The organism is Rhizobium sp. 01N447_2, assembly GCF_056399245.1.
This window is the reverse complement of the sequence record NZ_JBFTQY010000018.1, coordinates 111,605-166,463: the sequence shown is the minus strand read 5'-3', so window position 1 is coordinate 166,463 and position 54,859 is coordinate 111,605. Positions and strand designations below refer to the sequence as shown.

Annotated in this window: 55 protein-coding genes, 3 pseudogenes and 1 other annotated feature (2 of these 59 cut by a window edge); of the genes and pseudogenes, 27 read left to right on the top strand and 31 right to left on the bottom strand. The window is 61.2% G+C overall.

The annotated features are described in order from the left end of the window. On the bottom strand, positions 1 to 705 hold the 5' portion of the coding sequence (locus AC1ECN_RS15595; protein WP_477953472.1) for a class I SAM-dependent methyltransferase. It extends 126 nt beyond the left edge of the window; 705 of the gene's 831 nt are visible here — the first part of the coding sequence; the start codon lies at positions 703 to 705; its stop codon lies off the left edge, out of view. Positions 706 to 836: 131 nt separating this feature from the next. Here AC1ECN_RS15595 and AC1ECN_RS15590 point away from each other — a divergent pair, with 131 nt between their 5' ends. After that, the gene (locus AC1ECN_RS15590) at positions 837 to 1,427 is read left to right on the top strand and encodes a TetR/AcrR family transcriptional regulator (protein ID WP_130672766.1); all 591 of its coding nucleotides are present in this window, start codon (positions 837 to 839) and stop codon (positions 1,425 to 1,427) included. Between the two features lie 95 nt (positions 1,428 to 1,522). Here the strand turns inward: AC1ECN_RS15590 and AC1ECN_RS15585 are convergent, their stop codons facing one another. Continuing rightward, on the bottom strand, positions 1,523 to 1,696 hold the full coding sequence (locus AC1ECN_RS15585) for a hypothetical protein (protein ID WP_164902023.1): 174 nt from the start codon (positions 1,694 to 1,696) through the stop codon (positions 1,523 to 1,525). Between the two features lie 246 nt (positions 1,697 to 1,942). Beyond that, entirely contained in the window at positions 1,943 to 3,154 is a 1,212-nt protein-coding gene (locus AC1ECN_RS15580) for an argininosuccinate synthase (RefSeq protein ID WP_130672765.1), read from the bottom strand. Positions 3,155 to 3,278: 124 nt separating this feature from the next. On the opposite strand from AC1ECN_RS15580, the gene AC1ECN_RS15575 reads away from it, so the two are divergent. Continuing rightward, positions 3,279 to 3,746 carry an Lrp/AsnC family transcriptional regulator gene (locus AC1ECN_RS15575; protein ID WP_024322411.1) on the top strand — a complete coding sequence of 156 codons (468 nt, stop codon included), beginning with the start codon at positions 3,279 to 3,281 and terminating at the stop codon, positions 3,744 to 3,746. 17 nt (positions 3,747 to 3,763) lie between these two features. Here the strand turns inward: AC1ECN_RS15575 and AC1ECN_RS15570 are convergent, their stop codons facing one another. Next, positions 3,764 to 4,132 carry a hypothetical protein gene (locus tag AC1ECN_RS15570; protein ID WP_130672764.1) on the bottom strand — a complete coding sequence of 123 codons (369 nt, stop codon included), beginning with the start codon at positions 4,130 to 4,132 and terminating at the stop codon, positions 3,764 to 3,766. 123 nt (positions 4,133 to 4,255) lie between these two features. On the opposite strand from AC1ECN_RS15570, the gene AC1ECN_RS15565 reads away from it, so the two are divergent. After that, positions 4,256 to 4,690 (top strand): MarR family winged helix-turn-helix transcriptional regulator, encoded by a 435-nt coding sequence (locus AC1ECN_RS15565; protein WP_130672763.1) that lies wholly within the window; start codon positions 4,256 to 4,258, stop codon positions 4,688 to 4,690. 87 nt (positions 4,691 to 4,777) lie between these two features. Here the strand turns inward: AC1ECN_RS15565 and AC1ECN_RS15560 are convergent, their stop codons facing one another. Next, positions 4,778 to 5,566, bottom strand: a complete 789-nt coding sequence (locus AC1ECN_RS15560) for a hypothetical protein (RefSeq protein WP_245484723.1) — start codon at positions 5,564 to 5,566, stop codon at positions 4,778 to 4,780. A 146-nt stretch (positions 5,567 to 5,712) separates the two neighbouring features. On the opposite strand from AC1ECN_RS15560, the gene AC1ECN_RS15555 reads away from it, so the two are divergent. Next, complete coding sequence (locus AC1ECN_RS15555) at positions 5,713 to 6,588, top strand: bifunctional helix-turn-helix transcriptional regulator/GNAT family N-acetyltransferase (protein ID WP_075226069.1); 876 nt, start codon at positions 5,713 to 5,715, stop codon at positions 6,586 to 6,588. A gap of 236 nt (positions 6,589 to 6,824) precedes the next feature. On the opposite strand, the gene AC1ECN_RS15550 is transcribed toward AC1ECN_RS15555, so the two are convergent. After that, positions 6,825 to 7,856, bottom strand: coding sequence for an aldo/keto reductase (locus tag AC1ECN_RS15550; RefSeq protein WP_130655788.1), 1,032 nt, complete (start codon positions 7,854 to 7,856; stop codon positions 6,825 to 6,827). Between the two features lie 138 nt (positions 7,857 to 7,994). On the opposite strand from AC1ECN_RS15550, the gene AC1ECN_RS15545 reads away from it, so the two are divergent. Further along, positions 7,995 to 8,612 carry a TetR/AcrR family transcriptional regulator gene (locus AC1ECN_RS15545; protein ID WP_130672761.1) on the top strand — a complete coding sequence of 206 codons (618 nt, stop codon included), beginning with the start codon at positions 7,995 to 7,997 and terminating at the stop codon, positions 8,610 to 8,612. 69 nt (positions 8,613 to 8,681) lie between these two features. On the opposite strand, the gene AC1ECN_RS15540 is transcribed toward AC1ECN_RS15545, so the two are convergent. Next, entirely contained in the window at positions 8,682 to 9,335 is a 654-nt protein-coding gene (locus AC1ECN_RS15540) for an O-methyltransferase (RefSeq protein ID WP_130672760.1), read from the bottom strand. 88 nt (positions 9,336 to 9,423) lie between these two features. Here AC1ECN_RS15540 and AC1ECN_RS15535 point away from each other — a divergent pair, with 88 nt between their 5' ends. Continuing rightward, positions 9,424 to 10,068, top strand: a complete 645-nt coding sequence (locus AC1ECN_RS15535; protein ID WP_130672759.1) for a TetR/AcrR family transcriptional regulator — start codon at positions 9,424 to 9,426, stop codon at positions 10,066 to 10,068. 157 nt (positions 10,069 to 10,225) lie between these two features. Here AC1ECN_RS15535 and AC1ECN_RS15530 read toward each other — a convergent pair whose 3' ends face one another. Both AC1ECN_RS15530 and AC1ECN_RS15525 read right to left on the bottom strand, forming a co-directional pair. Continuing rightward, the gene (locus AC1ECN_RS15530) at positions 10,226 to 10,429 is read right to left on the bottom strand and encodes a hypothetical protein (protein ID WP_020397675.1); all 204 of its coding nucleotides are present in this window, start codon (positions 10,427 to 10,429) and stop codon (positions 10,226 to 10,228) included. Between the two features lie 286 nt (positions 10,430 to 10,715). Further along, positions 10,716 to 11,357, bottom strand: coding sequence for a dihydrofolate reductase family protein (locus tag AC1ECN_RS15525; RefSeq protein ID WP_018074443.1), 642 nt, complete (start codon positions 11,355 to 11,357; stop codon positions 10,716 to 10,718). A gap of 88 nt (positions 11,358 to 11,445) precedes the next feature. On the opposite strand from AC1ECN_RS15525, the gene AC1ECN_RS15520 reads away from it, so the two are divergent. Next, the gene (locus AC1ECN_RS15520; protein ID WP_018074444.1) at positions 11,446 to 11,967 is read left to right on the top strand and encodes a winged helix-turn-helix transcriptional regulator; all 522 of its coding nucleotides are present in this window, start codon (positions 11,446 to 11,448) and stop codon (positions 11,965 to 11,967) included. A 25-nt stretch (positions 11,968 to 11,992) separates the two neighbouring features. Here AC1ECN_RS15520 and AC1ECN_RS15515 read toward each other — a convergent pair whose 3' ends face one another. Genes AC1ECN_RS15515 through AC1ECN_RS15505 form a run of 3 tightly spaced genes read right to left on the bottom strand, consistent with a single transcriptional unit; the run spans position 11,993 to position 14,615 of the window. Then, positions 11,993 to 12,796, bottom strand: coding sequence for an ABC transporter permease (locus AC1ECN_RS15515; protein WP_130672758.1), 804 nt, complete (start codon positions 12,794 to 12,796; stop codon positions 11,993 to 11,995). Positions 12,797 to 12,798: 2 nt separating this feature from the next. Next, positions 12,799 to 13,599, bottom strand: coding sequence for an ABC transporter permease (locus AC1ECN_RS15510; RefSeq protein ID WP_018074446.1), 801 nt, complete (start codon positions 13,597 to 13,599; stop codon positions 12,799 to 12,801). Then, positions 13,596 to 14,615: an ABC transporter ATP-binding protein gene (locus AC1ECN_RS15505; RefSeq protein WP_130675312.1), complete on the bottom strand. Its 1,020-nt coding sequence runs from the start codon at positions 14,613 to 14,615 to the stop codon at positions 13,596 to 13,598. Before AC1ECN_RS15505 ends, AC1ECN_RS15510 begins: the two co-directional genes overlap by 4 nt. Before the next feature lie 157 nt (positions 14,616 to 14,772). Between AC1ECN_RS15505 and AC1ECN_RS15500 the strand changes: the two genes are divergently transcribed. Continuing rightward, entirely contained in the window at positions 14,773 to 15,315 is a 543-nt protein-coding gene (locus tag AC1ECN_RS15500) for an NADPH-dependent FMN reductase (protein ID WP_130672756.1), read from the top strand. Positions 15,316 to 15,330: 15 nt separating this feature from the next. Here AC1ECN_RS15500 and AC1ECN_RS15495 read toward each other — a convergent pair whose 3' ends face one another. Continuing rightward, entirely contained in the window at positions 15,331 to 15,477 is a 147-nt protein-coding gene (locus AC1ECN_RS15495; RefSeq protein WP_165406134.1) for a hypothetical protein, read from the bottom strand. A 140-nt stretch (positions 15,478 to 15,617) separates the two neighbouring features. Here AC1ECN_RS15495 and AC1ECN_RS15490 point away from each other — a divergent pair, with 140 nt between their 5' ends. The 3 genes from AC1ECN_RS15490 to AC1ECN_RS15480 all read left to right on the top strand — a co-directional run bounded on the left by AC1ECN_RS15490 (position 15,618) and on the right by AC1ECN_RS15480 (position 18,654). Further along, entirely contained in the window at positions 15,618 to 16,289 is a 672-nt protein-coding gene (locus AC1ECN_RS15490; RefSeq protein WP_075226063.1) for a response regulator transcription factor, read from the top strand. Beyond that, positions 16,289 to 17,641 (top strand): sensor histidine kinase, encoded by a 1,353-nt coding sequence (locus AC1ECN_RS15485; RefSeq protein ID WP_130662814.1) that lies wholly within the window; start codon positions 16,289 to 16,291, stop codon positions 17,639 to 17,641. The genes AC1ECN_RS15490 and AC1ECN_RS15485 overlap by 1 nt, the downstream gene beginning before the upstream one ends. Positions 17,642 to 17,721: 80 nt before the next feature. Further along, the gene (locus AC1ECN_RS15480) at positions 17,722 to 18,654 is read left to right on the top strand and encodes a DUF3313 domain-containing protein (RefSeq protein ID WP_477953463.1); all 933 of its coding nucleotides are present in this window, start codon (positions 17,722 to 17,724) and stop codon (positions 18,652 to 18,654) included. Between the two features lie 127 nt (positions 18,655 to 18,781). Here AC1ECN_RS15480 and AC1ECN_RS15475 read toward each other — a convergent pair. The 5 genes and pseudogenes from AC1ECN_RS15475 to AC1ECN_RS15455 form a co-directional block, all read right to left on the bottom strand. Continuing rightward, a pseudogene (locus AC1ECN_RS15475) lies at positions 18,782 to 19,370 on the bottom strand (GNAT family N-acetyltransferase). Positions 19,371 to 19,520: 150 nt separating this feature from the next. Further along, positions 19,521 to 19,997 carry a BA14K family protein gene (locus tag AC1ECN_RS15470; protein WP_130672755.1) on the bottom strand — a complete coding sequence of 159 codons (477 nt, stop codon included), beginning with the start codon at positions 19,995 to 19,997 and terminating at the stop codon, positions 19,521 to 19,523. Positions 19,998 to 20,305: 308 nt separating this feature from the next. Further along, entirely contained in the window at positions 20,306 to 20,515 is a 210-nt protein-coding gene (locus AC1ECN_RS15465; RefSeq protein ID WP_130673537.1) for a hypothetical protein, read from the bottom strand. Between the two features lie 198 nt (positions 20,516 to 20,713). Further along, on the bottom strand, positions 20,714 to 20,995 hold the full coding sequence (locus AC1ECN_RS15460) for a hypothetical protein (RefSeq protein WP_130672754.1): 282 nt from the start codon (positions 20,993 to 20,995) through the stop codon (positions 20,714 to 20,716). A 43-nt stretch (positions 20,996 to 21,038) separates the two neighbouring features. Continuing rightward, positions 21,039 to 21,875, bottom strand: a complete 837-nt coding sequence (locus AC1ECN_RS15455; protein ID WP_018074457.1) for an alpha/beta fold hydrolase — start codon at positions 21,873 to 21,875, stop codon at positions 21,039 to 21,041. 626 nt (positions 21,876 to 22,501) lie between these two features. Between AC1ECN_RS15455 and AC1ECN_RS15450 the strand changes: the two genes are divergently transcribed. Further along, positions 22,502 to 23,458: a S1C family serine protease gene (locus AC1ECN_RS15450; protein ID WP_130672753.1), complete on the top strand. Its 957-nt coding sequence runs from the start codon at positions 22,502 to 22,504 to the stop codon at positions 23,456 to 23,458. A 37-nt stretch (positions 23,459 to 23,495) separates the two neighbouring features. On the opposite strand, the gene dusA is transcribed toward AC1ECN_RS15450, so the two are convergent. The 5 genes from dusA to AC1ECN_RS15425 form a co-directional block, all read right to left on the bottom strand. Continuing rightward, positions 23,496 to 24,497, bottom strand: a complete 1,002-nt coding sequence (gene dusA, locus AC1ECN_RS15445) for a tRNA dihydrouridine(20/20a) synthase DusA (RefSeq protein ID WP_130672752.1) — start codon at positions 24,495 to 24,497, stop codon at positions 23,496 to 23,498. Positions 24,498 to 24,683: 186 nt separating this feature from the next. Continuing rightward, the gene (locus AC1ECN_RS15440; RefSeq protein WP_003540801.1) at positions 24,684 to 24,896 is read right to left on the bottom strand and encodes a cold-shock protein; all 213 of its coding nucleotides are present in this window, start codon (positions 24,894 to 24,896) and stop codon (positions 24,684 to 24,686) included. Positions 24,897 to 25,442: 546 nt separating this feature from the next. Beyond that, the gene (locus AC1ECN_RS15435) at positions 25,443 to 25,910 is read right to left on the bottom strand and encodes a DUF3828 domain-containing protein (RefSeq protein ID WP_130672751.1); all 468 of its coding nucleotides are present in this window, start codon (positions 25,908 to 25,910) and stop codon (positions 25,443 to 25,445) included. Between the two features lie 313 nt (positions 25,911 to 26,223). Beyond that, positions 26,224 to 29,010: a cadherin domain-containing protein gene (locus AC1ECN_RS15430; protein WP_130672750.1), complete on the bottom strand. Its 2,787-nt coding sequence runs from the start codon at positions 29,008 to 29,010 to the stop codon at positions 26,224 to 26,226. A gap of 380 nt (positions 29,011 to 29,390) precedes the next feature. Then, positions 29,391 to 29,777 (bottom strand): GNAT family N-acetyltransferase, encoded by a 387-nt coding sequence (locus AC1ECN_RS15425; RefSeq protein WP_130672749.1) that lies wholly within the window; start codon positions 29,775 to 29,777, stop codon positions 29,391 to 29,393. A gap of 280 nt (positions 29,778 to 30,057) precedes the next feature. Between AC1ECN_RS15425 and AC1ECN_RS15420 the strand changes: the two genes are divergently transcribed. Next, complete coding sequence (locus tag AC1ECN_RS15420) at positions 30,058 to 30,936, top strand: hypothetical protein (protein WP_130672748.1); 879 nt, start codon at positions 30,058 to 30,060, stop codon at positions 30,934 to 30,936. Positions 30,937 to 31,181: 245 nt separating this feature from the next. Here the strand turns inward: AC1ECN_RS15420 and uvrB are convergent, their stop codons facing one another. Together uvrB and AC1ECN_RS15410 are read right to left on the bottom strand one after the other, a co-directional pair. Then, positions 31,182 to 34,205 (bottom strand): excinuclease ABC subunit UvrB, encoded by a 3,024-nt coding sequence (gene uvrB / locus AC1ECN_RS15415; RefSeq protein WP_477953459.1) that lies wholly within the window; start codon positions 34,203 to 34,205, stop codon positions 31,182 to 31,184. A gap of 315 nt (positions 34,206 to 34,520) precedes the next feature. Then, complete coding sequence (locus tag AC1ECN_RS15410) at positions 34,521 to 36,311, bottom strand: glycoside hydrolase family 15 protein (protein ID WP_130672746.1); 1,791 nt, start codon at positions 36,309 to 36,311, stop codon at positions 34,521 to 34,523. 247 nt (positions 36,312 to 36,558) lie between these two features. Here AC1ECN_RS15410 and AC1ECN_RS15405 point away from each other — a divergent pair, with 247 nt between their 5' ends. The 4 genes and pseudogenes from AC1ECN_RS15405 to AC1ECN_RS15390 all read left to right on the top strand — a co-directional run bounded on the left by AC1ECN_RS15405 (position 36,559) and on the right by AC1ECN_RS15390 (position 38,548). Then, the gene (locus tag AC1ECN_RS15405; protein ID WP_018074466.1) at positions 36,559 to 36,900 is read left to right on the top strand and encodes a hypothetical protein; all 342 of its coding nucleotides are present in this window, start codon (positions 36,559 to 36,561) and stop codon (positions 36,898 to 36,900) included. A 218-nt stretch (positions 36,901 to 37,118) separates the two neighbouring features. Next, positions 37,119 to 37,295 (top strand): annotated as a pseudogene (locus AC1ECN_RS15400) (DUF982 domain-containing protein); the annotation flags it as partial. A 269-nt stretch (positions 37,296 to 37,564) separates the two neighbouring features. Further along, complete coding sequence (locus AC1ECN_RS15395; RefSeq protein ID WP_024322393.1) at positions 37,565 to 37,954, top strand: hypothetical protein; 390 nt, start codon at positions 37,565 to 37,567, stop codon at positions 37,952 to 37,954. A 216-nt stretch (positions 37,955 to 38,170) separates the two neighbouring features. Next, entirely contained in the window at positions 38,171 to 38,548 is a 378-nt protein-coding gene (locus tag AC1ECN_RS15390; protein WP_024322392.1) for a hypothetical protein, read from the top strand. A gap of 97 nt (positions 38,549 to 38,645) precedes the next feature. Here AC1ECN_RS15390 and AC1ECN_RS15385 read toward each other — a convergent pair whose 3' ends face one another. Beyond that, positions 38,646 to 39,125 carry a DUF805 domain-containing protein gene (locus tag AC1ECN_RS15385; RefSeq protein WP_018074470.1) on the bottom strand — a complete coding sequence of 160 codons (480 nt, stop codon included), beginning with the start codon at positions 39,123 to 39,125 and terminating at the stop codon, positions 38,646 to 38,648. A gap of 138 nt (positions 39,126 to 39,263) precedes the next feature. Continuing rightward, positions 39,264 to 40,031, bottom strand: coding sequence for an adenylate/guanylate cyclase domain-containing protein (locus tag AC1ECN_RS15380; protein ID WP_020397676.1), 768 nt, complete (start codon positions 40,029 to 40,031; stop codon positions 39,264 to 39,266). Between the two features lie 231 nt (positions 40,032 to 40,262). Between AC1ECN_RS15380 and AC1ECN_RS15375 the strand changes: the two genes are divergently transcribed. Continuing rightward, positions 40,263 to 42,479 carry an adenylate/guanylate cyclase domain-containing protein gene (locus tag AC1ECN_RS15375; protein ID WP_477953457.1) on the top strand — a complete coding sequence of 739 codons (2,217 nt, stop codon included), beginning with the start codon at positions 40,263 to 40,265 and terminating at the stop codon, positions 42,477 to 42,479. A 19-nt stretch (positions 42,480 to 42,498) separates the two neighbouring features. On the opposite strand, the gene AC1ECN_RS15370 is transcribed toward AC1ECN_RS15375, so the two are convergent. Both AC1ECN_RS15370 and AC1ECN_RS15365 read right to left on the bottom strand, forming a co-directional pair. Further along, positions 42,499 to 43,023, bottom strand: coding sequence for a YHS domain-containing (seleno)protein (locus AC1ECN_RS15370; protein ID WP_018074473.1), 525 nt, complete (start codon positions 43,021 to 43,023; stop codon positions 42,499 to 42,501). Positions 43,024 to 43,068: 45 nt separating this feature from the next. Continuing rightward, a complete protein-coding gene (locus AC1ECN_RS15365; protein WP_018074474.1) occupies positions 43,069 to 43,716 on the bottom strand; it encodes an ankyrin repeat domain-containing protein in 648 nt (215 codons plus the stop codon). Between the two features lie 209 nt (positions 43,717 to 43,925). Between AC1ECN_RS15365 and AC1ECN_RS15360 the strand changes: the two genes are divergently transcribed. The 5 genes from AC1ECN_RS15360 (at position 43,926) to AC1ECN_RS15340 (ending at position 49,579) form a co-directional block, all read left to right on the top strand. After that, entirely contained in the window at positions 43,926 to 44,714 is a 789-nt protein-coding gene (locus AC1ECN_RS15360; protein WP_024322388.1) for a DUF899 domain-containing protein, read from the top strand. 318 nt (positions 44,715 to 45,032) lie between these two features. Beyond that, a complete protein-coding gene (locus AC1ECN_RS15355; RefSeq protein WP_130661786.1) occupies positions 45,033 to 46,790 on the top strand; it encodes a phospholipase D-like domain-containing protein in 1,758 nt (585 codons plus the stop codon). 311 nt (positions 46,791 to 47,101) lie between these two features. Then, on the top strand, positions 47,102 to 47,479 hold the full coding sequence (locus AC1ECN_RS15350) for a response regulator (protein WP_130661785.1): 378 nt from the start codon (positions 47,102 to 47,104) through the stop codon (positions 47,477 to 47,479). An 81-nt stretch (positions 47,480 to 47,560) separates the two neighbouring features. Then, positions 47,561 to 47,812: a hypothetical protein gene (locus tag AC1ECN_RS15345; RefSeq protein ID WP_130661784.1), complete on the top strand. Its 252-nt coding sequence runs from the start codon at positions 47,561 to 47,563 to the stop codon at positions 47,810 to 47,812. A gap of 174 nt (positions 47,813 to 47,986) precedes the next feature. Continuing rightward, positions 47,987 to 48,042: a sequence feature (sul1 is cis-regulatory element that is thought to sense ions involved in sulfur or methionine metabolism; They are found in Alphaproteobacteria), on the top strand. Positions 48,043 to 48,112: 70 nt separating this feature from the next. Then, complete coding sequence (locus tag AC1ECN_RS15340; RefSeq protein ID WP_477953455.1) at positions 48,113 to 49,579, top strand: SulP family inorganic anion transporter; 1,467 nt, start codon at positions 48,113 to 48,115, stop codon at positions 49,577 to 49,579. Between the two features lie 131 nt (positions 49,580 to 49,710). On the opposite strand, the gene AC1ECN_RS15335 is transcribed toward AC1ECN_RS15340, so the two are convergent. Next, the gene (locus tag AC1ECN_RS15335) at positions 49,711 to 50,631 is read right to left on the bottom strand and encodes a LysR family transcriptional regulator (protein ID WP_130672743.1); all 921 of its coding nucleotides are present in this window, start codon (positions 50,629 to 50,631) and stop codon (positions 49,711 to 49,713) included. 100 nt (positions 50,632 to 50,731) lie between these two features. On the opposite strand from AC1ECN_RS15335, the gene AC1ECN_RS15330 reads away from it, so the two are divergent. Then, on the top strand, positions 50,732 to 51,613 hold the full coding sequence (locus AC1ECN_RS15330) for an NmrA/HSCARG family protein (RefSeq protein ID WP_075224871.1): 882 nt from the start codon (positions 50,732 to 50,734) through the stop codon (positions 51,611 to 51,613). Between the two features lie 92 nt (positions 51,614 to 51,705). Here AC1ECN_RS15330 and AC1ECN_RS15325 read toward each other — a convergent pair whose 3' ends face one another. Continuing rightward, positions 51,706 to 52,443 (bottom strand): SDR family oxidoreductase, encoded by a 738-nt coding sequence (locus AC1ECN_RS15325; protein ID WP_018074482.1) that lies wholly within the window; start codon positions 52,441 to 52,443, stop codon positions 51,706 to 51,708. Between the two features lie 93 nt (positions 52,444 to 52,536). Between AC1ECN_RS15325 and AC1ECN_RS15320 the strand changes: the two are divergent. From AC1ECN_RS15320 to AC1ECN_RS15310, 3 genes and pseudogenes are all read left to right on the top strand, one after another. Then, positions 52,537 to 53,447 (top strand): annotated as a pseudogene (locus tag AC1ECN_RS15320) (AraC family transcriptional regulator). 82 nt (positions 53,448 to 53,529) lie between these two features. Continuing rightward, entirely contained in the window at positions 53,530 to 54,333 is an 804-nt protein-coding gene (locus AC1ECN_RS15315) for a class I SAM-dependent methyltransferase (protein WP_024322382.1), read from the top strand. 466 nt (positions 54,334 to 54,799) lie between these two features. Then, positions 54,800 to 54,859: the 5' portion of an MFS transporter gene (locus tag AC1ECN_RS15310; protein WP_024322172.1), read on the top strand. Its footprint extends 1,191 nt past the window's final position; the window shows 60 of its 1,251 coding nt (coding positions 1–60); it begins with the start codon at positions 54,800 to 54,802; the stop codon falls past the right edge of the window.

Here is a 54,859-nt window from a genome sequence, read left to right as displayed (position 1 = left end):
CAATCGGTTCGCAAGGTCCTCGGGATCGAAATGCGTCAGCCATGGCTCGCCGGCCGCGGCCGTGCGCGCGCCCATTTCCGCGGCGCGGGCACGGCGTTCGGGCGAATAGTTTTCGAGGGGTTCACTGTAGTCGAAGACGATGGATGCGCTCGGCAGGCTGGCGACGAAGCGCAACAGGGCAAAGACCGACGCCTCACTGAGATACGGCACGACGCCAAGCCAGATGAAGAAGGACGGCGTTTCGGGCTCGAAGCCGGAATCGATGAGACGTGTCTCCAAATCCTCATGTTCGAAATCAACGGGAACGAATATCGGCAGGCTCTGCGCCAGTCCGGTCTCGTCAAGCCGCATCTGCTTCCAGCTTTGCGTCGCGGGATGATCGACTTCGAAGACTTTCAGGCAGGMATGGGGATTGCGCAGTGCAAAGGTGTCGAGCCCGGCGCCGAGGATGACGGCTTGCCCGGCGCCCCTTGCGACGGAGAGGTCAAGGCAGTCTTCGGCATATCGGCTTCGCGCCGCCATGAACAGGCGAAAGGATCGCGTGGAGGAGTCCTGGGCTTTCAAGTCTGCCTCTGCGCAGGCCTCCTCGCCGAGGATGCGGCGGGCATAGGGGTCTGAGAAGATAGCGCCGCCATCCACGCTCTGGTGCGCTGCTCGATAGGCCGCCGCGCCGATCGCGGTGCGGCTTGGTTCCGATGCTCGCATGAAAGCCTCTGTCTCTGTAAAATCTGTTGCCGGCGTGGGCAGAAAGTTTGCCGGCATCCGAACCGCTGCGGACCTTGTCATCGCAGGTAGATTAGAGCATCATCTTAACACTGTAAAGATTAGATCGAAACATGGCCACGCACGACGGATCGACCCGCTATCATCATGGCAATTTGCGCCCCACGCTGCTGTCCGTGGCGAGGGCGCTGCTGGAGGAGGGAGGCCCGGCTGCGCTGAGCATGCGGGAGATCGGCCGCCGCGCCGGCGTCTCGGCTCCGGCGGCATACCACTATTTTAACAGTCTGGACGCCATCTCGGCAGCACTCGCCGAACAAGGGTTTGTCGAACTCAGCGAAAGCATCGATGCCGCGCTAGCCGGTCCTCGAGGCAATCTGCTCGCCGGCGGCATCGCCTATGTCACCTTTGCCCGCGCTAATCCCGGTCTCTACCGGCTGATGTTCGGGGAGGGTTTTCAGGCCTATTCCAAGGGAAATGAAGCGATACGCGCCCTGCGGATGCAGGTCTACCGGCAGATGAAGGACGACCTCGAAAAGCGGGTGACGCCCGAGGGCGTGCCGAACGCCGCGCTCTTTCTCTGGTCGCTGACGCATGGTCTTGCCTTGCTGATGATAGACGGCCAGGTCGAACCCGGAGCCGATCCGGACGCAAAGGTCGAGGATATCCTGAAGCTCGCCGGCATGGGGCTGCCTGCCGCGAGATAAGCTGTCGACGCGCTCGGCTTCATCGATCTCCGCGTGGGCGATCCAGCCGAGATTGCTCGATCCTATAGTGGACGGCGATGCCGCGACATTAATCCCTACCAGGCGGTACGGGCGGTGCCGAGCGCGGTCGTATGAGAGGATGAGACCTGGGCGACGTGCGTCTTGAGCGACACGACGCAGTTTCCCGGAAAGCTGAGATTGTGCAACGTCAAGTGCTTCAGCAATGTCTCCGCATCGCGCTTTTCGGTTAGCGGAAATGTCACAGTCATGCGAGTTCTCCAACGAATAAACTGAGCATCTGCAAAAATTAATGTCTAAATTCTTTTGCGTCGCAACAAGAAAATTTTAACGATAAAATTAAAATCGATTAACTTGTCGAGTTGCGATTTTAAAATCGTTTGAAATTGGATTCGCACTTCTCCGTGGATGCCAGGACTGCTTCGGTTCAGCCACGAAGGAAGGTGCCGTCAATGTGGGCATTAGTCGTGAGCGTTCGTGCGCTGAAGATCGAGCGGTCATCTGCCGTTGCGGGCCGCCCAGCTCCTGAGCCGCAAGCCGTTGAGCCTGATGAAGCCTTCGGCATCATGATGATCGTAGGCGATGGCGCTTTCCTCGAAGGTGACGAGGTCGGCGGAGTAGAGTGAGCAGAGGGAGGTGCGGGAGATAACTGAGGCGCTTCCCTTGTAGAGCCTGAGCGTCACTTCGCCGCTGACGAAGGCTTGGCTTTGGTCGATCAAGGCTTGCAGCATTTCCCGCTCGGGCGCGAACCAGAAGCCGTTATAGATCAGCTCGGCGTAGCGGGGCATGATCTCGTCCTTCAGATGCGCCGCGGCGCGATCGAGCGTGATCGATTCAATGCCGCGGTGTGCCGCGAGCAGGATCGTCCCTCCCGGCGTTTCGTAAATTCCCCGCGACTTCATGCCGATGAAGCGGTTTTCAACCAGATCGAGCCGCCCGACGCCGTGCTGGCCGCCCAGTCCATTGAGCTCGGTCAGCAATGCGGCCGGTGTCATGGACTTGCCGTTCACCGAAACGGGATCGCCCCTCTCGAAACCGATGGTGATGATCTCGGGCGTGTCGGGAGCGTCGACGGGATCGACCGTGCGCTGATAGACATGATCGGGCGCGACCTCCGCCGGATTTTCGAGAATCTTGCCTTCGGTCGAGGTGTGCAGCAGGTTGGCGTCGATCGAGAACGGCGCCTCGCCGCGCTTGTCGCTCAGCACCGGGATATGATGCTTCTCGGCATATTCCAGAAGCTGCATGCGGGAGCGGATGTTCCATTGGCGCCAGGGGGCAATGACCTTAAGCGACGGGTCGAGTGCATTGACGGCCAGCTCGAACCGGACCTGATCATTGCCTTTGCCTGTCGCACCGTGGGCAATGGCATCCGCGCCAACCTCTCGGGCTATGGCGACCAGATGCTTGGCGATCAGCGGCCGTGCGATGGAACTCCCCAGCAGATACTGCCCCTCATAGAGCGCGTTCGCCCGCAGCATTGGAAAGACGAAATCGCGGACGAACTCCTCACGCAGATCGACGATGCGGATGTCCTTGACCCCTGACATCTTCGCCTTTGTTCGTGCCGGCTCGAGCTCCTCGCCCTGGCCGAGATCGGCGGTGAAAGTCACCACCTCGCATCCGTAGGTTTCCTGCAACCATTTGATGATGATCGAGGTATCCAGCCCGCCCGAATAAGAAAGCACAATTTTCTCTATCTTCGTCATTAGCCCATCTCCATCTCGATGCTGGAACGATAGGCCAAGTCCTGCGCAATGAGTTTGCAAAGCTTCTTCAAAATTACAAAAATTTGGCATATTCTGCCATTCAAAGAATGCTTGGAGCTATGAAATGCTAATCACGTTGGACCCAATCGATCGCCATATCCTGCGCGTGCTTCAGCGCGATGGGCGTATTTCGAACGTCGATCTGGCGAAGGAGGTAGGCCTGTCGCCGTCACCGTGCCTGCGTCGCGTCCGGCTGCTGGAAGAGGCCGGGATCATCGATCGCTACGTCGCCGTGCTGGACCCTGCAAAGGTCGGCGCGGGGCTGACGGTTTTTGCCCGCGTGTGGTTCAAGACCCAGGACGCCGAGGTCACGCTTCAGTTCGCCGAAGCCGTCAGGCGGTTTCCCGAGGTGATGGAATGCTACCTGACGACAGGGGAATGTGATGCCGTGCTTCGGATCGTGACCGCCGATCTGCATAGCTACTGGCGTTTTCAGGCCGATCACCTGACACGCATTCCGAGCGTCCTCAGCGTCAAGACCGACGTGCCGATGGAAACGCTGAAGCGAAGCTTCGAACTGCCGTTGAGATAGGCGTCGTGGCACGATCCCTATCTTAGGGGAGAGGCGTTCCGGTTCCTTGCCAGCCAGACGAGGCCTGTGACCAGGAGCAGGATCATCACGGCATGGGTGATGTAATCGAGCCTGGTTTGCGGACCGACGCCGACGGCGATGGTGAAGGCACCGACGAGGGTGCCGAGGAGGGCAAAGGACTGGGCGGAGATCGCAGCCGTGCGGCTCCACGGTCGGTCAAGGCCGAGCAAGATCAGTCCAAGAAGGAGGACGGCCGATATCACCGCTTCGGCAATCATCGCCTGCCGGTGTTCATGGCCTTCGAGGATGAGCCCGGCATGGGTGAGCGAGGCAACGGCATAAAGACAGGTTTCGACCAGGAAGAGGATCGCGACGGCTGAACGCATGGCGTGGCTCCTTGGCAAGGTGGACGCCCACTGGACTTTCCGGGGGAAATCGCCAATAAGGTTTGATTGATACGATAATTTGAGTAATAAAACTATTTTTCAAGCATGTTGCGAGGATATTTGATGTCTTCCGCCTCCGACCGTCACGCCAGAGCCGCCGCCTCGGCGTGGCGGATGATGTTCGATCTCTTGATGAAATCGGCGCCGCAGCGGCTGGAAAACCTTCAGGTGAGGGGGCTGACGCCAAACGATTCCAGGGCTCTGTTCACCTTGCACGACGAGGGGGAACCGATCAGCGCGCTTGCCCGCCAGTGGGGGTGCGACGCCTCGACCGCGACATGGCTGGTCGACCGGCTGGAGCGTGCGGGTCTTGCCGAACGCGTGACGCCGGAACACGACCGCCGCGTCAAGCTGGTGCGACTGACTAGGAAGGGTGCGGCCACCAAGGACGAGCTGTTGACGGAGCATCATCGCCCGCCGGCGGAACTCCGACACCTTTCGGCCGAAGAGCTCGAAGAACTGGCAAGGCTGCTTGCCAAGACCGAAGGAGAGGGGTGACGGGGTTCGGGACCGATTGCCGTTTACCGCGCCCCCTGGACGATCGGGCCGGGCGATGCGGCCTGGCCATTCCTCAGAGGCGGGCCATTAGTCGACCTGGATATGAATATGGTCGTCGTGGCGGGCAGCGCGGCAGCCTTGAAAGCGGATATGGCTGTCGGTGATGCCGAGCGCGTTTTTCAGATGCGGCTCGATGAAAATCTTCTGCAGGCCGAACTTCGCAACGCCTTCGCTCGTCAGCCAGCCGATCGCCGCCGATGTGCGCTGCTCCTCGATCCGATAGGTCGGAAACAGAGACTGCAGCGCATCGAAGTTCCAGCGGGTGGTGAGCCAGTCGTTGCGCCCTTCGCATGGCAGTTCGTCGCCGGGGGCGGGTTGCTCGAAGGCGAAATAGCCGATCGGGGAGCGGGTGGCGCCATTCAGGAAGGCGCCGAAGTCTAGCTTTTTCCCATCGGCATGCGACAGATGCGGCAGCAGCGGAAAGCCGTTCATGAAGGGGAAATTCGCATCCAGCGCGACGGTGACGGTTCCGGGGAATTCTCTGTCCATGTGGGCGGCAAGCGCCTTTGCCAGATCGCGCAGTTCAGGTGTGACGTAGTTGCGGTTCAGCAGGCAATAGATCGGGGAGCGGACCACGAGCCGGTCCGTCGCGCCGGCGACGCAGGAGAGGGGAACTCGCCCGAAGATCGGCGCGGCGAAGCTCGCCGCAAAAGTGGCGCCGGCATAACAAAGCAGGAAGATCGCAAGCTTTGTCAGAAACCGCCGCAAGCCCCAGGCGTGGGAGGCGGCCAGCGCCACGAGATAGGCGATGCCGCCGATCTGCGTCAGCAGCGTCAGGATGAGAATGATCAGGGCGTGAAGGGCAAAACGGAACACGGGAAGGCCTTGCGGACGTTGCCATCCCTTAGGCGAGGCGATGCTGCTGCGCAAGGCGGATGGCGGGGAAGTGCGCGGCTCATTTATGCCCTTCCTTTGAGTGCTTTGAATTGACAGGATCAATTATCTGACTAAAGTCAGACAATATGACCTACGATCCTGTCTCTCGTGTCCGTCGCTTCAACCGTGCCGTCACCTCCGAAGTCGGCGCTCTCGATACGTCTTTCCTCGGACGCGGCCGTCCGCTGGGTGCTGCCCGCGTCCTCAATTCGATCGGCCGGGGGCAATCGGATGTTGCGGTGATCCGCGATTATCTCGGTCTCGACTCCGGCTTGATGAGCCGCCTGCTGCGCAGTCTGGAAGAGGAGGGTCTCATCGAGACGGTGCCGAACCCTCAGGACGCGCGTCGCCGCGTTGCCAGGCTGACCGAAACCGGCCGTTCCGAGTTTCAGGCTTATGAAGCGCTTTCCAATGCGCAGGCGAAATCCTTTCTGACGCGCCATCGTCGCCCGGACGAACTGCTGCGCGCCATGGATATCGTCGCTTCCTCGCTAAGACGTGAGCAGATCGTGCTCGAGGAGAAAGACCCTCGGCACGAGGACGCCAGCTATTGTCTGAACGAATACTACGGCGAACTTGCACGCCGCTTCGAGAAGGGTTTCGATGTATCGCTTTCTCGCGATCCCGACGCCAAGGATATGATCCGTCCGCACGGTGCGTTCCTGGTGGCCATGTCGGATGGCCTGCCGATCGGCTGTGTCGGGCTGAAGGGCAATGGCGGCGAGGTTGCAGAGATCAAAAGGCTCTGGGTCGCCCCGTCCGCGCGTGGCCTTGGGCTCGCAACGCGCCTTATGACGGCCGCCGAGAACATCGCCCCCGAGCTATCCATCAAGCTCCTGCGTCTGGATACGAATAGCGCGCTGCCCGAGGCAACACAGCTTTATCGCGGAACCGGCTGGAGTGAGATCGACCGTTTCAATGACGACCCATACCCGGACACGTTCTTTGAAAAACGCCTTTAAGCGAAGGTCGCTTTGTGTTGCCCGTGGTTTGGGGCCCTCGGCAATTTGAAACGGAACACCAGTCACGGTGATAGCGGATGTTCCCCATTCTCCTCTCCTTCCTGTAGCAAGCACAGGAAGGAGGGGGGAAGGCGCCGCTGCCCGGCTCTTTGCATGGCTCAGGGCGTTCGGCCCTGCGATCGATTCACTGGATCGATCGCTCCTGCTTCGCAGGGCCGGGCCTCACCCCCTGAGGATCAGGCGACGAAGCGCTCGGCGGGTGGGCGGCGGCGCAGGTTCGGCTGTATCACCGCAGGCGGGTTATAGGCCGCCTCCAGCGGGCCGGTGTCGGTGCCGGGCGGGACGATCGCGTCGATCCGGTCGAGGATGTCGTCCGTCAGGCTCACCCCAGCACCGGCAAGCAGATCGTCAAAGTGCTCCATCGTGCGCGGGCCGATGATCGCCGAGGTGACGGCGGGATGGGCGATAGCGAAGGCCATCGCCATGTGCGCCAGCGAAAGCCCTGCCTGCTGCGCGAGCGGGATGAGCCGTTCGACCGCGTCCAGCCGGCGCTCGTCGTTCATCTGCCTGGGGAAGCGTTTGGCGCGGGCGCTGTCGGGCTGCGGCGCGCCCTTGCGGTATTTGCCGGTGAGCATGCCCATCGCCAGCGGGCTCCACACCATCGCGCCCATTCCGTAACGCTCGCAGGCGGGCAGAACCTCGCGTTCGATACCGCGGTTGAGGATCGAATAGGGCGGTTGCTCGACGCGGAAGCGGGCCAGACCGCGGCGCTCGGAAACCCATTGCGCCTCGACGATTTCCGAAACGGGAAAGGTCGACGATCCCACCGCCCGCACCTTTCCCGCCCGCATGAGGTCGGTGAGTGCGGATAGCGTCTCCTCGATGTCGGTATCGGGTGCTGGCCGGTGGATCAGGTAGAGATCGATATGGTCGGTCTGCAGGCGGCGGAGCGAATCCTCGACCGCCCGCGTCAGCCAGCGGCGTGAATTGCCCTGGCGGTTCGGGTCGTCGCCCATCGGCAGATGCGCCTTGGTGGCGAGCACGACGTCGTCGCGCCGTCCCTTGAGCGCCTTGCCGACGATCTCCTCCGATTCGCCTCGGCTGTAGATATCGGCGGTGTCGATGAAGTTTATGCCGGCATCGAGTGCCTTGTGGATGATCCGGATCGAATCCTCGTGGTCGGGATTGCCGGCGGCGCCGAACATCATCGCGCCGAGGCAATAGGGGCTGACCTTGATGCCGGTTCTTCCAAGCGTGCGGTATTGCATGGTCTGTTCCTTTTATTGGGGAGGCGGACTTCGTGCGCATCGATGTGGCCAACACCGTCGCGCCGTGTTAATTTGCATAAACGGAACCGTATTCCATTTATATACGGAACGATGTTCCGTTTTGCAAGCGGATGAAAGATGAACGACGAGAGCAAAGAGCAGGGGGACGGCCTGAAGCCCGGGGAAAAGGCGGACAGGCCGGTGCGCGCCGACGCCAAGCGCAATCTCGACGGGCTGCTTCAGGCGGCGATGGCGGTATTTGCGAGTTCTGGCGTCGACGCCCCGGTGCGTGAGATCGCGGAGAAAGCCGGCGTCGGCATCGGCACTGTTTATCGGCATTTTCCCGAGCGTTCCGACCTCGTCGTCGCCGTCTTCCGCCGCGAAATCGATGCCTGCGCCGACGCTGCGCCGATCCTTGCCGCCGAACATGCGACGGGTGAGGCGCTGGCCAGATGGATGCAGCGGTTCGTGGGTTTCATCGCGGCCAAGCGCGGGCTTGCGGCGGCCCTGCACTCTGGCAACCCGGCCTTCGATCCCTTGCCCGCCTACTTCCAGCAGCGACTGCAGCCGGCCCTTCGCTCGCTTCTCGATGCCGCTGCTGCCGCCGGCGAGGTGCGCACCGATATCGCTGCCGAGGATCTTCTGAATGCGGCCGCAAGCCTCAGCATGCACGCCTACGCCCAAGGGCCCGAATATGCCCGGCGCATGGTTTCGCTGCTGGTCGACGGGCTGCGCTACGGCGCCGTACAGCGGTGAAGATGCGCCGATGAAACAGGCGGTCACCCGGCTGGCGCACACGCCTGGCCGGGCGACGGCCTGGGATCATCAGGTCCGTATCGACAGCTCGATATCCTCTTCGAATGGTGTCGAGAGGTAGCCGGCTGCGGGCGAGCGTACGCGGGCGAGGTATTCCGGGCAGAGGTCGGCATTGTCGGCGACGATGAGGGCGCCCGGCCCCAGGCGGTCTTCCACCAGTTCCAAGATATCGCGATAGAGCGCCTTGGCGCCATCGAGGAACAGCAGGTCGATCGTTTCCGGGAGATCCGTGCTCAGGGTCTCAAGGGCATCGCCTTCGCGGATCTCGACGAGGTCGATGAGGCCGCCCGCCGTCAGGTTGGCGCGGGCGCGGACCAGCTTCGACGGCTCGAACTCGCTGGTGATCAGCCGGCCGCCGCCATTGTCGCGCAGCGCGGCCGCGAGATGGAGGGTCGAGATGCCGAAGGATGTGCCGAATTCGACGATCGTTCGTGCGCGGCTGCTTCGCGCCAGCATGTAGAGCAGGGCGCCGGCCTCCCTGGAGACGGGAAGCCAAAGATCCCTGAGGCGCCCGTAAAGGTCGAGATATTCGGTCTTGCTGCCGATCAGGCGCATTCGCTCATCACCTGATAGGCCTGACATTGCCGGGCTCGTCGCCGTGGCGGCTTCTTCGAATAGACCGTTGAGCAGGGGTGCCAGCGGGGCGGTGGTCAGCGTCGTCATGTCAAATCTCCTTGATGACAGGTTCTTGTGTGGGACGAAAAATACGAGTAATTCGTCGCATCTGCTATTCGCATTGCGGAGCGCTGCCATGACCGATCGTCCAAGAGCCCGGATTTCCTCACGAAAACAGCCCAAGCAGGCCCGATCGAGCGAGCTCGTGGCGGCGATCCTGGATGCCGCTGCTCAGGTTTTGGCGCGGGAAGGCGCCCAGCGCTTCACGACGGCACGGGTGGCCGAAAGGGCGGGCGTCAGCATCGGATCGCTCTACCAATATTTCCCCAACAAGGCAGCGATCCTCTTCCGGCTGCAGAGTGACGAATGGCGGCAGACGACGGACATGCTCGGCGGGATCCTCGCCGATGCGCAAAGGCCGCCGCTCGAACGGCTGCGCCGTCTCGCCCATGCCTTTCTCCGCTCGGAGTGCGAGGAGGCGGCGATGCGCGTGGCGCTCCATGACGCCGCGCCCCTTTATCGCGATGCACCGGAGGCGCAGGCGGCGAGGGCATCAGGAGACCACATCGTCGAACTGTTCATGCAGGAAGTGCTGCCTTGCGCGCCGGAGGTGACCAGGGCGCTCGCCGGCGAATTGATCACCACGACGCTCGGCACGGTGGGCAAGCAGTTCTCGGAGGCTCCGCGGAACCTTGCCGAGATCGACGCTTATGCCGACGCCATGGCCGATATGTTCTGTGCCTACCTAGAACAGCTTGGGGCTGGCCGGGACGGGGCATGATGTTCCGGCTGCGCTCCGTTAGGCCCGGTGCTCCCTGCACGCTAGTACTCCGGGGCGCTGGCGCGAGGTGGTGGTGTGAGGGGAGGCAAGCGAAAGCGCTGCATCCCAGCGCCTGTCATCGCAGAATGCTGTGGTGGTTCGATGGATGGAGTAGGTTCTACTGGTGGTCCAGTTGCTTCGACAGCTCGGCAAAAAGCCTGTCGCAGTCGGTGTTCATCTGGACGAGATCGACGGCGACGGTGATGGCGTGGCGTCCTTCGATGCTGTCGATGTCGAGCTTCCTCTCGCAGCACCATTGCCGAACGGCATCGGTGACGATGGTTATGTCATCATCATTGAGCGAGATGAGCGACAGGAGCACCTTTGTACCCTCCATGAAACGGCAAGAGCACCTATAGTCTCGCAAGCGGTCGCGTCGATGATCCGATGAGCGATGGCGTTTACTCTACGCTCATTCAGCAGCAATACCACGGCCATTTTGACACGGCTTGGTGACAGCCGAACGATCCCGACAGGCGCTCGTCAGAGCGGTATCTGCCAGGATTGCTTGATCTTCTCCATCGGGATTTCCGTCTTGATGTTGCGGACGCCTTCGATGCGGCCGAGGTGTTCCATCTGGAAGCGCCTAGAATACCGACCGGGCTCGTTTATTTCGCCAGCACGATATGCGTGGCGTGTTCGGTTGCGACATGCTCGGCGACGCGGAAGCCGAGGGCGGGGAGGTCGATGCCCGTGAACATCGCTTCGCCCTTGCCGAGTACGACCGGCGAGATGGCGAAATGCAATTCGTCGATCAGGCCAGCCTTCAGATATTGGCGGACGGTGCTGACGCCGCCACCGATTTTCACGTCCTTGTCGCCGGCCGCAGCCACCGCCTTGTCAAGCGCTTCCTCGATGCCGCCGGTGACGAAGTGAAACGTCGTGCCGCCCTCCATGACGATCGGTTCGCGGGGATAATGCGTCAGGATATAGGTCGGCGCGTGATAGGGCGGGTTTGGCCCCCACCAGCCTTTCCATACGTCATCCGGCCACTCGCCGCGGATGGGGCCGAACATGTTGCGCCCGAGAATGAAGGCGCCGAAATTGGCCATGCCGCGAGCCGCATAATCCTCATCAACGCCTTCAGAACCGCCATCCTTTCCGATCATCGCGCGGAAGGTGCGGGTGCGGAAAAACCATTCGAACATCTCCGTTCCCCGCTTGCCCAGCGGATCGGTCATGCTTTGCTCCGGCCCGGCGCCGAAACCATCTACGGAAAGGGAAACTGCTGCGACACGCACCTTGGGCATGCTCTCCTCCATCTGATTGCGTATTGAAACTAGTTGCGTTGTCGCATAAGTGATCCTATATTGCAACCAGTTTTAAGGAGAGAATATCGTGGATATTGAACTGCGGTCGGGCTGCCCGATCAACCTGACGATGGAAGTGCTGGGCGATCGGTGGAGCCTCATCATCATCAGGGACATCATGTTCGGCAACCGCCGCCATTTCCGCGATCTTCTGACCCATTCGGAGGAGGGGATTGCCTCCAACATCCTGGCCGCCAGGCTGAAGCGCCTGCTCTCGCTCGGATTCATCAGCAAGCGGGACGACCCGAGCCACAGCCAGAAAGCGATCTACAGCCTGGCGGAGCCGGCGATCCAGCTCGTGCCCGTCTTTGCCATGATCGGCGCCTGGGGGCGGCGCCATTTGCCTGTGAGCGAGGAGCTGAGCATCCGCGCGCAGCTTCTCGAAGAAGGCGGGCAGCCGCTTTGGGACGAATTCATGGAGGATCTCCGGCAGATCCACATCGCCGATCCGATCGGCGGCGCCAACGGCACATGCACCTCGCCTGTACTGGCGAAGCTGACGGCGGCGTTCCTAGAGGTTCGCGCGAGATCGTTGTCGCAGGCATCCTGATTACGAGGGAGGTCGGTCGGCTCGATCAGCCTCCGGCACTCTGGTATTTGCCGGTGGCATACCGCCAGTGAGCGATTGATATCAACACCCAGATCGGGCCGGCCACGAGAGCCACAGGCCCGGCCCAGTCCCCGAGGATCGGGATGGGTTTGCCGAGCAGGGCGCCGACGGGGACCGAACTGGTGAGGGCCAACGGGACCGCGGTGATGAGGATGGTCTGGATGCCGCCCGGAAAAATATTGAGCGGGTAGCGCGTCAATTCCCAAAAGCCGAAGAAGATCGAGAACAGATGGTTGGACCGCACCCAAATCAATGCCGTGGCGCCGATCATGGTGATGAGCGCACCCGTCAGCAGCGTCGCGCTGATAAGCGCAGCAATGAAGAATGACGCGGACCAGATCGACCAGGTGAAGTCGATGGACAGAACGGCCCAAGCCATCAGCGCCACTGCGAGGATGACGTGGCCGGCATAGCCGATATTAAGGCCGGAAAAGACCAGATAGGCCCAAGGGCTGAAAGGTTTGACCAACAGCGTGTCGTAAGTTCCGAGCCGCACCAGTTCTTCGAGCTCGCGCAACTGCACGAAGCTCATCGCGGCGCCGAGCGAATAAGCCAGCAGTTGGAAGCTGAACAGCAGCGCAAGCTCCGGCCAGGTCCAGCCGCCGAGCGTGTCGAAGCGGGCAAGCAGGATTCCGATGGTGGCGAAGATGCTGCCATAGGAAAGGATCTGCGCAAGACGGTCGAGCCAGAAAGCGCCGCGATATTCCATCTTGGAGCGGACATGCATCCGGACCAGCAGCGGAAGGACGCGCAGGTGATGCATGAGCATGATCAACCTCCCTGCACGGTGATGCGGCCGGAGGCGCAGCGCCACAGCCAAAGGACGCCGGCAAGGAACAACGCGGCCCAGCCGAGACCAAGGCCGAGATGGAGCCAGACATCGGCAGTGGAAAGCCTGCCGAGATAGACGGCATTGGGATAATAGACCACCCAGGCGAAGGGCAGGTGGCGGGCAACCGTGGCGAGAGGTTCGGGGAAGAACCAGAAGGGCACCAGCAGGCCCGAGAACAATTGCAGCAGAGCGCCCAGGATCCAGTCAAGCGAGAAGCTCGTCATCAGCCAGAAGGCGATGAGGCCGAAGAGCGCCGACATCAGGAACAGGAGCGTAAAGGACAGCGCCCAGAAGGCGACGAACATCAAGCCATCGAACAGGCTCGCCGGCGGCAGCATGCCGTAAAACAATGCGGTGAAGGTCACCGTCGGAATGACCTGGGTCATCAGGCGATAACCGAAGCTGCCGCATTCGTTGGCGAAGAGATAGAGCGGATAGGACAAGGGCTTGAGCAGCCAAACCGCGATATCGCCTGTCTTGAGCGACCGGCCTATCTCGCCGATGATCCTTTCAGGGCGGGTCGCTCCCATCACCGCGCCGCCGAGCAGCGCATAGGTCACCATCTGCTGCAGGGAGACGCCGTCGACGACGATGCCACCGATGCCGGCATAGGCCGCCTGCCAGATGGCGACACGCGCGAAAACCTGCACGAGTTTGCCGAAGATATTGGCCCATACTTCGTTGCGGTAGGCGAGCTGCGAATGGAAGGAACTGCGCGCGAAGGCGAAATAGGCGCTCATGATGCCCGGGCCTTGGCATTGCTACGCTGGTCGGCGTTGCGGCGCTGGTAGAAGGTGCGGATGACCTCTTCGATGTCGGGCTCGTGCAGTGCCACGTCCTTGAGGTCGCGCCCGCTGCCGACCTCCGACAGGATCGCGACCAGCGAGATGTCTTCACGCTCGATGAGATAATTCTTACGCAAGCCCTCGTCGCTGACGAGAGCCGCGGTGCGCAATGGCAGCGGTCCGGGGTCACTGGCAAATTCGAGTGTCAGCCGCCGGGCCGAGCCCAATGCCGCGCGCAGGCTCTTCAACTCGCCGTCGAAGATGAGCCTGCTATGATCGACCATGATCAGTCGCGGGCAGATGGTCTCGATGTCCTGCAGGTCATGGGTGGTGAGAATGATGGTGACGCCGCGCTCGCGGTTGATCTCGGCGAGAAAGCGCCGAACCGCATCCTTGGCGACCACATCAAGACCTATGGTCGGTTCGTCCAGAAAGAGGATCTTGGGGTCGTGCAGCAGTGACATCACGATCTCGGCGCGCATGCGCTGACCGAGGCTGAGTTGGCGCACTGCGCGGTCGAGAAAGGGCGTCAAGTCGAGCAGTTCGCTGAAGCGCCGGAGATTATCCGCATAACGGGCGACKGGGATGTCGTAGATGCGCTGGTGAAGGGTGAAACTGTCAACCAGCGGCAGGTCCCACCACAACTGGCTGCGCTGGCCGAAAACGACGCCGATCTCGCGGGCATTGTCCATCCGCTTCAGATGCGGCGTTCGGCCGAGCACTGAGAGCGTGCCGGCACTCGGCACCAGAATGCCGGTCATCATCTTGATCATCGTGGATTTGCCGGCGCCGTTGGGGCCGAGATAGCCCACGGCTTCGCCCGCCGCGATATCGAAACCGATGTCGGAAACGGCCAGAACTTCGGTATATTCGTTGGTCACCAGCGTCTTCAAAGCGCCCAGCAGGCCTGGAAATCGCTTGTGCTGCCGGAAGCGTTTGCTGACACCCCGTGCCTCGATCAAAGCCGTCATGTGTATTTCCTCGAGGGTAATTCCAGCCGATTCGGCAGCAGCATCCAGGCTAACGCGGGGCTTGGCCAGTTCAAGCAAAAGTCGCTTTTTTGGCGTTACTCAATCGAACCTAACCTTTTGCGTTGACAGCCATGATCAATCGATTCCTGGTAGGATCATGAGGATTCTCGCAATATCCGGCAGCGCCCGGCTCAATTCCACCAACACGGCTATGCTGCGGGCTGTCCGCGCCGTTGCGCCCAGCGATATCGAAGTTTCGATCTTCGACGGCGTCGGACGGTTGCCGGTATTCTCGCCTGACCTCGAGGGAGAATCTCTGCCGGAGGTCGTGCGGGATTTCATCGATGTGATCGCTCAGAGCGACGGGGTGATCTTTACCAGCCCGGAATATGTGCGATCCATTCCCGGAGGCCTCAAGAATGCGATCGACTGGCTCGTATCGGGAGATGAGATCGTCCATAAGCCGATCGCCCTGCTGCATGCATCGCATCGAGGCGATGACATGCTGGCGGGCCTTCGCACTGTTCTTGCGACCATCACCGACCGCTTCGCGGGCGATATTTTCCTCAGGCTTCCTCTCATGAAACTGGAGCCGGCCGAGGTGTTCAAGGCCGTGGAGGCAGCGGAGAACCATTCCAGGGTGCAGGCCTATCTTCAGGCATTCTCGGCCTATTGCATGGCAGACAGCAAGACCGCCTGAGGTCCGCTCGCTGCATCATCGAACCTCCATCAGCAGGCCGTTCTCGAATGCCGTCTTTTCGTGAAGCGTGTGCAGAATGACGAGCGGGGCTGCGAGCAGCGCGGCAAGGATGAAGGCGGAGAGGAAGTGTCTCGTCAGGAGACGAAGGAAATGTCGGATCATCTTGATCTCCAGCTGCCGCGAATATTCTTTGTGCTGGACCCCAACAATTGCGGCAGCATGACCGGCTGCCTTGCAAGCTCCGCAATGCTGCCGCAACCCTTGTGGCAGACAGAAGGGGTGAGCGAGACAATGGACGGGCGATGCGGATACTGCTGATAGAGGATGAGAGGGAGCTGGCCGAGGCGCTGTCGGCCGCACTCGGCAAACATGGGATCGTCACCGACCACACAATGCACTTGGCCGATGCCGTCGAACTGACGCGGCAGAACCTCTACGATGCGATCCTGCTCGACCGGCGCCTGCCGGACGGAGAGGGGCTGAGCTTCATTCCGGAGCTCAGGCGGACGGGCAAGGATACGCCGATCATCGTGCTGACGGCGCTGAATGAGCCGAGGCAGCGGGTGGAAGGGCTCGATCTCGGCGCCGACGACTATCTCGGTAAGCCGTTCTTGGTCGAGGAGCTGATGGCGCGGCTCAGGGCCGTGCTGCGGCGATCGCCTGAAGTGGCCGAACTCAAGATCACGGCCGGGCGGATGGTGATCGACCCGCTGCATCTCAGCGTCACCGTCGATGGCGTGCCGCTCGATCTGCCGCGGCGCGAACTGCTGGTGCTTGCAGCCCTTGCCAGACGCAAGGAGAAGACCGTGCTGCGCTCGACGCTGGAGGCGGCGGTTTATAATTACGAAGAGGAAATCCAGTCGAATGCGCTCGACGCGCATATCTCGCGGCTGCGCAAGCGGCTGATCGATGCCGGCGCTGGCGTAGCGATCCATAATATCCGCGGCGTCGGCTATCTCATGAAGGAAGAATGATGCGCGAGGCGACCAAGTCGAACCTTTCACTCTGGTGGACGCTCAGCTGGCAGCTCAGTATCGTTTTCGTGGCTGTTGTTGCGACGGTGATCATCGGGCTTTGCATTTACGCCACCAGCATCCTCTCGCCCAATGAAGGAATGCAGGTTCAGCTGACTGCAGCCCTCGAGGAAGCTCTTACGCGTGACTCGCAGGGCAGGATCGCCATAGCTGATAGCCCGCGGCTCAGGTCGTTCAAGGCTGAGAACAACAGGCTCTGGTTTTTCGTCGCAACACCCAGTGGAGAAACGGCCTCCTACGGCGTAATACCGGCGCCCTATGCGGACCTAGCCCGGTACGTCTACCTTATCAAAGACGCTGACATACGAGGGGCGTCTGGTACGACCGAGGTCGCCTCCATCGACCGTGTCGACACGGCAGAAGGCGAGTACAGAGTGATGTACGGCGGAAACGCCAGCAGAAGCTCCGCATTTCTGGCTATACTCGGCAAAACCTACCTCATTTACACACCACTCTTGGCCATCGCTTTGCCCGGGGTTTTTCTAACGATCCCCCGCGTCGTAGCGCGCGCTTTGGCCGGCGTGAAGGATATAGCGAGCAAGGCATCGGAAATCGAACCCCGCCGGCAAGGAGCCCGATTGCCGGTGGATGGTATCCCCACGGAAATCGCACCATTGGTGATTGCTTTTAACGGAACGCTTGAGCGACTTGAGAACGAGTTTAAGAAACGCCAGCGTTTCCTGCTCGATGCGGCGCATGAGCTGCGGACGCCGATCGCTATCATGCAGACGCGCATCGACGGCATGCCCGATGGGCGCGAGCGGCAGCGGCTGCTTGACGACGTGGCGCGGCTGGCCGAGGCGGCCGAACAATTGCTCGATTTCGAGCGGAACCACCAGGCGGCCGATCTCGACGAAACGGTCGATCTCGTCGAGATCGGCCGGACGGTGGTCGCCGACCTTGCGCCGCTGGCCATCGCCGGCGGCTACCAGATATGCTTTCAAAGCGAGACGGAGAGCATTGAACACCGCGGCAGCCCTTCCGCCCTGCCGCGGGCGGTCAGCAACTTGGTGCGCAACGCCATCGATCACGGCGGCAATAGGGGCATGATCACGGTCTCGGTATCGCGTCTGGCCTCCGCCGGCAGCAGGGTCAGCGTCGCCGACGAGGGACCGGGCATTGCGGCCGAACATCGCGAGCTGGTGTTCGAGCCCTTTTATCGCGTTACCCCAAGAAGCAGGGGCGCCGGTCTCGGCCTCAGCCTCGTCAAGCAGGTCGCCGTAAATCATGGCGGTGAGGTTAGCATCGAGAGCAGTGCTGCCGGGACGCGGGTGACGATCGAACTCGCATAAGGTCGGGCCTGCTTGAGCAATATCCGCCCCCAGAGCCTTTCCTGGTTCTGATCAGGAAAGGCTCTGGGAAGCGATCTGTAATGTTGCGGCAATTGTCGACCGCCACTTTCGCCGGAGTTCATCGGCGACGGAGGCCAGACAGCGTGCGCAGCAATCCATTCCTATTTTCCTTTCCCGTGGCGTCGAGAAGCTTGTCCCTCGCTCTGCCGGTGGCGCTCGCCATGGCCGCGGCCGGTTGCAGCTCGGTGCCGCTGAAGGAGGCCGGCACGCTTTCTTCCTATGGTAATCTCGGAGCGCCGAAGGGCAAGCTGTCGAAATCGCGCGTCTATGTCGACGGGACGCGCCTTAGTCCGGCAAAGACGGTGAGCATCGTGCCGACGACCTTCGCCTTCAGCGCCGCGACCCGCGTCAAATCCGACGCCGACCGTGTAATGGTGGCGAACGCGCTGGACCGGGCGCTCTGCATCTCGCTCAGCGACAAATATCAGCTGGTCTCTGCCGGCCAGCCAGCGGATCTGACAATCCGCTCGGTCGTCACCGACATTGTACCGACCAACAAGGCGATGGCGGGTGTTTCGACCGTCGTGACCGTTGGCACCGGTTTCGTGCTGCCGGTCGGCGTGCCGCGGCTGCCGGCCGGCCTCGGCGGATTGGCGGTCGAGGCGGAAGCCGTCGATAGCGGTGGCGTGCAGCGGGCGGCGATCGTCTGGTCGCGCGGGGCAAACTCGCTGCAGAACAACCCCCGCGTTTCCGAAGTCGGCGACGCCTATAGCCTGGCTTCGAAATTCAGCAGCGAGTTTTCCAGCATGCTGATCAAAGGCAAGGAGCCGAAAGGACTGGATATCTCGCTGCCGTCAGGGCAGCGGATGAAATCCTGGCTCKGCGGAAAACCGAAATACGCCGCCTGCGACGCCTTCGGCCGGCCGCCCGGACTGATGGGGGCGGTAGCCGCCAAATACGGCGCGCCGCCGCAATGGACCGAGAAGAAGCCGAAACCAGCGGCGACCTATTGAGAGACGATGCGCGGCGGCGACTGCCGCCGCGACCAGCACTCAGCCCGCCCCAGGCTGACGGGACGGACGGAGCAAAGGCAGGCAAGGCTTGTGCTCCGTCCGTCTGAAATGCGCCGCGCATTTCGCGTCAGCCGGCGGCTCTGGGCTTCAGCCAGAAATACAGTTTGATCTGATCGGGCCTGTCGGAGGGATGCGGGCCGCGCATGAACAATTCGCCGCCATTGCGCTCGATCACGCGCCGCGAGGCGTCATTGTCCTCGTTGCAGAGGATGACGAGCCGGTCGAGGCCTTCCTTCGCCGCGACACCCAGCAAAAGCCTCAGGGCCGCCGTCGCGTGGCCATTGCGCTGTTTCCACGGCACGACGGAATATCCCACATGGCCCGAGACTTCCTGGGGCAGCTCTTCGGTGCCAGCTTGAAAGCGCAGGCTGATGCTGCCGCAGAATTCACCGTCCCAGATCCAGAACAGACGGGTGGTCAGAGGCGGTGATCCGGATCCGGCGCGCCGTCTGCCATCAGGAATGAGATCGTCGAGAAGCCTTGATCTGTCCTGGCGGAGCCACTGAAGCTCACTGTGAACATAGGCTTCATCGCCCGCGCGGCGCGGATCGGGAGACCAGCCGGCAGCGAGCGCCGCTTCGAAGCCCGAGGTTTGCCAGATCCGGCGGCAGCAGGACGACACGGCCGGCAGGCTTTGCTGGATCTCCAGATGTCATGTCGCACCCAGTTTCGTGTCGCCTAACCGACCAATCTTGGCCGCGCAGACAAGCACGACCAATCGGCGATTGGAAGCCGTGCAACGGGCTTTCGGCCATCAAAAAAGCCCCGCATCTTCATGCGAGGCTTGCTCCGATGGATGGGCCGGATTACTGGCACTGGCGGCGCGGGCCGTAATTCGGCTGGTAGGTATTGTCATAGGCGCGGTAGGACCGATAGCGGCTGTAGCAATAGTCGGCATGCGAACTATAGGCACGCGTGCGCGGCTGAGAAGCGATAATGCTGCCGATGAGCGCGCCGGCGGCCAGGCCGCCGATGATGGCGCCGGTGTTGTCGTGGTGGCGATACCGGCGATCGTAGCGCCGATCCCAGCCATAGCGGTCGTCGCGGTAGTAGTCCCGGTCGCGATAGTGGTGGCGGTTGCGATACCACCTGCGATTATTGCCGAACTGACCCGGGCAGTTGGTGAAGTTATTGCAGCCAACGGTCATGATGCGGGCATCGGTGCTTTGAGGCGCCGGCTGCGCCGATTGCACCGGGCTCGGCACGAACGCCGGACCCGCCGAGGCCGGCATTCCGGAGAAGGCCGTCGCTATCGACAGGGCAATAATGGCGAATCTGTTCATTTCACTCACCTTAGGTAAACGGATCTATCGAGGGGATAACGCAGGGGAAGGGAATAGGTTTCATTTTGGGATGGAATGAGGCTGCCTATGTGCGCCTTCGCTAACATAATAGCGCTGCACACCGCTGCTGGACGGTAGGAACCGACCGGTCCTAAAGCGCTTCAAGAGCGCGATCCCAGTGATCGCATGAAGCCGTTTCCATCCGCGCTGACAAGATGTGGCCGATCGGGCGCTGTCGTGAAGCCTCAGAATAATACGCCGGATATTTTCGAGGGTTGATCCGGATCTGGTTCGCGCTCTATCAGAGCTCACCTTCCGCCGGCCAGCAATCGGAGTTGGCTTTCGTCATGCACACCCTGGCGGTAAAGCTCGATGATGAGGGCGCCCAGACGGTCGGCCTCCTTGCTTGATCTGTCGATCTTTAGCTCGCTACAGAGAGCTTCGTGGACACGCCTGCACACATCGAGATCCTCGGAGGCGAGCGGTTCGTCACGCGTGCTGAACAGCTTGTCTGACATCGCAATCTGCCCTTTTTGGATGCCGTGAATCGCTTTCGTAAAAAAAAAGATAATTTCGCGGTGTTTGCTCTGCAAGACGGGCGAAGGTCCGAAATTCAAAAACAATTCGGGGGCACGCACGGGAAGATGCGGGCGAGGGCTTCAGAGCATGGATATGAGACCGATCCGTGTATCGGCCTGATGGATAGCGTGCACGTGCTACTTGATTGCGGGGTCCTTGGCGCCTTGCTGCGACAGGCGCAGCTCTTTCAGCCGCTTGGTTTTTTCCCGGCGGGCCCGCTGCTCCGCCTCGATGGTTTCCTTGGCGGCTCGCTCGGTGTTTTCGAAACGATCCTGCCGGTAAGCCTTTGATGAGGGTTCACGTTCTCTTTTCATGGCCGCTAAACGCAAATCTGCGAAAACGGTTTCATGGGAAAATGCATAACTGGCTGTCAATCGATCGACGTGCTTCGGCGAGCCGGCGTATGGAATGGCAGCCATACCAGCAACCGGGCGCCTCGTCGGCGCCCGGCAACATTGCGGCTCAGCCCTTGATGAAGGCGAGGATGTCGGGATTTATGATGTCGGCATGGGTGGTGCACATGCCATGCGGGAATTTCTCGTAGACCTTCAGCGTGGCGTTCTGCAGCAGCTTGGCCGAGAGCAGGGCGGAGTCGGCGATCGGCACGATCTGGTCGTCATCGCCGTGCATGACGAAGGTCGGCACGGTGATGATCTTCAGGTCTTCGGTGAAGTCGGTTTCCGAAAAGGCCTTGATGCCGTCGTAATGCGCCTTGGCGCCGCCGATCATGCCTTGGCGCCACCAATTGTTGATGACCGGTTCCAGGACCTTCGCGCCCGGCCGGTTGAAGCTGTAGAACGGACCGGCCGGCAGGTCGTGATAGAACTGTGCGCGATTGTCGGCGAGCTGCTTGCGCAGGCCATCGAAGACTTCGATCGGCAGGCCACCGGGATTGGCTTCCGTCTTCACCATGATCGGCGGCACGGCGCCGATGATGACGAGTTTGGCGACACGGCCCTGCGGCTGGCCATGGCGGGCGACATAATGGGTCGCTTCGCCGCCGCCTGTGGAGTGGCCGACATGGACGGTGTTCCTGAGATCGAGATGCTCGACGACGGCTGCGGCATCGGCGGCGTAATGGTCCATATCATGACCGTCACCCACTTGCGTGGAGCGGCCGTGGCCGCGCCGATCATGGGCGACGACGCGGTAGCCCTTCTCAAGGAAGAACAGCATCTGGGCGTCCCAGTCGTCGGAGCATAGCGGCCAGCCGTGATGGAACATGATCGGCTGGGCAGTCTTCGGCCCCCAATCCTTGTAGAAGATCTCGACGCCGTCTTTGGTTGTGACTGTGCTCATCTTTTGGCTCCGTTGTTTAGATTGGATTCATGCGGTCGGAAGTTTGCGCCGTTGCCGGCAGAATTGGCAAGGCCACGAGCGCCGTTGCGCCGGAGGCTTAGGGCAAGAGGTCGCGCCTGAGGGATAAGTCGGCTCTGAATATGCTGATGTCCTTATTGAATGGCTCTTTCTATTCTATTGATATGACAGGAGTTTGCGTGTCTCCGCGAGATGGGCGCGCAGCACCCGTCCATCTCGCATGACGGGACGGGAGATTTGGCCATCCTCGCCTGGCTGCTTCGTGCTGCGAACATTCTTTTGATCCCCGGTATATCGGCCTGTTGGTCACCTCAGGCAGGTTCGTCATGGCGTAGCGAAGGCAGCTGGTTTGACGGCCGAATGTCTGCAATGAGCCAATTTTTTGCCGTTCGTTCAAGATATCTGTCCGGGTAGTTCAATATATCTGTCCGGGTAGGTGTGTTGGTACTCTGCGTTGCGCGCATTGCAGACCGCCGCCGGGGCTCACTTGAACGGCGGTTTATGCCCAACCATCTAATCCTCACACAACAGCACAATGGCGAACGGTCGCAATCGCGACCGCTTCGCCGGCGGCGGGACGGCCGTTCTTGCCGCCTGAGGATCAAATCATGGGTTATATGGATAAGGACATAGCGCCTCAGAATGACGGGGCGCTGATCGATGCCTATTCGCAATCGATCGCAGCAGCAGTCGACATCGTCGGGCCCGCAGTCAGCCGGATCGAGAGGGTGGGAGGCCGGCAGGGGCATGGTTCTGGCTTCGCCGTCTCGCCTGACGGCCTGATCATCACCAACAATCATGTCGTCGACGACGCCAAGGTCGTTCGCATCACCACACCTGACGGCTTCGTTACCGAGGGCCGGGTGCTCGGCCGCGATGTGGATACCGATATCGCTGTCATTCGCGCCAATACAAGCACCGGCGCCTGGGCGAAGCTCGGAGATTCCCAGCGCCTGCGCAGGGGCCATATCGCAATCGCGATCGGAAACCCGCTCGGCTTCGAATGGACGGTTACCGCCGGTATCGTCTCGGCGCTCGGCCGTTCGATGCGGGCGGCAAGCGGCCGGCTGATGGAAGATGTCATCCAGACCGATGCGGCGCTCAATCCCGGCAACTCGGGCGGGCCGTTGGTGTCGTCAGGCGGAGAGGTCATCGGCGTCAACACGGCCGTCATCCAGGGCGCGCAGAGCATCGCCTTTGCCGTGGCGTCGAATACGGCCAATTTCGTGGTTTCGGAAATTCTCCGCTATGGCCAGGTCAGACGTGCCTTCATCGGCATAGCAGGCGATACGATCGTGCTGCCGCGCCGGGTGGCACTCACCGCTGGCACGGTACAAACGACCTCCGTTCGCATCCGCCGCGTCGAGCCGGAGGGGCCGGCGGCGAAGGCAGGGCTGCAAGAGGGCGATTATATCCTCGCCATCGACGGCAGTCCTGTCGGAGGCGTCGACGATATCGTCCGATTGATGGATGGCAGCAGGATCGGCAGGGATACGGAGATCCTGGTGTTTTCGGTGGCGGGCCGGATCGAGAAGAAGATCTTGTTGCCGATGGCGCGGTCCTGACGCCGCACTTCGGCGCCATGACGAGACGTCACCTACGTCAGGCGCTGACCGCCTCCTGCTCTGTTTCCGAAAAATCCACCGCCGCAAAGGCTGCCGCCAGCACCTCCGGCCCGGCGCCGGTTTTCGCGGCATCGGTGGAGAGGATCTGGCGGTAGCGCCTTGCGCCGGGCAAGCCGGTGAAGAGACCGACCATGTGGCGGGCCACGTGCTGTAGCCGGCCGCCGCTGGCGATGTGGCGTTCGGCATAGGCCATCATCCGGTCACGCAGGGCCTCCCAATCCGGTTCGGCCGCAGGCGCACCAAAGAAGCGTTGGTCGATGTCGGCTAGGATCGCCGCATTCTGATAGGCGGCGCGGCCGAGCATGACGCCATCGACATGGGCGAGGTGGGCTGCGGCTTCGTCGATCGTACGGATACCGCCATTGATGCCGATGAAGACATCGGGCCAGCGTTGTTTCATCCGATAGACGATCTCATAGTCGAGCGGCGGTATCTCGCGATTTTCCTTGGGGCTCAGGCCCTTCAGCCAGGCCTTGCGGGCATGGATCCAGATCGCGTCGGCGCCGGCATCGAGAACGCGGCTGATCAGCTCGGGCAGCGCCTGTTCCGGCTCCTGCTCGTCGACGCCGATCCGGCATTTCACCGTCACCGGCACGGTTGCAACCCTCTTCATCGCCGCGATGCATTCGGCCACCGTTTCCGGCGTCAGCATCAGGCAGGCGCCGAAGGTGCCAGACTGCACGCGGTCGGAGGGGCAGCCGACATTGAGGTTGATCTCGTCATAGAGGTAGGGTTCGGCGATTTTCACCGCCTCGGCAAGCTTTGCCGGGTCCGATCCGCCGAGCTGCAGCGCCAGCGGATGCTCGGCGGCGTCATGACCGAGCAGCCGGTCGCGTGGGCCGTGGATGATCGCATCGGCCACCACCATCTCGGTATAGAGCAGCGCCTCGTGGCTGATCTGCCGGTGGAAATAGCGGCAATGCCGATCCGTCCAGTCGATCATCGGGGCCACCGCGAAAATCGGCCTCTTCTCAGTCATCGACGTTCCATTGTTCCTTGTTCCCGCGGTACCGTCTCACGGCGCCGTCGCAGCCGCATGGGGCGGGATCATCCATAAAACGCGCATATAACACTTGCCGATGCGATCGACAAACCAGTGGCGCGCACAAACAGAAACAGCACCCCTTGCGGAGCGCCGTTCATGCCGCGTGAGCGGAAGTCTGACTTACGAAGCCGAGATGTTGACAGCCTTCGGGCCCTTGCCCATGCGGTCCGGCTCGGTGTCGAAGGTAACCTGCTGGCCTTCGCGCAGCGACTGAATGCCAGAAGCCTGCAGCGCAGAGATATGGACGAAAACGTCCTTTGCGCCGCCGTCCGGCGTGATGAAACCAAAACCCTTGTCCTGGTTGAAGAATTTTACGGTGCCCTTGGTGGCCATTGGGATCGTCCTTTTCCCTTAGTCTGTGTAGTATCCGCGCCCCCGAGAGGAAGCGGACGGCTTTAGCTTTCGCCCCGATCGATTGGGACGAAGGGTCAGTCGGAGAAGTCACGTACGGGGAAAGAACGTCTACGTAGGCGGGTATTCCCGCGCCGCCTTCCAAACGGAAGGGATTACCACATCAGTCCAGTCACCGGCATGCAAATGCCCGAGTAAGTCAATTCGTGCCAGCATTTCGGGCAAAAAGCAAGCGGGATTATTGTGGCATGCCCGCATCGATACCGGGAAATGCCGAAGATTCAGATACTTGACGATGGGTTAACGGATTCTTGCACGCCTGTGCCATATCGGGATTCCGTGCCGAAACGGGATGATGCGGGTATTCGATAGCCGGGCAGGGATTTCGTGGCGCGGTCGGGGCGGCGGGCACGCCGATCAGTCTTCATGGTAAGGGTGAGGAGTGGAGCAATCGATCCAGTGAAATCGATTGCAGTGACTAACGCAGGGTCGTCTCGAACCAGGAGGGCGGGTGGCTGGGCCGCCCACCTACTGCGCATCCCCCAACAGCCCGCTCAAGCTCCAGGGATTRTCCCCCTTCTGGTTGGCGATGTCGTCGACCTTCCAGCCGCCGTGTTCGCGCACCAGGGTATAGAAGAGCGTCACTTCTTCGCCATTTTCGAACTGCACCTCCACCTCGGCCTTGTCATCCAACAGGATTGGTTGACCGATCCTGACGTCGCTCGCCGCCCCGTCCTGGTCTGCGATGACGGGATCGAAGTCGATCGCGCCGACATCGCCTTCCGGCGTGTTGTCGAGATCGGTCTGGAGCAGCTTGTTCAGGTGGTCGGAGAAAAACGTCGAATAGGGCGAGGGCGCCTCGGCGTCGCTGTTGTCGGTGTCGTAGCTGTAGAGCGCCTTGAGCAGCGCCTTCGGCGTCTTGTAGGTCGCCGCCGATGCGGGCAAGGCTGCGAGCGTCAACGCGGCGAGGGCGAGGATGACTGTGGGCAGGCGCATGCGGACTCTCCTCGGATGRGCGGTGAATCATAGCGGAATCGGGCGCGGAGGTGGAGCGGCATTTTTGGAGGGGCTTGGCCCGAACTCCCTCTTCTCCCCAGTGGGGAGAAGGTGGCCCGAAGGGGCGGATGAGGGGGCCGCACGGCACACCCTGATTGTTGATCTATTGCTCTTCGCTTATGCTCAGGGCATTCGCGGCTTTGCCGCTCACCCCCTCATCCGGCTGCCGCCACCTTCTCCCGGCTGGGGAGAAGAGATTCGTGGCGGCGCCTTGTTCCGAGCAACTCTGCGTCGCAGGCAATCCAGCCGTGGCCTAGATCAATGCCTCATGCGACAGCGCGACCGACGGCTCGAAGACGTCCTTCACGGCCAGCGTGAAATCGTGGCTGGTGACGTTTCCGGCCGCGTCATAGGCTTCGGCAGTGAACGTCAGGCTGTGGGTGCTTTCGTAATCGATCGCAGCCTTGGTCTGGATCTTGTTGCCGACGAGCTTGAAGATGCCGTCAGCATCGTCCGTCAGCCGCCATTTCACCGTGTCGCCTTCAGGATCGACGGCCGTGAGAAGGCCGACCGAGGTGCCGATCGCGATATTCTCGAAGACCGAGCTGCGCGAGAAGGCGAGGTTGGTCGGGGCCTTGTTGACCGGCGTCTCGTTGACGTCGAGGACGTTGATCGTGATGTTCTTTTCGACCGTCACCTTGCCATCCGAAACAGCGACCTTGATTGTGTGCGACTTGGCGGTCTCGTAGTCCAGAGCCTTCGAGGTGACGATGCGGTTGCCATTGATCCGGAAGTGGTCGTTGGCTCCGTCGAGCAGCGAATAGGTCAGCGTGTCGCCATCGGCGTCCTTGGCGCTGAGCAGGCCGACCGTGGTCCAGATCGGCGTGCTCTCCAACAGGGAGGTTTTCGAAAGCTGGATATTGGTGGGGGCGCTGTTGATGCTGTCGGGCGTGAACTTTCCCTTGGCAAAATCGTAGACGCCGTCGGCAAAACGGGCGAATTCAACATCGGTCAGCGTATCCTTGCCCTCCAGGGCGCTCGTCAGGATGTGGCTGCCATTGCTCAACGCGAAGGAGTATTTGGCGAAATTGCCTGAGAAGACTGCCGTATCGATGCCTGCACCGCCAAGGAGCACATCGTTGCCGGCGCCGCCTTCGAACCTGTCATTGCCGCCGGTTCCGTAGAAATAGTCGTCGCCGCCGCCGGTCTTGACGTCGATGCCGAAGGCGGTGCCGAAAATGTCGACGTGGCGGTTTGCCAGTTCGTCGGAGAGGTCGGCATGGGCGCTGTCCGTCAAAGTCAGTGCGAGGACATCGTTCTCATAGCCCGGCTTGTCGTAAATGACGATCTTGTCGAAGCTTTCGAACTGGGCGGCTGAGGCGAGAACCTCGGCTCCTGCCGTTTCGAGGATTTCGATGTTCTTGATCGTGAAACCGGCAAGCCCGATGGATTCCTGCCCAGGGCCTAAAGTAGGTTTGATGACCTGCAGCGTGTCCGTGCCGGCGCCGCCATCGATTACTCCGGAAAGCGCGGAAGAGTGTGACTGCAAGTTGATGGCATCATCGCCATCGCCGGCATCAATATCGAAGGCCTCAGGGGCGGTGGACATATTATCGCCATCGGTGATTTTATCGTCGCCCGCGCCGCCTCTGATGACGTCATTTCCAACGCCGCCGAAGATCTGATCGTTGCCATCGCCGCCGGTCAATTTGTCATTGCCGGCATTGCCGTTGATCGTGTCGTTGCCGCCGCTACCATCGAAAATATCGTTGCCGTCGGTTCCCGTAAATATGTCGTCACCGGCGCCAGTCTTGACGTCAATACCGGAGACCGTGCCAAATATACTAGCCCGACTGTTTCCAAGCTCGTCGGAAAGATCGACATGGGCCTTGTCCGTCAATCTCAATATGGCGATGGAGGAGCCGAAAGCGTCCTTCGTTCCCGAGATTTTGTCAAAGCTTTCTAACTGCGCGGATGAACCGGTAAAGCCATACTCATTCGTTTCAAGAATTTCGAAATTCTTGATCGTCAGCCCGGCTAGCCTGGATACGCGCAGTGTATCAATGCCGGTACCGCCATCGATCGTGCCGGAAAGCCCCTGAGACTGTGTCTGGAGGGTTACGATATCGTTTCCATCGCCGGCATCGATGTTGAAGACTTCTGATGAAAGACTCGAAACATCACCATCGACGATTACGTCGTCGCCCTTGCCACCGATCAACCGGTCATTTCCACCATTGCCGTTGATGTAGTCGTTACCGTCGCCGGCGTCGAAGATGTCGTTGCCGGCAGTTCCGGTGAGAAGGTCGCGAGCGCTCCCGGTCGTGACGTTGATCCCGGAAACGTTAGGGCCGCCAAAGATGTAGTTTAGCTTGCCTGCCAACTCGTCGGAAAGATCGACATGGGCGCCGTCTGTCAAGACCAGCTGCACGGAAGAATCGGAGCCGGTACCGATGATTTTATCGAAGGATTCGAATTGTGCCGTCGATGCGGTCACGCTGGATGTCGCAGGCTGGAGAATCTCGACGTTCTTGATCGTCAGGCCTGTCAGATCATTGGCTTGCAGCGTGTCGATGCCGGCCCCGCCGTCTATCGTTCCCGATATCTTGGCGAAAGAGCCGGTGAACAAAATCACTTTGTCGTTGCCATCGCCGGCATCGATATTGAAGGTTTCAGCGACATCGGAAAAATAATCTCCGTCGCTAATCGTGTCATTACCCGCGCCGCCCTTGAGGACGTCATTGCCGACGCCGCCGTAAATCTCGTCATTGCCATCGCCGCCATTCAGCGTGTCATTGCCTGCTTCACCATTGAGCAAGTCGTTACCGCCGCCGCCGCTCAGCGTGTCTGCGCCACCACCACTCACTATGGTGTCGTTGCCCGCGCCCGTCGTGATCGTATTGGGGCCGCTCGAGCCCCTGACGCTCGCGGAAACCGAGCCCAACTCGTCGGCGAGGTCTGCCACGCTGGAATCTGAGACGGTGAGGGCGACGGCGGAGAGAGGATTAGCGGCGGAGTAGCGGATAACATCGTAAGCTTCGAACTCAGCGCCGGTCTTGGTAACTGTGGCGCCGTTCGTGTCCAGAATATTCAAGGCCATATATATCTTTCCCCAAAAGATGCTTTGTACTCGGCAATATGAGACATCCCCGAAAGAACTGTTTTATTGCTCAGCGGACGACAACCCCTCGGGGATCTATGCCAATCCTCGATTAAGTTTTCAATGCAAAATTGTGTCTTTTCATTGCTTTTTTAATGAAAAACTAAGGATGAAATACTGGGGAAGCGAATTTTAATTTGAGAACTCAAGGCGATACTTTGGTCTCCTAAATAGTATTACCTTTCATTTTTGAGTGCGATGCTCTCGCGAAAATTGTGTTTTCAGTGAGTTCTTCGGCGGTGCCGCGCCGCGCGACCATCCCCGTCGCTATCGTAGGTTGGTGCTGGCTTCGACTTGTCCGGCTTTCCGCGCGGGAGGTGTCACACGAGCTTGATGAGGCCTGCTTCCGTGGGTCTGAAGCCGCAGGCGCGGTAGAAGCCGGTCAGGTACGGTTCGAAATCGACATGCAGCCACTCTGCACCCCGCTCCCGCGCAACCCGCGTCGCTTCCCGGACCAGCCGCGTGGCGATCCCTTGCCTTCGCATGTCGGGATGAACCGATGTATCGAGGATGAAGGCATGGATGCCGCCATCCCAGGCGACATTGACGAAGCCGACGAGCCGGTCGTCCTGATAGGCGCCGATATGGGCGAGGCTGCGGGAGAGGATCGGGGAGAAGTCGCGCGGGGCGGGGGTGCCCCAGGCGGCAGACCAGAGGGCGTTGAATTCGCCAGCGGAGGGGAAGGGGTCGATGCGGAGGTCTGGCATGGGTGGCGGGCTCGTTCGGGATTTAGGCGAAAGCGCGTTTGTTCTTATGCAGCACGCTCTCTCGCCGCCTGCAAGGCGGTGGCTCTCCATTCCGGCTCGCCGTGCCTGCCGGCGCCTTACCGAGAACGGTGGAACGCTCCTGATCTCCCGCCGCAATCGGAGCGTGGGCGGAATTGGATCGGGATGCTGCTAGTTAGGTGGTTGAGGTTGAGCTCTGATCTGGCGAGGCTTGAGTGGTACACTCGAGAGACCGAGGCTTTTCCTGCGGCAGGATCAAAAAATGCGAAAACCCGTATTCATTATGCAAAAAATATCTAGCCATGGGACGTCCAATCCTATTGTTGCTCGACTTGGACTTCAGAGTATAGAGTTGCTCAAATGGGTGGATATTAGTGATAGAGAAAGAGATTCTGCCTCATCTCTAATATTTGAGCTGCATAAAAAACTATTGCGCTGTTATGATTGTCTAGAGAGATTGAAAGAAAATGATCGAGCCGCAATCGACGGAACAAAGAATAGCTTTGGGAACGGAGCGATGGCTATTCCTTATCTGATAAATTTGCAGGACGAGGTGGAAAATTTTCTAACCGTGGCGAAGCAGTATCTTCGAGATATCGTTGCGCCGATCAACAAACTTTATCGAGCAAATCTAAATGAAGATTCGTCTATTTTTTGGGACAAAGGAGGTTTGGCTAGCAAAGCCGCAGCTTGGGCAGAACGCAATTATGGCTTTGAGCATCGCCTTACGCAAATGTTTCTGACCGATGCGACATGGATTGCAGAGCTAGTTAAACGTCGAAATGCTATGGAGCATCCTGCCGGCAAATCCGGTTCCCTAATACTTCAAAATTATCGAGTTGTCGGGCCGACTATTGCTTCACCGGGCTGGAGACGAGACGTCAACGGACAGCAAGGGCAGTCTTCGTTGATTTTGCCTGACTTAGAGCTAGCGCTAACTCGCCTGCTTGAATTCGGGGAGGAGATTGTCGCGCAATGCGTACTAACCCGACCTATCCATGAGCATTTCACGATATACGAAACGCCACCTGAAAGGCGCAGTCCAGGGAATCCCGCGCGATTTAATGTTGGGCCTGACGCATTCTTGCTAAAAAGTCTCGCAGAGGCTGAAAGCGCCAAGGAAAAGCCAAAGGAAATATAGCGGCCCGTATAGCCAAAAAGATCGCTTGCGGAGCTGGACAGGGATGTTGCTTATCAATGGCAGGTGGGTCGAATGGTGGTAAGGGTGTGGCGTCACGAGCCACTTTCGCGTGGGTCTGTCAGCAACACGGACTATCCCGTGTGCTTTCCCATACTTGTCACAGGGATCAGCGCCGGCGCTGGCACGAACGAGACGTGGTTCTCTCGGCAGCACCATTCCAGGAGATCAGTTCTACTCCTTGAGACTCACCGCCCCGGCCGCCCGGTCTTCCCCTTCGTCCGGCTCTTGCGCTTCTGCTCGCCCGGGTCCTCATAGCTCCCAACCCCCGTCTTCCCACGCACAACCGGCCGCACGTCATCCGGCTGTCCCTCCAGCAACGGTGAAAACCGCTTCGTGCCCTTGGCGGCCTCAGGCTTTTCCGGCAGCGCGCCAGTGACCGGCTTTTCGGTTCGGCCGACCGTCATTTCATCGAGGTCGTTCTTGCGGAAGAGGGTCTTCTTTGTGGGCTCGGCGATGTCGCGGCCCATCTCATCCAGAGCGGGTTTGCGGAAGAGAGGGGTGGTGGTGTCGGTGCCTGGGCCCATGTCGTCGATGGAGGGTTTGGCGAAGTAGGAGGGAGCGGCCCCCTCATCCGCCCTGCCGGGCACCGACCGGGGTCGAGCCGCTTGTCTCGACCCGTCCTCCGAACCCCCGGCGGGGAGAAGGGATTCGCGGGTCGCTTTGGCGTTGCGTCTGACGCCTTCCATCGCCTTCGACTCCTCGCGCGCCATCGGGTCGTCCATGACGGCAAGCTCTGCGGCCTTGAGGCGTTTGATTTCGTCGCGGAGGCGGGCGGCTTTTTCGAAGTCGAGGTCGGCGGCGGCGTCGCGCATGCTCTTTTCGAGCGCGTTGAGATGGGTCTGCAGGTTGTTGCCGACGAGGTTGCCGCCATCGGCGAAGCCCTTGCCCGAGACGCCCGAGATATCGGCGCGGACGTGGTCGCGTTCGTAGACGGAGTCGAGGATGTCGGAGATCCTGGCCTTGACCGATTCCGGGGTGATGCCGTGTTCCTGGTTATAGATCATCTGCTTTTCGCGGCGGCGGCCGGTTTCTTCCATCGCCCRCTTCATCGAGCCGGTAACCTGGTCGGCATAGAGGATGACCTTGCCGTCGACGTTACGGGCGGCGCGGCCGATCGTCTGAATCAGCGAAGTCTCGGAGCGCAGGAAGCCTTCCTTGTCGGCGTCGAGAATAGCGACGAAGCCGCATTCGGGAATGTCGAGGCCTTCGCGCAGAAGGTTGATGCCGACGAGCACATCGAAGGCGCCGAGGCGAAGATCGCGAAGGATCTCGATGCGCTCCAGCGTGTCGATGTCGGAGTGCATGTAGCGCACGCGCACGCCCTGCTCATGCAGATATTCGGTCAGGTCCTCGGCCATGCGCTTGGTCAGCACCGTGCAGAGGGTGCGGTAGCCCTTGGCCGCGGTTTCGCGGATCTCGCCGAGCACGTCGTCGACCTGGCTGCGGGCCGAGCGGACCTCGACCGGCGGGTCGATCAGGCCGGTCGGGCGGATCACCTGTTCGGCGAAAACGCCGCCTGATTGTTCCATCTCCCAGCCGCCGGGCGTGGCCGAAACTGCTATCGTGTCGGGGCGCATGGCGTCCCATTCCTCGAAGCGCAGCGGCCGGTTGTCCATGCAGGAGGGCAGGCGGAAGCCGTATTCGGCCAGCGTCGCCTTGCGCCGGAAGTCGCCCCGGTACATGCCGCCGATCTGCGGCACGGTGACGTGGCTTTCGTCGATGAAGACGAGGGCGTTGTCGGGGATATATTCGAAGAGTGTCGGCGGCGGATCGCCGGGGTCGCGGCCGGTGAGATAACGCGAATAATTCTCGATGCCTTGGCAGGAGCCTGTGGCTTCGAGCATCTCTATATCGTAGCGGGTGCGCTGCTCCAGGCGCTGGGCTTCCAGCAGGCGGCCGGCCTTTTCCAGCTCGGCGAGGCGAAGCCTGAGCTCCTCCTTGATCGACTTGATGGCGCCGTTCAGCGTCGGGCGCGGGGTGACATAGTGCGAATTGGCGTAGATCTTCACCGATTTCAGGTCGCCGACCTTCTGGCCGGTSAGCGGATCGAACTCGGTGATGGCGTCGATCTCGTCGCCGAACATCGAGATGCGCCAGGCGGCATCTTCCAAGTGAGCGGGAAAGAGTTCGATCGTGTCGCCGCGCACCCGGAAGGAGCCACGGGTGAAATCCATGTCGCGGCGCTTGTATTGCTGGGCGACGAGGTCGGCCAGCAGCTGGCGCTGGTCGAGCCGGTCGCCGACCGACATCTGGAAGGTCATCGCCGTATAGGTCTCGACCGAGCCGATACCGTAGATGCAGGAGACCGAAGCGACGATGATGCAGTCGTCGCGTTCGAGCAGCGAGCGCGTCGCCGAGTGGCGCATGCGGTCGATCTGCTCGTTGATCGAGGATTCCTTCTCGATATAGGTGTCGGAGCGCGGCACATAGGCTTCAGGCTGGTAATAATCGTAGTAGGAAACGAAATATTCCACCGCATTGTCGGGGAAGAAATTCTTGAATTCGGAATAGAGCTGGGCGGCCAGCGTCTTGTTCGGCGCCAGGATGACGGCCGGGCGCTGCGTCGCCTCGATCACCTTGGCCATGGTGAAGGTCTTGCCGGAGCCGGTAACGCCGAGCAGCACCTGGCTGCGGTCGCCATTCTCCAGCCCCTCGACGAGATCGCGGATGGCTGTGGGCTGGTCGCCGGCCGGCTCGTAATCCGACTGCATGCGGATGGCGATGCCGCCCTCGGATTTGTCGGGCCGGGCAGGGCGGTGCGGCGTCCAGATCTTGCCGTTCTTGTGCAGCGGATTGCCGCTCTCGATCAGCGCCGACAGCGCCTCGACCGTGGCGGTGACGGCGGTGCCCGCCTGCAGCGACGAGGCTTCCTCCAGCGTCGTATCCATGCCGGAAACAGGATTGAGGCCAGCCGCTGCACGCGTCTTCGGATCGGTCGAGCCGCCCATCGAGGTGCCGCGGGCCGATTTCGACGCGCTGACGCCGCCGTCGCTGGTTTTCGTCCTGGCGGCGATTTCCACTTTCTTGCGATGTTTGCCGGCCTTGGAGGCGATCTGGCGCTGGGTCTCGACGCCCGAGGTTTCGGCATCGGCTTCCAGCTGCTTCACCCAGTCGGCAACCGAGCCTGAGAGGGGGGCTCCCTCAAAAGACGATTGAGGGGCTTCCTCGAAGCCATTCGGGGCGGGGGATTTCTTCGGAGATCTGGCCATGGCGGGAATATGGAGAGAGTCAGCGCGAAAGGGAAGAGGGAAAGAGTACAAAAGGGAAACGAATGAATCGTTCGGATTTTTGAATAGTCTCCCGGTCGCGTGATACTAAAAGACCCCGCCCCAAACCCATCCTGTCGGATGCCGGGGTCGAGCCACGGGTCTCGACCCGTCCTTCGGACCCCCACAAGTGGGAGGGGCTTAACCTGCCGCGCCGGCTTTCCAAATCCTCAACGTTTCGGAAGAGGCAAGGCGGTGCCGCCGGATTAGCCCCTCCCACCTGTGGGGAGGGGTCTTTCTTCAGCGGTTCTACACTCATCAAGCCGAACGCTGGTCCGCCGGCCCCTCCAGCCGCGCGAGGTTCAACGCACTGTTGATCAACCCGATATGGCTGAAGGCCTGCGGGAAGTTGCCGAGCATGCGGCGGGCGGCGGGATCATATTCTTCCGCCAGAAGCCCGACATCGTTGCAGATAGAAAGCAGCCGCTCGAACAGGCGCAGCGCATCGTCGCGGCGGCCGATCATGCCGAGGGCGTCGACGAGCCAGAAGCTGCAGGCGAGGAACGCGCCTTCGCCTGATGGTAGGCCGTCGTCCACCTCCTGCGTCTCGTAGCGCAGCAGCAGGCCATCGCGCAGCAGCTTGCGCTCGATCGCCTCGACTGTCGCGACATAGCGCGGATCATCAGGCGGGATGAAGCCGACCATGCCGAGATGCAGCAGGCTGGCATCAAGCGCCTTGGAGCCGTAGGCCTGCACGAAACAGCCGAGTTCGGGATCGAAAGCCTTCTCGCAAACCTCGGCATGGATGTGATCTGCGAGCGTGCGCCAACGTGCGGCGGCCTCGGGCTCGCCGTCCGCCTCGGCAATCTGGACGGCGCGGTCGACGGCCACCCAGGCCATGACCTTCGAATAGGTGAAATGCTGGCGCTGGCCGCGCACCTCCCAGATGCCTTCATCGGGCTCCACCCAGATTTTTTCGAGAAAGGGCAGAATGGCCGCCGCCAGTTCGCGTTCGCGGTGATGCGGCGGAAGCCCGCCCTTGCGGGCCTGCAGCATGGCGTCGGCCACCTCGCCATAGACATCGAGCTGCACCTGTTCGGCAGCGGCATTGCCGATGCGTACGGGTGTCGAGCCCTCGTAGCCACTCAGCCAGGGAACCTGCCATTCCAGCAGATTGCGCTCGCCGGCGACGCCATACATGATCTGCATCTGCGCCGGGGCGCCGGCGACCGCGCGCAGCAGCCAGCGGCGCCAGGCACTGGCTTCCTCGTAATAGCCGAGTTTCATCAGGGCGAGCAGGGTCAGCGTCGCGTCGCGCAGCCAGCAATAGCGGTAGTCCCAGTTGCGCGGCCCGCCGATCTTTTCCGGCAGGGAGGTTGTCGCCGCGGCGACGATGCCGCCCGTCGGCATGTAGGTCAGTGCCTTGAGCGTGATGAGCGAGCGTTTGACCTGTTCCGTCCACCGGCCCACTTTCGGGCAGGTCGCGGCAAAGGATTGCCAGAATTCCTCCGTGTCCGGCAGCGCATATTCCACCTGCCGCTGAGCCGGCTGCGGCATATGCGAGGGGGACCAGGTCAGGATGAAGATCTGGCTCTCGCCAGCTGCAAGCTGGAAGGAGCCGACCGTGCTCAGGCCGCGGCCTTCGAGCGGGACGGCGCAATTCAGGGTTAGCCTGTCCGGGCCGGCAATGGCGGTGATGCCGCCATCCTCGCCATGCGTGACCCAGGGAACGGTTCGGCCGTAATCGAAGCGAAGGTTGAGCTCCATATCGAAGGCGACAGTGCCGCTCCTGCCCTCGACGATGCGCATCAGATCGCTCGTGCCATCGCGAAGCGGCATGAAGTCGATGAGAACGGCGGTGCCGGTCTCGGTCTGAAACTCGGTTTCGAGAATGAGCGTGTCGTTGCGGTAGCGGCGCGTGACGCGGACATTTTCACCTGACGGTGACAGCGACCAGAAGCCGTTATCCTCGGCGCCGAGCAGGGCGGCAAAACAGGCGGGAGAATCGAAGCGCGGAAAACAGAGCCAGTCGATCGAGCCGTTCTTCGAGACGAGTGCGGCGGTTTCGCAATCGCCGATGAGCGCGTAGTCCTCAATGGGTACCGACACCGGAGCCTCCTTTGCATAGCAGTCGGGCTTTTAGGTAGAGGCCGTGCGCGGAGGTCAAGCGCGGAAACTAACGGGGCGGTAGGCGTGCCGGCTATCATGCAAACTCCGGATATCAATGGGGGCATCGCCAGCAATGCCAAGCCGAAATGGAAAGTGTCGATAAATAAAAGTCTGTGGTTGAAGGCTCTGCCGCCTCCCGCATTGCGCGCGCCGATGTTACAGCTGCTGCGGGAATTGGGGACCATTCATGAACAAAATAATCATTGCATTCGCGGCCGCCGCGGCAGTGGCCAGCTGCGCCAAACGTCCTGACGCCATCGTCCAGGTCGATATTCCGATGGCCGCCTATACGAACCTCAGTTGCGAGGCGCTCGCAGTGGAACATAAGAAAGAGAAGGCCAAACTCGACGACCTGTCCAAGCAGCAGATCAGCGCAGCGAACGGCGATGCTTTCGGTGTTTTCCTCGTCGGCGTCCCCATCGGAAGCGTCGCCGGGGGAGACAAGGAAGGGGAAATTGCCGCGTCCAAAGGCAAGGTTTCTGCCATGCAATCCGCTGGACTGAGCAAGGGCTGCAAGCTGCCCAGCTGACAGCCGGGGGCGGTAACCATCGAGATCGGCCCGGCCAAAAGTGAGGCGTTGGCCGGCGATCCCGCTTTCAATATCCATTCGCCACCCGTCGGTTCTTCGCCCAAAGACCGACGACATTCGTGAAATGYCGCGCAGCGATCGTCCGCACMCTCGTATCGGAACCGAAATCGGCCTTCCGCAGTTAGTTTCCTGTGACTTAAGCTTCAGGTACAACTGCCATTAGCGATCATTCTGCCTTTTGGGAAAACCCCATCTCGATCGACCTTGATTCCGGAGAACGGCTGGTTCTTCGCTCACCGCAGGATGCGCTTTATGCACTCGTCTCCGACTGGCCGGTCAATGGCGGCGTCCACCAGCAAAGGGCGATCGATTTCTGCCGCGCCTGGCTTGCCGGGCGGATGCCGGCCGAGACGGTGCGGCAGGCTTTCATCCTGGCCGCGCTGGAAGCCGGCGTGCCGATCAATGATGATGAAGACGGGGCAGAAGCCGCGGTTGTGAATCCTCCAGCATAGAAGGAGCGACGCCGGCTACATCCAGGCTTCACGCGGCCCGGTATTCCGCAGCACCAACAATATTCCTTTCATGTATTGCAAATATTATTCCCGCTGTGTTTGTAGGAAATACGCAGCGTCGCCGCGTTCCGATTCTTTGGGGATTCAACTGAATGAGAATAACAGTCCTTGCTTGTGCCGCTCTGCTGATGCTGGCCGGCTGCAACGCCCCCGTGTCGCAATCCGTTGCAGATTCCCAGCATCCTCCCTCGAATGACGTCCGGCAGAACTTCATCAATATCGTGTTCAAGAGAAGTTATCGGCACGAAGCAGGAGAAGTCGTATGGGCCCGCATTTCCAGCGTGGTGGTGCTTGAACCTGAGAAAAAGATCTATGCTTACTGCGTCCGTTTGGTGCCCAAGCGCGGCTGGGGAGACTGGGCCTACCTCGGCGTCTCCTTTACGGATGGCAAAATATTAGGCGCGACGGTGAATGACGATCGCTGCCGCGACAAGCGGCTGCGCTACTACCCGTTTCCTGAGCTGACCGGCATGAAGACCTGACGCAGGGGCGAGGGCTCCGGCCGCGTCGTCGTTCAAGGCTTTGTTGAACGGCGGCGCGACGGCGTCGTTGAGGCGCGGCATCCTCCAACCTTCCTCATGCTGAGGTGCGCAGCCCGCAGGGCGGAGCCTCGAAGCACAGGCCGCGACATTGCTGCTTTCAGCCATCGCCTTCAGGAAACCCGTTTCATCAACTTTGATAGAGGGAGATCCAACTGAATGAAAATTAAACTCCTTGTTTGCGCTGTCCCGCTGGCACTGTCTGGCTGCCAGACTCCGGCGCCCCAGTCCGTTGTAGATTCCCAGCGGCCGCCTTCCAGCGCGGTTCGACGCGAATACGTCGACGCTTTGCGGGGAACCATTAAACCGGGGAACTTCGTGAAGGCCGAGATTTCCAGCGTGGTTCTGCTTAATCCGGAAAAGCAGATATATGCATATTGCACGCGCACGACGGAACGTGCCTACCCAAACTGGTCCTATATCGGCCTGGGCTTGCAACACAACATGATACTGTACCTGAAAAAGAACGACTATCGCTGCCACGACGAACGGCTGCGTTACTATGATTTTCCCGAAATGCGCAACATGAAATACTGAGAGAGAGGCGAGGCGCTTGGCAGCCTCGCGATCACCTTCCGGCCGCCGTCCTGCTCAAACCGTGAGAAACATCCCCACGCTCGCCGGCGCACCATCCTCAGAAAACGGACGCCCTGGAGTCATCCACGGACGGCGCTCTGCAATACCATACAAGGACGGCAATCGTTCCAATGGGAAACAGAATCCCAAGAAGCTGGTGCCATCCGCTTTTGTTGATGTCGTGAAAACGCCGCGCGGCCATTGCGATTGAGGGAAGAAACGTCGCCAGCGACCAGATCCCGTTCAATGTTGCGGTTCGATCAACAAGGTACAAAACGATGCTGACGAGAGCGACAAAGAGCGCCGAAAACCAGAATTCCGATCGGCTCGCTCTACCGCTGAAATCCACATATTTCTTGAAGTAGCTGCTGATCGCCTGGCCGAAACCCATTCCCGGCGGCAGGCCGCCGAAGCGGTTCGGCCCGGCGGCCGGTTTTCTGAAAATGAAGAACAACGGCACTGCTAGCGGGATCAAGACGACCAGCCAGTGAAAGAGAGAAAAACCACCCATGAGATACCCCAACGATTTGAATGGCATAGAGATAAGCTATGTTCGTTTCCGGAAGATTAATTGGCGTGCAATTTGACGCGTTCGGCAATCACAACGCGAGAAACGGCGGCTGCCACGTTGAGGACAGTATAGACGCTTGGAGGAGTTGGCGGCGCGGTTGGCAGCTCAGGGCTTGACCAGAACTCGTGCCTGCACCGGCTGCTCGATGCCCTTGAGCACAAGCATGCGGGTTTCGGCGCCTGCGGCGAGATCAGCGGCCTTCGCCGCCGTTTCGGCCGAGATCAGGATCTCGCCGGCGGCAGCCTGGGATTCGAGCCTTGCGGCCTGATTGACGACGCCGCCGATCGCGGTGAAATCGCTGCGAAAGCTTGAAAATTCGCCGATCTGGACCTCACCGGAATGGATGCCGACGCCGACGCCGAGGGTGCGGCCGGGCAATGCCTCAAGCGTCAGACCGTTCAGTGCGGTTGCGCAGTTTCGCTGGATCTCCTGCGCGGCCAGGATCGCCGCGCCGGCGTGATCCTTTCTGACAATAGGGAAATTGAAGATCGCCATCAGGCCGTCGCCCATCTGCTTGTTGACGATGCCGTCATGCGCCCAGATTGCCTGCGCGCAGCGATCCTGGAACAGGCTGACGATCTCGCTCAGCTGCACCGCCTCGATGCGCTCCGAAAGATCCGTGAAACCCCTGATATCGGCAAACAGGATCGTGGCGTCGACGGTGATCTGGCGCTGCTTCTTGACATATTGGAAGGAGCGCTCGCAGATCGTGCAGATATCGGGGTTCATCTTGCTGCGGGTGATGCCGAAGGCGCGGAAGGGTAAGGCAAAAGGGCCGCCGATCGGGATCGGCATGTGCATCTGATCCCAGCAGCCGCGGCAGATCCTGGCGCTGCCGTGTCTGGCCGGCTCCGTTGATGAGGCTGTCGTCATATCCAGCAATCCGTCGGCTGATAGCGAAAAAATGAGCTTCCGACACTCGCCTGCTTTTGGCAACTCTGCTGATGGTTGGGGTGACGATGGATTGAAGTATTTCGTCCGGCCCCATCCTTATCGGACATGTCGCAACTAAGTTGAATATCGCCCGGCCCGACGATAGCATCGCGCTGGGACATACTGTAGGATATTGTTAGTAATACATTCGCTCTCCAGGAAAGACCGGGGATGGAGCGCCGTCTTGCAGCAATCCTGATCGCTGATGTCGTCGGTTACAGTCGATTGAGCCAGATCGACGAAGAGGGCACCCGCGCGCGTTTTCAGGCAGACCAGAATGACGTCTTCGAGCCGGCGCTCGAGCGTCATCACGGCCGGCTGGTCAAAACCATGGGCGATGGTCTGCTGCTCGAATTTCAGAGTGTCGTCGATGCCTTGCGCTGCGCGGTGGAGATTCAGCAATTGAAAGCCACGCAGAGTGCCGCGGCGCTGCCGGAGCATCGGCTCGAGTTCCGGATCGGCATCAATCTCGGCGATATCATCGTCGAGGGCGAAGACATCCAGGGCGACGGCGTCAATATCGCCGATCGAATGCAGGCGCTGGCGGAACCGGGCGGCATCGCCATATCGGGCACGACATACGACCAGGTGAAATCGAAAGTCCCGGTCGGTTTTGCTTCGCTCGGCGAACAGCGGTTGAAGAGCATCGCCGAACCGACCCGGGTCTACCGCGTCCTGCTTGAGCCGACCGCCGCCGGCAAAACCCTCAAGACCCGCAGGCGCCTGCCGAGACGCCGCCTCGTTGCCGGCATAGCAGCGGCCGTCGTCCTTGCTTTTGCGGGCGCAGCACTCTGGTGGCAGCCGTGGATGGCGGCAAAACCGCCGGGTCCTGGCGAACGTTTCGCCTATCCGCTGCCGGACAGGCCTTCGGTCGCGGTTCTGCCCTTCATCAATGTCAGTGGCGACACCGAGCACGACCATCTCGCAGAGGGTCTGACCGACGACCTGATCACCGAATTGTCCAAAGTATCGGGCCTTTTCGTCATCGCCCGCCATTCGGTCTTCGCCATCCAGGACTCCGTCGGCAAAATCCAGGATGTGGCCGCCGAACTCGGCGTTCAGTATGTGCTCGAAGGGACCTTGCAGCGCGCCGGGCCGCGGCTGCGGATCAATGTCAAACTGATCGACGCGGGCACCGGCCTGTCGCTCTGGGCCGAGCGCTACGACCGCCAATATGCCGACCTCTTCGCCGTTCAGGACGATGTGATCGGCAAGATCATCTCGGCCCTGTCGGTCAAGCTCAGCGCGCGCGAGCGCGACCAACTGGCCCGGATCCCGACCGAAAATCTCGAAGCCTACGATTATTACATGAGGGCAGAGCAGGAGGGTTTCATCTTCAGGGATGTCGATACCTATCGCCGGACCCTGTCCTTTTACCAGAAGGCGATCGATCTCGATCCGGGCTTTGCTAATGCCCATGCGGGAATCGCCCGCGTGGCCGTCGATGTCTGGCGCAACGACTATAATTACCTCTGGTCGGCCGCCGTCGCCCGCAAGATCGCCTATGACGCAGCCGGGCAGGCGCTCAAGCTCGATCCAAACAACGCCAGGGCGCACACCGTGCTTGCCCTGCTGCAATGGGTGGACGGGCGCGAGACGGAGGCAGGGAATTCCGCAAAAATGGCTGTCGCGATGCAGCCGAACGATGCGGAGGCCGCCGCCAACCTCGCTCTCATCCTGGTCCACACCGGCAGCAGCGGGCAGGCGGTCACTGAGATGGAAAAGGCTTTGCGGCTCGACCCATCACCGGCGTCGAGCTTTCAGCTGCTGGCGGGGATCGTCTTTTATACTGCGGGTGATGATCAGCGGGCGATTTCCCTGATAGAGCCGACGCTCGACAGCCTGCCGAAGGTCGAGCCGGCGCGCGAATATCTGGCGGCGGCCTATGCGGATCAGGGCAATGAAACCAAGGCCGCGGCGGAGACGGCAAAGCTGCTGGAGCYGTTCCCGGAAAGCAATCTCACCTATTACAGCTATCTCTATGATTACTGGCGGGACAGCGACCTTCAGCGTCATCTGGCCGGATTGCGAAAGGCCGGCATTCCCGAATGGCCCTTCGGTTTTGCAGGCAAGCAAACCGACCGGCTCGGCGAGGCAGAGCTGCGCAATCTCGTCGACGGCAAGACGTGGACCGGCAAGCACAAGAACGGCACGGATTTCATCCAGTATTTCGACAAGACTGGAAACACCGCCTATCGCAGCGCGAATACCAACATCACCGGCGTCGTCGAGGTGCGGGGCGACAGAATCTGCGAAAAATTCGACGGCTATTTCCTCGACCGGATGGTGTGCGGATATGTTTACCGCAACACCTCCGACGAGCAGCGTGACCGGCCATACATACACGTCACGCCGCGCGCCTTGACGTTCTTTGCACCCGCACCCTGAGGAGCCAGGCGTTGCGGCCTCATTTCGTAGCCGGTTGCTGCCAGACGGTGTGCATCTTTTCCGAAATCAGTGTCTGCTGAACTTCGGACCAATGTTTCTTCGAGTCGGTCACCTTGGTCGGATTCTTCTCCATGCCTTCCGCCGCGCCGGGGTCATAGCTCAAATACAGTTTGCCATCGATGATCCGCCAGGCTTTCGGATCGATATTGGTGGTCACTGTCCCGAAAGACACGCCGTCGGCGCAATAGCCGCCATATTGCGGCGCATATTTGGACGGATCGCCCTTGAAGAGATCGCGATTTCTAGCGCTGGAGAAATACCAGGTCGCGCCAAGCCAGTGGTGGGAATATGTCTCGGATCCTTCGACGGCCTGGTTTTCAGTGAAGTAGGCGACCGGGTCATAACCCTTGATCGCGATATCGCCGAAATAGCCGGTATTGACGAATTCCTCGGCCCCCGCAGGCTGAAGGAAGGAAAGCAGCATCACCGTAGCGCCAACAGCCACGCCCAGCCGGCTTCCGCATTTTTGCACATGATAAAACATAACAAGCTCCGTTCCCGGACGCGGTCTGTTACTTCAAGCGAAATGCTATTGCCGTTTGGTGCATTCCTTGTAGAGCGGTTCGCCCACAAGCTCGGCTTTCTGGCAAACAGCACCGGCTTCCATGAGTAATTTGGCCGTATCCCAATGCGCCCGCCACCCGGCTTGAGTGAGAGGCGTGTACCCGTTTCTTTCCGTCGCTTCGACATCCGCATTTGCAGTCAGCAGAAAAGCCACCACCTCGGTATGGCCCTCTTCGGCGGCGCCGTGCAGCGGCGACATCTGATAGAAATTCTTCCTGTCGTTGACATCAGCTCCCTCGGCGACAAGCCGTTTCACCACCTCCAGATTTCCTGCATAGGCTGCCGCATGCAGTGCCGTCAGCCCGCCCTTGTTGCGGATTTCGATGTCGGCGCCGCGATCCAGAAAAAGAGCGACGACATCGGCATGGCCGGCCAATGACGCGATAATCAGCGCCGGCTCGCCCGCCTCATCGAGCTCCGACAGATCGGAGCCCTGGTCCAGCAACTGTGTGACGCGGGCGATATCGCCGTCCTTGGCCGCCTGATGCAAAGGACCTGCCCATGCCGGCAGGACGCCAATGACAAGCGTAGCAACAGTCGCGATAAAAATATTCACGGGCACGATCTCGGTTTGATCAGGGTTCGTATGCGCCGTTTTGTGGCGTTGTAGCACGTGTGCAATTCGTAAACAAGATTACGCTAATGGACGCGCTCCCGGCCAACACCACTCGCGCGCCAAGGCTGCGACCGACGGTTTCAGGGAATACGGTCACACTTGTTACTCCCCCTGTTCGATTTCCGATGCGAAACTATCTCAGACCAATGCGCGATGAACCGAGCTTCCAAGCCTGGGAAATCGCCCCAATGAGGAGATTGAAAGCCATGACTGCTTCAGCCGAGAATGGAAAAAGCGGACAAGCCATGCACAAGCCACCGGTCGTGTCGCCGCAGGCCTGGGAGGCGGCCCGCGCGCAACTGCTCGTCAAGGAAAAGGCTGAGACCCGCGCCCGCGACGCACTCGCCGCCGAGCGCCGACGCATGCCGTGGATGGCGGTCGAGAAGGCCTATGCGTTCGAAGGTCCTCAGGGCAAAGTCAGCCTGCTCGACCTGTTCGACAACAGACACCAGCTCATCCTCTATCGCGCCTTCTACGAGCCCGGCGTGTTCGGCTGGCCCGAACATGCCTGCCGCGGCTGCTCGATGGTCGCCGATCAGGTCGCCCATGTCGCCCATCTCAACGCCCGCGACACGACGTTGGTCTTCGCCTCGCGCGCGCCACAGGCCGACATTGCACGGCTGAAGGCGCGGATGGGCTGGACGATGCCGTGGGTCACCATCACCGATAGTTTCGACACGGACTTCGGCGTCGACGAGTGGCACGGCACCAACGTGTTCTACCGCGACGGCGAGCGCATCTTCCGCACCTATTTCATCAACAACCGCGGCGACGAGCAGATGGGCGGCACCTGGAACTACCTCGACATCACGCCGCTCGGCCGCCAGGAAGTCTGGGAGGAATCGCCCGATGGCTATCCCCAGACCCCGACCTACAAGTGGTGGAATTGGCACGACAGCTATGTGCCGGACGCCGAGCCCGACAAGAAATGGGTCGAGGTCTCCGATGCCGGCGAGGCGGCGTTCCGGGCCGAGAGCGCAAACGAGAAACCGTAGGGTCGGTCCGGCCGTATCCACCGTCCCGTCCCGGCAGGAGGATACGGCGGTCCGTCTGAAAGTCCGGCGAACCGCAAATGACGACGCATCAGCAGGGCAGGTCGTGGCGCCGCTGGACGTCCGCAAAGCCCGGCACCGCGTCGGCGGTCGTCGACAATCGGGTCAACGATTGACGACTGGGCGACGGGGGCGGTGTCCCAGAACGCGCTTGCGCCATACCGTCGCCTCTGCACCTTCTGCGCGCAAAATTTCACCGACATATCTCCTTACTGTCACGGAACCATGCTAGATTTCGCGGGATTTCCAGGGGAGGCGGGCATGGATACGGATTTTCGTGTGACCGGCAGGAATGCCGCTTCGCTTTTTGCGCTGACCATCCATCGCGGCGACGGCATGGTGCTGCTCGGCATGGACTGGAATAATGGCCGGCCGCCGATCGATTTCGTCGGTTTCGCCATCCAGTATCGTGAGCCGGATACTGATTTCTTCAAGACGGTGCATAACCGCATCGGCTTTCCCGGCCAGCCGGTTCCCGAAGATGGCATCCGCACCACCGAAGCGCCGATCCAGAAGTTCCGCTGGGTGCATTTTCCCTTCAATGCCGATCTGCCCGGCAAGTTCACCTACCGCGTCACCCCAAAGTTCATGGATGCCGCGGGCGCACTGACATCAGGCGAGGCGCAGGAGGCGGAACTGGCGCTGATGCGCGAAACCATCCCCGGCAAGCTCAACGTCGCCTTCACCCGCGGCTTCGTCTCGTCGCAGGCCTTCGTGCGGAATTTTGCCGCCGGCGGACCCATCATCACGCTGGTGCCACCGGATGGCGACCAGGGACTGGACTTCGTGCCGACCCATGCCGATGCCGAGCGGGCACTCGCCTGGATGGGCTTCGAGGCGCGAGCCGAAACGCTTGATCTGCTCGACAGGGCGCACGCTGCCGGCGCCGAGGTGTGCGCCATCGCCTATGACCTCAACCTGCCCGAGGTGGTCACCCGGCTGGAAGCGCTGGGGCCGAAGCTCAAGATCATCATCGACGACAGCGCCAGCACCAAGGGCCATGGCCGCCCGAATTCGCCGGAGACGAGGGCGGCGGAGCGGCTGATCGCCTCGGCGGGTGCTGCCAACGTCAAGCGCCAGCATATGGCTAACCTGCAGCATCAGAAATCGATCGCGGTCCGCGGTGGCGGCATTTCGACCGTGCTCTACGGTTCGACCAATCTCAGCTGGCGCGGGCTCTATGTACAGTCGAACAACAGCCTCGCCGTCCACAGCGACAAGGCGATCGAGGATTATTTCACCGCCTTCGAGAGCTATTTCACCGCCAAGCGCGCCGACCATTTCCGCGCCTCGCCAAGTTCTGCCGGCTGGATCGATCTTGGCCTTGACGGCGTCGACGCCAAGGTCGCTTTCTCTCCGCATAGCGACGCCAATGGCCGGCTGGACGAGATCGGCGCCGATATCGATACCGCGCAGTCCAGCGTGTTCTTCTCGCTCGCCTTTCTCGGCCAGATGACCAAGGGGGCGATCGGCCCGGCATTGGGGCGCGCCCTGGAGCGCCCCAATATGCATGTGATGGGCATTGCCGATGCCGAGGTGCGGGCCGGCAATCTGGGCCTGACCGTGCTCACTCCCGACAACCGTCGGCGGGTGGTGCGGTCGGCGGCGTTGACGGGCAACGTGCCGCCGCCCTTCGTAACCGAGCCCTCGGGCCTGTCAGGCGTCGACGGCAAACAGCGCGGCACGAGGATGCACCACAAGTTCGTCGTGCTCGACTTCGACAAGCCGACGGCGCGGGTCTATCTCGGCTCCTACAATTTCTCCGAACCCGCCGATGACGAGAACGGCGAGAACCTCGTCCTCGTCCGTGACCGCACGGTGGCGACCAGCTACATGATCGAGGCGCTCCGGATGTACGACCACTACATCTTCCGCGTCGCCTCCGAAGCAAACGACGGCGCCGCCCGCCCGCTTGAGCTCAAGCGCCCGCCCCAGCCCGGCGGCACACCGTGGTTCGAGCGCGACTGGACCGACCCCATCCGCGCCCGCGACCGGGAGCTGTTTTCGCGGGCGGAGTAATGTTGCCGGTCACGACGGCCCTTAAACCTCAACCATTCCACGCGGGCGATATCGAAAAAGTGCAACAGGCATTCGACGGACGGCTGCGGTGAGACGGTCCTTCGCATTCGGGACGATTGCCTTGTCCGTCGAAGAGTATGCATAGTGGCCGACCGCATGACCGACGCGCCGGGACCTGGCGTCCCGAAGTCAAATTAATACCTTGCCGGTTGCCAACATATTCTTCTCAAGGTGGAAACATTCCGGGGACGGTTGCGTTGTACCCGCTACCGGTAGTGCGCCTGACAGCACGCTAAAGAGGAGGCTTATTCATGAAGGTCATGATTGTTGAAGACGAGAATTTTATTGCTCTGGAGCTCGAACGCATCGCGCAGGAGGCTGGACACCAGACTATTGGGCCGGTTTCCACGGTGGAGCAGGCTCTCGCCCACGCTCAAAGAAGCGATGTCGCGCTCGTCGATCTCAGTCTCTCCGATGGGCCGAGCGGCGCTCAGCTCGCGCGCCGGCTGATCGACCGCCATCGGGTTGACGTCATCTTCGTGACCGGCAGTCCCGAAAATGTCGGGCACGGTATCGAAGGCGCGCTTGATGTGATCTCCAAGCCCTTCACCGACGAGAGGATTGCCAGCGCGCTCTCGCGGGCGGAGGAGCGACGTAAAAACTTCGACAGCAGCAAGGCTGCTTTGTGAACAGCAGCAAAGCTGCGTTGTGATAAGAAGGMGATCGACGTCATTCAGGCTGCTGGTGCCCAGCCCGAGGAGATAGTCCGGATGAAACACGCACTCATTGCCGTTCTCTTGGCTCTTTCGGGCTGCGCCAGCGCAGGGGATCCRCAGCCTCTTCCCGGCAGCCTGACCTATGGTGGAAAGGTCCTCCATTCCCCCTATCGTCCGGGAACGGTGGTCAAGAATACCTTTCTTGGCGATTTCGGTTACCGTGTGTTCGAGACCTATGTCGTCCAGCCGGATGGGACGCTCAAGCTCACATCCCAGAGCACGGGACCGGACTTCCTCTGGCAGTGAGGAGGTACCGGTTCCTCAGTGCCCAAGAGAAGGAATGAGTTTCAAGATGCCGTCCAATGAGAGGCTGACGGCTCGTGCGCTTATCCCAATGGGTGCTCGTCTGCTTTCGCCTTCGTCCTTGGCAATTGAATGTTGCACTGCGGTAGAGATCTCGTCTATACCGCAGGCATTCACCACGGACCCGGTGAGATCCCGGGTGGCTCTTCTGGCCGCCGATCCGCCAGACAACGCAAAACCTGCATGCCATCACGCGACCGCTCGAAAGAGTGGGTCCGGCCATGCTTTGCGAGAATCCTTCCTATGCTGCTTTCCTCCATCCGTCGTGATTGGTCCGCCAATCCCATGCGCGAAATGCTTGCCGGAGCGGTGGCGACCTTCGCCCTCATCCCCGAGGTGATCGCCTTTTCCTTCGTGGCGGGGGTCGATCCCGAGGTTGGTCTGTTCGCCTCTTTCGTGATCAGCATCGTCATTGCCTTTACCGGTGGACGCCCGGCGATGATTTCGGCGGCGGCCGGGTCGGTGGCGCTCGTCGCGGCACCGCTGGTGCATGCCCACGGTTTGCCCTATCTCTTTGCGGCCGGGCTGCTGGCGGGGCTGATGCAGATCGTGTTCGGCCTGCTGCGGCTTGGCGTGTTGATGCGCTTCGTGTCGAAGTCCGTGCGCACCGGCTTCGTCAATRCACTCGCCATCCTGATCTTTGCCGCGCAGATGCCACACTTCATTGGCGCCGGCTGGATGGAATATGCCGTGCTGGTTGCAGGGCTCGTCATCATTTATGCAACGCCCCGCGTTACGACGGCGATCCCGTCGCCGCTGATCTGCATCCTGATCCTGACCGTCGCCTCGATGGCGCTCGGGCTTCCTATTCTCACCGTTGCCGACCTCGGCAAGCTCCCGGATTCGCTACCCGTCTTCGGCTGGCCGGCGGTGCCGCTGACGCTGGAAACGCTTCGGATCATTGCAGCACCCGCGCTTGCCATTGCCATGGTCGGACTGCTGGAATCGATGATGACGGCGAGCGTCGTCGACGATCTCACGGATACGCCGAGTTCGAAGAACCGCGAATGCACCGGTCTCGGCCTCGCCAACGCCGCCGCCAGCCTTTTCGGCGGCATCGCCGGCTGCGGCATGATCGGCCAGACGGTGAGCAACGTGAAATATGGCGGGCGCGRCCGGCTCTCCACCCTGTTTGCCGGCGCGTTTTTGCTGATCCTGATGGTGCTGTTGAAGCCGTGGGTGTCTGAGGTTCCCGTCGCCGCGCTGGTGGCGATTATGGTCATGGTGTCGATCGATACGTTCGACTGGTCGTCGCTGAGAGCGGTTATCGTGCACCCCCGGATGTCGAGCGCCGTCATGGTGGCAACCGTCCTCGTCACCGTCTTCACCGCCAATCTGGCGCTTGGGGTAACGGTCGGCGTGCTGCTCAGCGGCGTGTTCTTCACCTTCAAGGTCGCCAGCCTGCTGCGCGTCGACGTGGCGCCCGACCAAGCCGCCGGGCGGCTGATCTATGGCGTGTCCGGCCAGGTGTTCTTTGCCTCCGCCGACGTCTTCGTCGAAGCCTTCGACGTTCAGGACGCAATCGGCAAGACCGTGCTGATCGACGTGTCCGAGGCGCATTTCTGGGACATCACCGCCGTTGCTGCACTCGACAAGGTCGTGCAGCGCTTCGGGGCGCACGGCATTGCGGTGGAGGTCGTGGGCCTCAACCAGRCGAGCGCAACCTTGATCGGAAGCCTCGACGGCAAGGTGGTGCTGAAGGAGGTGTGACCAAGGCCGGGCGGATTTCCTAGAGCATGATGCCGAAAAGTGTGAGCGGTTTTCGGACGACATCATGCTCCAACTAATAATTTAGAACAGGATTCAGATTTTAGGCCGACCCGGCCTAAAATCATCCTGTTCTACCGCGAGACGATCACGTAATCGTCGCTGTTGCCGGTTATCGCGTTCAGCCGTCTGACGGCCAGTTCGATGAACGCCTTGACCAAAGGCGGCAAGTGCCGACTGCTGGGATAGACGACATGCAGGCCGCCGGTCGGGGTGGTGTAGCCGTCGAGAACCCGGCGCAACCGCCCGTCCTTGATGCAGGCCTCGGCGACGCCGTGCGGCAATTGCGCAATGCCGTAGCCGGCGATCGCGGCGGCCATCACCGCCTGCATCTCGTTAGCGGCGAAGCGCCCCGAAACCGCGATCGTTTCCTGACCGTGCGGACCTTCCAGCAGCCATTGCGCCTGGGCGGATTGGCCGGCGATGACGCAGTCATGGCGGGCGAGATCTTCAGGCACATCAGGTGTGCTGCAACGGGCGAGATAATCCGGGCTTGCGCAGAGAAGGCGGTGCGTCGAGCCGAGCTTGCGGGCGATCAAGGTGGAATCCTCGAGGACGCCGGTGCGGAAGGCGAGATCTATGCCGCTTTCAACGAGGTTCAGCCTGTCGTCGGTCAGGCGCAGCTCGACGCTCGTCTTCGGGTAAGTCGAAAGAAATTCGAAGATCGCATCCTGGAGGAAGTGGCCGCCGAAGCCGACCGGCGCCGATATACGGATCGTGCCGGCAGGTTCAGCACGCGCTTCCGCAAGCCGCAGGTTGGCACCTTCGATGGTGCGCAGCGCCTGGCTGCTTTCTTCGTAGTAGAGACGCCCTGAAGCCGTCAGGTTGAGGCTGCGGGTCGTGCGCTGCAGCAGCCGCACGCCGAGTTCGCGCTCGAGCGCCGCGATACGGCGGCTGACCGTCGTCTTCGGCATTCCGAGCAAGCGCGCAGCGGCGGTGAAGCTGCCCGCTTCGGTGATGCGGGCGAAGATCATGATATCGTTGAGATCGATCATTGTAGCCTGTGATGGTACGATGTTTCCCAACTATATGCCATTATGGTTCAATACGACAGGCCTTACCTTTGTTGCATCAGTCACAGCAAGGAGCAGACAGATGAGCAATACACGAAGCGTTCTGGTCACCGGCGCCACAGGCCAGCAAGGCGGCGCAGTCGTGCGCGCCCTGATCGCGCGGGGACATCGCGTCAAGGCGATATCACGCAAGCCGGATAGCGACGGCGCAAAGCGGCTGGCCGCGGCAGGAGTCGAGGTCGTCGCCGGCGATCTCGATGACGGCGCATCCGTGGCGAAGGCCGCAAGCGGCGTCGACACGATTTTCCTGATGGGCAGCAGTTATGAGGCCGGGACGGAAGCGGAAACCCGCCAGGGCATCACGGTCGCGAATGCGGCGAAGGCCGCCGGCGTCGGCCACCTGATCTATTCCTCCGTCGCCGATGCCGACAAGAAGACCGGCATTCCGCATTTTGACAGCAAGTATCTCGTCGAGAAGCACCTGGCGGGCCTCGGCATGCCCTACACGATCAGCTCGCCCGTCGCCTTCATGGAGAACACCGTGGCGCCCTGGGCGATCGACGGGCTGCGCCAGGGTGTTTATGCCGCCGCGCTGCCGCCCGCCCGCGTGCTGCAGCAGATCACGATCGACGACATCGGGGCTTTCGTCGCGGCACTGGCCGAGCGGCGCGAACAGGTGTTCGGCAAGCGTTTCGATATAGCCGGTGATGAATTGTCCGGCGAGCAGCAGGTGAAGATCCTGTCCGAGGCGCTCGGCCGCCCGATCCGCTACCAGGAATTGCCGATCGCGGCGATACGGCAGCAGAGCGAGGATACGGCGCTGATGTTCGAATGGTTCGACCTTACCGGCTACGACGCCGATATCGCCGCCCTGCGCCGCGACTTCGCCGATGTCGGCTGGCACAGCTACGCCGACTGGGCACGCGGTTTTGACTGGAGTGTTCTCGACAAGGCGGCTGGGTGAGTTCGCTGTGACACCGGTGATCTGACCGGTGTCACCRACAGGTGATGGCTTGATGGCCTTAGCCACATTCTCCGGCCGCTGCCAACGATACCTCACGCCTGAGCGGTTGGCCTAACAACGATGTCGCTGATATCGACATCGGCGGGTTGCTCGATGGCGAAGGCGATGGCGCGGGCGATGGCATCGGGTGAAATTGCCATCTCGTCCATGCGCTTTGCCATCTCGGCCTTGATCTCTGGGTTGGTCATCGAGTCGGCGAAATCGGTCCTGATCATTCCCGGGGAGATGTTGGTGACGCGCAGATGTTCGCCGGCCTCCAGCCGCAGGCCTTCGGCGATGGTGCGCATGGCGTTTTTCGTGCCGGCATAGACGGCCATGGTCGGCTTGATGATGAGGCCGGCGGTCGAGAGCGTGTTGACGAAGTGGCCGGAACCCTGGCGGCGGAACACCGGCAGTGCGGCGGCGATGCCATAGAGCGGACCCTTGATGTTGACGTCGATCATCTCCTCCCAATCCTCGATCCGCAATTCATCGAGAGGCGAGATTGGCCCGATGCCGGCATTGTTGATCATCACATCGATCCTGCCATAGGTGTCGCAGGCAAGGGCGACGAGGGCTGTGAGATCCTCGCGCTTTTTCACGTCCACGGTGAGGCAGACGGCCTCGCCGCCTTTTTCGGCGATGCGTCGCGCCAGGGCCTGCAGCCGGTCGGCTCGGCGGGCTCCAAGCACGAGCTTTGCGCCGCGCTCGGCCAGCAACAGCGCCGTGGCTTCGCCGATGCCGCTGCTTGCTCCGGTGATGGCGACAACCTTATCCTTGATATCAGACATGTTCGTTCTCCTTTGTGCCTTTGAGGATTGCAGGTGCTGCCTGGAGAATCTATGCTATTGGCTCCATGATTTCGTCGAGATCGTCCAGAACCCATGATCGATCCCTTGTCCGATGTCTTTTCGCTGCTCGACATAGAGAGGCGCGCTGCACGCGTTTCGAGGTCGGCGGGCAATGGGCGTTTCGCTTTCCGGCCAAGCCCGCGCTCAAGTTTGTTGCTGTCCTCCGCGGCGCGTGCTCGATCGTTCTGCCTGAGGAGCCGCCGTTTGCGCTTGTCGCGGGCGACACCTTCCTGCTTGCCAATGCGCCCGCCTATGTGATCGCCAACGATCTCGATAGGGAGCCGGAGGACGGGATCGCCTTCTTCGACTGGCAGCATTCCAACATCGCCCTGCACGGCGGTGACGAGACTGCGCTGATCGGCGGCAGCTTTGTCATCGGCGGCGGCAACGCCCGGCTGCTGCTCGACGCGCTGCCGCCGTTCATTCATATCCCGGCCAGCGACCGTGCGGCCGCGATCCTCAGCGCCACGCTCGCAACTCTCGACGACGAACTCGGAGCGGGCCAGATGGGCTCGACGCTGATGACGCGGCGCATGGGCGACATCCTGCTCGTGCAGGCGCTGCGGGCCTATGTCGGCCGAAAGGGTGCTGCCGAAACGGGATGGATCGGCGCGCTGACAAATCCGCAGATCGGCGCGGCGATCAGCCTGATCCACAACAGCCCCGGCCATCGCTGGACGGTCGAGGCGCTGGCGACCCGGATCGGCATGTCGCGCTCCGCCTTTGCGCAGCGCTTCAAGGAACTGGTCGGCGTTGCACCCCTCGACTATGTCACGCGCTGGCGCATGCATCGCGCCCGCGAAGCCCTGCGCCGTGAGGACGTCTCGGTCGCCGGCCTTGCCGCCGTACTCGGATATTCCTCCGAAAGCGCCTTCGGAAACGCGTTCAAGCGTGTCTTCGGGCGTGCTCCGAAGCGCTACTGGTCGGACGCGAAGGTCGGGTGAGAACGGCTGTTCCGCTTGCGAGGGTTGCTGGGGAATCCTATTGTCCGGCGGCGGACCATCGTCCTTGAAGGGGGAGACTTCAATGCCGTCGAGTTTCAATGTCGAAAGTGCAGATGGTTACGAACGGCTGATGGGGCGCTGGAGCAGGAAGCTGGCGCCGATGCTGGTCGATTTCGCCGGCCTCGCGGATGGTGATCGCGTGCTTGATGTCGGCTGCGGCACCGGCAGCCTCGCATTCACGCTGGCGGAAACGCCGGGTCTGCAGGAGATCGTCGCCGTCGACTATTCGCCGGTTTTCGTCGAGGCCGCAACGCGACGCAACACCGATCCGCGCGTATCGATCCGGCAGGCCGATGCCTGCGCGCTTCCCTTCGAGGATAACCGCTTCGACCGGGCGATGTCGCTGCTCGTGCTGCATTTCGTGCCTGAGGCGGGAAAGGCGGTCTCCGAGATGCGCCGTGTGGTGCGCCCCGGCGGCGTGGTCGCGGCCGCTGTCTGGGACCATTATGGCGGCATGTCCGGCATGCGGATGATGTGGGATACGGTGGCGATGCTCGACGAGAACGCGCTGGCGATGCGCCGCAGATATTGTTTCCAGCCGATGATGCGGCCGGGGGAAATGAAGGAGAGCTTCATCGCGCAGGGCCTAGCCGATGTCGAGGAGACCTCGCTGTTGATCCGGATGGAATATCTTTCCTTCGAGGATTACTGGGATCCGATCGCCGCCGGCGAGGGACCGCTCGGCAAATATGTTGCCGGTCTGGATCCGGCGAAGCGAAAGGCCGTCGATGCCGCCGTCAGGGCCGCTTACGAGGCTGGCGAGCCGAATGGGCCGCGATCGTTCGCATCGGTGGCGTGGGCATGCCGGGGCAGGGTGGCGGACTGATTAGCGGGAGGGCCACCTCCTCTAAAGGGAGAATCGTGCTGCTCCCTCTTCTCCCCAACGGAGAGAAGGTGGCCCGAAGGGTCGGATGAGGGGGGCCTACGGCACACCACTCAATATTGCCCTTCGCTTACGCTCCGTGCATTCGCGGCTTTGCCGCTCACCCCCTCATCGCCTCGCTATCGCTCCGGCACTTCTCCCCGCCGGGGAGAAGAGGCAGGCAGCGGCCCGCATGCGCCAACGTGAAAGCCAGGGTGCGGGAAGGTCTACGCCTTCAATGGTGGCGCTGGACGCGCCCGGCCGATCACGGCAATCGTGATGGAACACGGGCAGCATTGCTGACGTTATTGCCCGCTGTCTCCGACTGCAAACGCTGCCGCAACAGCATCACCCGCCCGGTTCGGGCACCCCTTCCGACGGCATCCGGAATTGCCCGCCTCGCCGCCGCTTTCGGACGGAGGAATATCAGATGTCCGCTTTGGAAAGCCTGCGCCGGCTGACGCCGCAGCAGCGCAACACCGTCATCGCC

What these genes read in the sequence shown, in the direction of transcription:
- AC1ECN_RS15590 (WP_130672766.1), top strand. Translation starts at nt 837, where the DNA reads ATGGCCACGCACGACGGATCGACCCGCTATCATCATGGCAATTTGCGC.
- AC1ECN_RS15585 (WP_164902023.1), bottom strand. Translation starts at nt 1,696, where the DNA reads ATGACTGTGACATTTCCGCTAACCGAAAAGCGCGATGCGGAGACATTG.
- AC1ECN_RS15580 (WP_130672765.1), bottom strand. Translation starts at nt 3,154, where the DNA reads ATGACGAAGATAGAGAAAATTGTGCTTTCTTATTCGGGCGGGCTGGAT.
- AC1ECN_RS15575 (WP_024322411.1), top strand. Translation starts at nt 3,279, where the DNA reads ATGCTAATCACGTTGGACCCAATCGATCGCCATATCCTGCGCGTGCTT.
- AC1ECN_RS15570 (WP_130672764.1), bottom strand. Translation starts at nt 4,132, where the DNA reads ATGCGTTCAGCCGTCGCGATCCTCTTCCTGGTCGAAACCTGTCTTTAT.
- AC1ECN_RS15565 (WP_130672763.1), top strand. Translation starts at nt 4,256, where the DNA reads ATGTCTTCCGCCTCCGACCGTCACGCCAGAGCCGCCGCCTCGGCGTGG.
- AC1ECN_RS15555 (WP_075226069.1), top strand. Translation starts at nt 5,713, where the DNA reads ATGACCTACGATCCTGTCTCTCGTGTCCGTCGCTTCAACCGTGCCGTC.
- AC1ECN_RS15550 (WP_130655788.1), bottom strand. Translation starts at nt 7,856, where the DNA reads ATGCAATACCGCACGCTTGGAAGAACCGGCATCAAGGTCAGCCCCTAT.
- AC1ECN_RS15545 (WP_130672761.1), top strand. Translation starts at nt 7,995, where the DNA reads ATGAACGACGAGAGCAAAGAGCAGGGGGACGGCCTGAAGCCCGGGGAA.
- AC1ECN_RS15540 (WP_130672760.1), bottom strand. Translation starts at nt 9,335, where the DNA reads ATGACGACGCTGACCACCGCCCCGCTGGCACCCCTGCTCAACGGTCTA.
- AC1ECN_RS15535 (WP_130672759.1), top strand. Translation starts at nt 9,424, where the DNA reads ATGACCGATCGTCCAAGAGCCCGGATTTCCTCACGAAAACAGCCCAAG.
- AC1ECN_RS15525 (WP_018074443.1), bottom strand. Translation starts at nt 11,357, where the DNA reads ATGCCCAAGGTGCGTGTCGCAGCAGTTTCCCTTTCCGTAGATGGTTTC.
- AC1ECN_RS15515 (WP_130672758.1), bottom strand. Translation starts at nt 12,796, where the DNA reads ATGCTCATGCATCACCTGCGCGTCCTTCCGCTGCTGGTCCGGATGCAT.
- AC1ECN_RS15510 (WP_018074446.1), bottom strand. Translation starts at nt 13,599, where the DNA reads ATGAGCGCCTATTTCGCCTTCGCGCGCAGTTCCTTCCATTCGCAGCTC.
- AC1ECN_RS15500 (WP_130672756.1), top strand. Translation starts at nt 14,773, where the DNA reads ATGAGGATTCTCGCAATATCCGGCAGCGCCCGGCTCAATTCCACCAAC.
- AC1ECN_RS15495 (WP_165406134.1), bottom strand. Translation starts at nt 15,477, where the DNA reads ATGATCCGACATTTCCTTCGTCTCCTGACGAGACACTTCCTCTCCGCC.
- AC1ECN_RS15490 (WP_075226063.1), top strand. Translation starts at nt 15,618, where the DNA reads ATGCGGATACTGCTGATAGAGGATGAGAGGGAGCTGGCCGAGGCGCTG.
- AC1ECN_RS15485 (WP_130662814.1), top strand. Translation starts at nt 16,289, where the DNA reads ATGCGCGAGGCGACCAAGTCGAACCTTTCACTCTGGTGGACGCTCAGC.
- AC1ECN_RS15470 (WP_130672755.1), bottom strand. Translation starts at nt 19,997, where the DNA reads ATGAACAGATTCGCCATTATTGCCCTGTCGATAGCGACGGCCTTCTCC.
- AC1ECN_RS15465 (WP_130673537.1), bottom strand. Translation starts at nt 20,515, where the DNA reads ATGTCAGACAAGCTGTTCAGCACGCGTGACGAACCGCTCGCCTCCGAG.
- AC1ECN_RS15460 (WP_130672754.1), bottom strand. Translation starts at nt 20,995, where the DNA reads ATGGCTGCCATTCCATACGCCGGCTCGCCGAAGCACGTCGATCGATTG.
- AC1ECN_RS15455 (WP_018074457.1), bottom strand. Translation starts at nt 21,875, where the DNA reads ATGAGCACAGTCACAACCAAAGACGGCGTCGAGATCTTCTACAAGGAT.
- AC1ECN_RS15450 (WP_130672753.1), top strand. Translation starts at nt 22,502, where the DNA reads ATGGGTTATATGGATAAGGACATAGCGCCTCAGAATGACGGGGCGCTG.
- dusA (WP_130672752.1), bottom strand. Translation starts at nt 24,497, where the DNA reads ATGACTGAGAAGAGGCCGATTTTCGCGGTGGCCCCGATGATCGACTGG.
- AC1ECN_RS15440 (WP_003540801.1), bottom strand. Translation starts at nt 24,896, where the DNA reads ATGGCCACCAAGGGCACCGTAAAATTCTTCAACCAGGACAAGGGTTTT.
- AC1ECN_RS15430 (WP_130672750.1), bottom strand. Translation starts at nt 29,010, where the DNA reads ATGGCCTTGAATATTCTGGACACGAACGGCGCCACAGTTACCAAGACC.
- AC1ECN_RS15425 (WP_130672749.1), bottom strand. Translation starts at nt 29,777, where the DNA reads ATGCCAGACCTCCGCATCGACCCCTTCCCCTCCGCTGGCGAATTCAAC.
- AC1ECN_RS15420 (WP_130672748.1), top strand. Translation starts at nt 30,058, where the DNA reads ATGCGAAAACCCGTATTCATTATGCAAAAAATATCTAGCCATGGGACG.
- AC1ECN_RS15405 (WP_018074466.1), top strand. Translation starts at nt 36,559, where the DNA reads ATGAACAAAATAATCATTGCATTCGCGGCCGCCGCGGCAGTGGCCAGC.
- AC1ECN_RS15395 (WP_024322393.1), top strand. Translation starts at nt 37,565, where the DNA reads ATGAGAATAACAGTCCTTGCTTGTGCCGCTCTGCTGATGCTGGCCGGC.
- AC1ECN_RS15390 (WP_024322392.1), top strand. Translation starts at nt 38,171, where the DNA reads ATGAAAATTAAACTCCTTGTTTGCGCTGTCCCGCTGGCACTGTCTGGC.
- AC1ECN_RS15385 (WP_018074470.1), bottom strand. Translation starts at nt 39,125, where the DNA reads ATGCCATTCAAATCGTTGGGGTATCTCATGGGTGGTTTTTCTCTCTTT.
- AC1ECN_RS15380 (WP_020397676.1), bottom strand. Translation starts at nt 40,031, where the DNA reads ATGACGACAGCCTCATCAACGGAGCCGGCCAGACACGGCAGCGCCAGG.
- AC1ECN_RS15370 (WP_018074473.1), bottom strand. Translation starts at nt 43,023, where the DNA reads ATGTTTTATCATGTGCAAAAATGCGGAAGCCGGCTGGGCGTGGCTGTT.
- AC1ECN_RS15360 (WP_024322388.1), top strand. Translation starts at nt 43,926, where the DNA reads ATGACTGCTTCAGCCGAGAATGGAAAAAGCGGACAAGCCATGCACAAG.
- AC1ECN_RS15355 (WP_130661786.1), top strand. Translation starts at nt 45,033, where the DNA reads ATGGATACGGATTTTCGTGTGACCGGCAGGAATGCCGCTTCGCTTTTT.
- AC1ECN_RS15350 (WP_130661785.1), top strand. Translation starts at nt 47,102, where the DNA reads ATGAAGGTCATGATTGTTGAAGACGAGAATTTTATTGCTCTGGAGCTC.
- AC1ECN_RS15335 (WP_130672743.1), bottom strand. Translation starts at nt 50,631, where the DNA reads ATGATCGATCTCAACGATATCATGATCTTCGCCCGCATCACCGAAGCG.
- AC1ECN_RS15330 (WP_075224871.1), top strand. Translation starts at nt 50,732, where the DNA reads ATGAGCAATACACGAAGCGTTCTGGTCACCGGCGCCACAGGCCAGCAA.
- AC1ECN_RS15325 (WP_018074482.1), bottom strand. Translation starts at nt 52,443, where the DNA reads ATGTCTGATATCAAGGATAAGGTTGTCGCCATCACCGGAGCAAGCAGC.
- AC1ECN_RS15315 (WP_024322382.1), top strand. Translation starts at nt 53,530, where the DNA reads ATGCCGTCGAGTTTCAATGTCGAAAGTGCAGATGGTTACGAACGGCTG.